The 57,157-nt window shown below is 71.7% G+C and carries 48 protein-coding genes and 13 pseudogenes; 26 read left to right on the top strand and 35 right to left on the bottom strand.

Annotated elements, in window-relative coordinates:
- The first annotated feature begins 122 nt into the window (after positions 1-122).
- Positions 123-284, top strand: a complete 162-nt coding sequence (locus UK82_RS31685) for an antitoxin (protein WP_082122166.1) — start codon at positions 123-125, stop codon at positions 282-284.
- 95 nt (positions 285-379) lie between these two features.
- Here the strand turns inward: UK82_RS31685 and UK82_RS19730 are convergent, their stop codons facing one another.
- Positions 380-895 (bottom strand): SRPBCC family protein, encoded by a 516-nt coding sequence (locus UK82_RS19730; protein ID WP_044887334.1) that lies wholly within the window; start codon positions 893-895, stop codon positions 380-382.
- A 242-nt stretch (positions 896-1,137) separates the two neighbouring features.
- Between UK82_RS19730 and UK82_RS19725 the strand changes: the two are divergent.
- Both UK82_RS19725 and UK82_RS19720 read left to right on the top strand, forming a co-directional pair.
- Positions 1,138-2,064: pseudogene (locus UK82_RS19725) on the top strand (Rieske 2Fe-2S domain-containing protein); the annotation flags it as partial.
- Positions 2,065-2,158: 94 nt separating this feature from the next.
- Positions 2,159-2,818 carry an NAD(P)H-binding protein gene (locus UK82_RS19720; RefSeq protein ID WP_044887332.1) on the top strand — a complete coding sequence of 220 codons (660 nt, stop codon included), beginning with the start codon at positions 2,159-2,161 and terminating at the stop codon, positions 2,816-2,818.
- 56 nt (positions 2,819-2,874) lie between these two features.
- On the opposite strand, the pseudogene UK82_RS38775 reads toward UK82_RS19720, so the two are convergent.
- Both UK82_RS38775 and UK82_RS42945 read right to left on the bottom strand, forming a co-directional pair.
- Positions 2,875-3,432 (bottom strand): annotated as a pseudogene (locus tag UK82_RS38775) (substrate-binding domain-containing protein); the annotation flags it as partial.
- Position 3,433: 1 nt separating this feature from the next.
- A partial coding sequence (locus UK82_RS42945) for a LysR family transcriptional regulator (RefSeq protein WP_396230596.1) occupies positions 3,434-3,762 on the bottom strand: 329 nt, incomplete at its 3' end.
- A 235-nt stretch (positions 3,763-3,997) separates the two neighbouring features.
- Between UK82_RS42945 and coaA the strand changes: the two genes are divergently transcribed.
- On the top strand, positions 3,998-4,801 hold the full coding sequence (coaA, locus tag UK82_RS19710; RefSeq protein ID WP_052681362.1) for a type I pantothenate kinase: 804 nt from the start codon (positions 3,998-4,000) through the stop codon (positions 4,799-4,801).
- 525 nt (positions 4,802-5,326) lie between these two features.
- Positions 5,327-5,584 carry a WD40 repeat domain-containing protein gene (locus UK82_RS42940; RefSeq protein WP_152989954.1) on the top strand — a complete coding sequence of 86 codons (258 nt, stop codon included), beginning with the start codon at positions 5,327-5,329 and terminating at the stop codon, positions 5,582-5,584.
- 41 nt (positions 5,585-5,625) lie between these two features.
- Here UK82_RS42940 and UK82_RS19705 read toward each other — a convergent pair whose 3' ends face one another.
- On the bottom strand, positions 5,626-6,474 hold the full coding sequence (locus UK82_RS19705) for a LysR family transcriptional regulator (protein WP_044887330.1): 849 nt from the start codon (positions 6,472-6,474) through the stop codon (positions 5,626-5,628).
- A gap of 95 nt (positions 6,475-6,569) precedes the next feature.
- Here UK82_RS19705 and UK82_RS19700 point away from each other — a divergent pair, with 95 nt between their 5' ends.
- The 7 genes and pseudogenes from UK82_RS19700 (at position 6,570) to UK82_RS19670 (ending at position 12,404) form a co-directional block, all read left to right on the top strand.
- Positions 6,570-7,301 carry an SDR family NAD(P)-dependent oxidoreductase gene (locus UK82_RS19700; protein WP_044887329.1) on the top strand — a complete coding sequence of 244 codons (732 nt, stop codon included), beginning with the start codon at positions 6,570-6,572 and terminating at the stop codon, positions 7,299-7,301.
- A gap of 20 nt (positions 7,302-7,321) precedes the next feature.
- Positions 7,322-7,600: pseudogene (locus tag UK82_RS42935) on the top strand (chlorophyllase); the annotation flags it as partial.
- 19 nt (positions 7,601-7,619) lie between these two features.
- Positions 7,620-8,219, top strand: coding sequence for an NADPH-dependent F420 reductase (locus UK82_RS19690; RefSeq protein WP_044887327.1), 600 nt, complete (start codon positions 7,620-7,622; stop codon positions 8,217-8,219).
- A gap of 40 nt (positions 8,220-8,259) precedes the next feature.
- A pseudogene (locus UK82_RS42930) lies at positions 8,260-9,114 on the top strand (LLM class flavin-dependent oxidoreductase); the annotation flags it as partial.
- A 561-nt stretch (positions 9,115-9,675) separates the two neighbouring features.
- On the top strand, positions 9,676-10,533 hold the full coding sequence (locus UK82_RS19680; RefSeq protein ID WP_044887324.1) for an SAM-dependent methyltransferase: 858 nt from the start codon (positions 9,676-9,678) through the stop codon (positions 10,531-10,533).
- A 23-nt stretch (positions 10,534-10,556) separates the two neighbouring features.
- The gene (locus tag UK82_RS19675; protein WP_055408629.1) at positions 10,557-11,342 is read left to right on the top strand and encodes an SDR family NAD(P)-dependent oxidoreductase; all 786 of its coding nucleotides are present in this window, start codon (positions 10,557-10,559) and stop codon (positions 11,340-11,342) included.
- Between the two features lie 126 nt (positions 11,343-11,468).
- Complete coding sequence (locus tag UK82_RS19670) at positions 11,469-12,404, top strand: alcohol dehydrogenase catalytic domain-containing protein (RefSeq protein ID WP_055408627.1); 936 nt, start codon at positions 11,469-11,471, stop codon at positions 12,402-12,404.
- A 56-nt stretch (positions 12,405-12,460) separates the two neighbouring features.
- Here the strand turns inward: UK82_RS19670 and UK82_RS19665 are convergent, their stop codons facing one another.
- Positions 12,461-12,799, bottom strand: coding sequence for a helix-turn-helix transcriptional regulator (locus UK82_RS19665; RefSeq protein ID WP_055408624.1), 339 nt, complete (start codon positions 12,797-12,799; stop codon positions 12,461-12,463).
- Between the two features lie 152 nt (positions 12,800-12,951).
- Between UK82_RS19665 and UK82_RS19660 the strand changes: the two genes are divergently transcribed.
- Positions 12,952-13,383: an Hsp20/alpha crystallin family protein gene (locus UK82_RS19660; protein ID WP_044887581.1), complete on the top strand. Its 432-nt coding sequence runs from the start codon at positions 12,952-12,954 to the stop codon at positions 13,381-13,383.
- 636 nt (positions 13,384-14,019) lie between these two features.
- On the opposite strand, the gene UK82_RS19655 is transcribed toward UK82_RS19660, so the two are convergent.
- Entirely contained in the window at positions 14,020-14,664 is a 645-nt protein-coding gene (locus UK82_RS19655) for a DsbA family oxidoreductase (protein WP_044887610.1), read from the bottom strand.
- 260 nt (positions 14,665-14,924) lie between these two features.
- Between UK82_RS19655 and UK82_RS19650 the strand changes: the two genes are divergently transcribed.
- Positions 14,925-15,992 (top strand): dihydrodipicolinate reductase, encoded by a 1,068-nt coding sequence (locus tag UK82_RS19650; RefSeq protein WP_044887582.1) that lies wholly within the window; start codon positions 14,925-14,927, stop codon positions 15,990-15,992.
- Positions 15,989-16,816, top strand: coding sequence for an SDR family NAD(P)-dependent oxidoreductase (locus tag UK82_RS19645; RefSeq protein WP_044887583.1), 828 nt, complete (start codon positions 15,989-15,991; stop codon positions 16,814-16,816). Before UK82_RS19650 ends, UK82_RS19645 begins: the two co-directional genes overlap by 4 nt.
- Positions 16,817-16,955: 139 nt before the next feature.
- On the opposite strand, the pseudogene UK82_RS19640 reads toward UK82_RS19645, so the two are convergent.
- Positions 16,956-17,259 (bottom strand): annotated as a pseudogene (locus UK82_RS19640) (nitroreductase family deazaflavin-dependent oxidoreductase); the annotation flags it as partial.
- A 1-nt stretch (position 17,260) separates the two neighbouring features.
- A pseudogene (locus tag UK82_RS38760) lies at positions 17,261-17,393 on the bottom strand (nitroreductase family deazaflavin-dependent oxidoreductase); the annotation flags it as partial.
- Positions 17,394-17,759: 366 nt separating this feature from the next.
- Between UK82_RS38760 and UK82_RS19635 the strand changes: the two are divergent.
- Positions 17,760-18,779, top strand: coding sequence for an LLM class flavin-dependent oxidoreductase (locus UK82_RS19635; RefSeq protein ID WP_044887585.1), 1,020 nt, complete (start codon positions 17,760-17,762; stop codon positions 18,777-18,779).
- Between the two features lie 24 nt (positions 18,780-18,803).
- Here UK82_RS19635 and UK82_RS19630 read toward each other — a convergent pair whose 3' ends face one another.
- Positions 18,804-19,523 (bottom strand): nitroreductase family protein, encoded by a 720-nt coding sequence (locus tag UK82_RS19630; RefSeq protein ID WP_044887586.1) that lies wholly within the window; start codon positions 19,521-19,523, stop codon positions 18,804-18,806.
- 177 nt (positions 19,524-19,700) lie between these two features.
- Between UK82_RS19630 and UK82_RS19625 the strand changes: the two genes are divergently transcribed.
- A complete protein-coding gene (locus tag UK82_RS19625; protein ID WP_044887587.1) occupies positions 19,701-20,282 on the top strand; it encodes a TetR/AcrR family transcriptional regulator in 582 nt (193 codons plus the stop codon).
- Between the two features lie 109 nt (positions 20,283-20,391).
- On the opposite strand, the pseudogene UK82_RS19620 reads toward UK82_RS19625, so the two are convergent.
- The 8 genes and pseudogenes from UK82_RS19620 to UK82_RS19590 form a co-directional block, all read right to left on the bottom strand.
- A pseudogene (locus tag UK82_RS19620) lies at positions 20,392-21,638 on the bottom strand (MFS transporter); the annotation flags it as partial.
- 1 nt (position 21,639) lies between these two features.
- Positions 21,640-21,861, bottom strand: a pseudogene (locus UK82_RS38755) (MFS transporter); the annotation flags it as partial.
- Positions 21,862-22,076: 215 nt separating this feature from the next.
- A complete protein-coding gene (locus UK82_RS19615; protein WP_055408617.1) occupies positions 22,077-27,500 on the bottom strand; it encodes a diguanylate cyclase in 5,424 nt (1,807 codons plus the stop codon).
- 213 nt (positions 27,501-27,713) lie between these two features.
- Positions 27,714-28,958, bottom strand: coding sequence for a PP2C family protein-serine/threonine phosphatase (locus UK82_RS19610; RefSeq protein WP_055408615.1), 1,245 nt, complete (start codon positions 28,956-28,958; stop codon positions 27,714-27,716).
- A 199-nt stretch (positions 28,959-29,157) separates the two neighbouring features.
- Positions 29,158-31,308: a protein kinase domain-containing protein gene (locus UK82_RS19605; RefSeq protein WP_052681399.1), complete on the bottom strand. Its 2,151-nt coding sequence runs from the start codon at positions 31,306-31,308 to the stop codon at positions 29,158-29,160.
- Between the two features lie 24 nt (positions 31,309-31,332).
- Positions 31,333-32,289: a sigma-70 family RNA polymerase sigma factor gene (locus tag UK82_RS19600; RefSeq protein WP_055408613.1), complete on the bottom strand. Its 957-nt coding sequence runs from the start codon at positions 32,287-32,289 to the stop codon at positions 31,333-31,335.
- A 137-nt stretch (positions 32,290-32,426) separates the two neighbouring features.
- Positions 32,427-32,882 (bottom strand): carboxymuconolactone decarboxylase family protein, encoded by a 456-nt coding sequence (locus tag UK82_RS19595; protein WP_236706154.1) that lies wholly within the window; start codon positions 32,880-32,882, stop codon positions 32,427-32,429.
- A gap of 141 nt (positions 32,883-33,023) precedes the next feature.
- Positions 33,024-35,798, bottom strand: a complete 2,775-nt coding sequence (locus UK82_RS19590) for an ATP-dependent RNA helicase (RefSeq protein ID WP_055408608.1) — start codon at positions 35,796-35,798, stop codon at positions 33,024-33,026.
- 232 nt (positions 35,799-36,030) lie between these two features.
- On the opposite strand from UK82_RS19590, the gene UK82_RS19585 reads away from it, so the two are divergent.
- Positions 36,031-36,396, top strand: coding sequence for a hypothetical protein (locus UK82_RS19585; protein ID WP_055408695.1), 366 nt, complete (start codon positions 36,031-36,033; stop codon positions 36,394-36,396).
- A gap of 79 nt (positions 36,397-36,475) precedes the next feature.
- Here the strand turns inward: UK82_RS19585 and UK82_RS19580 are convergent.
- Positions 36,476-37,816 (bottom strand): glycoside hydrolase family 27 protein (locus UK82_RS19580; protein WP_236706153.1); only part of this gene is annotated, 1,341 nt, incomplete at its 3' end.
- 103 nt (positions 37,817-37,919) lie between these two features.
- Entirely contained in the window at positions 37,920-38,360 is a 441-nt protein-coding gene (locus tag UK82_RS19575) for a nitroreductase family deazaflavin-dependent oxidoreductase (RefSeq protein WP_055408604.1), read from the bottom strand.
- Between the two features lie 220 nt (positions 38,361-38,580).
- Between UK82_RS19575 and UK82_RS19570 the strand changes: the two genes are divergently transcribed.
- Positions 38,581-39,273, top strand: a complete 693-nt coding sequence (locus UK82_RS19570) for a hypothetical protein (protein WP_055408602.1) — start codon at positions 38,581-38,583, stop codon at positions 39,271-39,273.
- 99 nt (positions 39,274-39,372) lie between these two features.
- Here the strand turns inward: UK82_RS19570 and UK82_RS19565 are convergent, their stop codons facing one another.
- Positions 39,373-39,741: a hypothetical protein gene (locus UK82_RS19565; RefSeq protein ID WP_044887595.1), complete on the bottom strand. Its 369-nt coding sequence runs from the start codon at positions 39,739-39,741 to the stop codon at positions 39,373-39,375.
- A 362-nt stretch (positions 39,742-40,103) separates the two neighbouring features.
- Between UK82_RS19565 and UK82_RS19560 the strand changes: the two genes are divergently transcribed.
- A complete protein-coding gene (locus UK82_RS19560; RefSeq protein WP_044887596.1) occupies positions 40,104-40,463 on the top strand; it encodes a hypothetical protein in 360 nt (119 codons plus the stop codon).
- Positions 40,460-42,823, top strand: a complete 2,364-nt coding sequence (locus UK82_RS19555) for a N,N-dimethylformamidase beta subunit family domain-containing protein (RefSeq protein ID WP_055408600.1) — start codon at positions 40,460-40,462, stop codon at positions 42,821-42,823. Before UK82_RS19560 ends, UK82_RS19555 begins: the two co-directional genes overlap by 4 nt.
- Positions 42,824-42,854: 31 nt before the next feature.
- On the opposite strand, the pseudogene UK82_RS38750 reads toward UK82_RS19555, so the two are convergent.
- The 8 genes and pseudogenes from UK82_RS38750 to UK82_RS19525 all read right to left on the bottom strand — a co-directional run.
- Positions 42,855-43,039 (bottom strand): annotated as a pseudogene (locus UK82_RS38750) (cytochrome P450); the annotation flags it as partial.
- 1 nt (position 43,040) lies between these two features.
- On the bottom strand, positions 43,041-44,072 hold a 1,032-nt coding region (locus UK82_RS19550), incomplete at its 3' end, for a cytochrome P450 (RefSeq protein ID WP_236706152.1).
- Positions 44,072-44,435, bottom strand: a pseudogene (locus tag UK82_RS38745) (carboxymuconolactone decarboxylase family protein); the annotation flags it as partial. The gene UK82_RS19550 and the pseudogene UK82_RS38745, both read right to left, overlap by 1 nt.
- A gap of 1 nt (position 44,436) precedes the next feature.
- Positions 44,437-45,373, bottom strand: a 937-nt coding sequence (locus tag UK82_RS19545; protein ID WP_396230599.1) for an NAD(P)-dependent oxidoreductase, incomplete at its 3' end; no start/stop codon positions are given.
- A 44-nt stretch (positions 45,374-45,417) separates the two neighbouring features.
- A complete protein-coding gene (locus tag UK82_RS19540) occupies positions 45,418-46,722 on the bottom strand; it encodes an NAD(P)/FAD-dependent oxidoreductase (RefSeq protein ID WP_055408596.1) in 1,305 nt (434 codons plus the stop codon).
- Positions 46,719-46,913 carry a ferredoxin gene (locus UK82_RS19535; protein WP_044887599.1) on the bottom strand — a complete coding sequence of 65 codons (195 nt, stop codon included), beginning with the start codon at positions 46,911-46,913 and terminating at the stop codon, positions 46,719-46,721. The genes UK82_RS19540 and UK82_RS19535 overlap by 4 nt, the downstream gene beginning before the upstream one ends.
- 278 nt (positions 46,914-47,191) lie before the next feature.
- Positions 47,192-47,959, bottom strand: a complete 768-nt coding sequence (locus UK82_RS19530; RefSeq protein WP_201784222.1) for a TetR/AcrR family transcriptional regulator — start codon at positions 47,957-47,959, stop codon at positions 47,192-47,194.
- A gap of 151 nt (positions 47,960-48,110) precedes the next feature.
- Positions 48,111-48,722, bottom strand: a complete 612-nt coding sequence (locus tag UK82_RS19525; protein WP_044887600.1) for an NAD(P)-dependent oxidoreductase — start codon at positions 48,720-48,722, stop codon at positions 48,111-48,113.
- A gap of 135 nt (positions 48,723-48,857) precedes the next feature.
- Here UK82_RS19525 and UK82_RS19520 point away from each other — a divergent pair, with 135 nt between their 5' ends.
- Together UK82_RS19520 and UK82_RS19515 are read left to right on the top strand one after the other, a co-directional pair.
- Positions 48,858-49,346, top strand: coding sequence for a MarR family winged helix-turn-helix transcriptional regulator (locus UK82_RS19520; RefSeq protein ID WP_052681402.1), 489 nt, complete (start codon positions 48,858-48,860; stop codon positions 49,344-49,346).
- Between the two features lie 183 nt (positions 49,347-49,529).
- The gene (locus UK82_RS19515) at positions 49,530-50,969 is read left to right on the top strand and encodes an NAD(P)/FAD-dependent oxidoreductase (RefSeq protein WP_055408593.1); all 1,440 of its coding nucleotides are present in this window, start codon (positions 49,530-49,532) and stop codon (positions 50,967-50,969) included.
- Positions 50,970-51,169: 200 nt separating this feature from the next.
- On the opposite strand, the gene UK82_RS19510 is transcribed toward UK82_RS19515, so the two are convergent.
- The gene (locus UK82_RS19510; protein ID WP_128423383.1) at positions 51,170-52,123 is read right to left on the bottom strand and encodes a hypothetical protein; all 954 of its coding nucleotides are present in this window, start codon (positions 52,121-52,123) and stop codon (positions 51,170-51,172) included.
- Complete coding sequence (locus tag UK82_RS19505) at positions 52,120-52,785, bottom strand: SigE family RNA polymerase sigma factor (protein WP_055408591.1); 666 nt, start codon at positions 52,783-52,785, stop codon at positions 52,120-52,122. Before UK82_RS19505 ends, UK82_RS19510 begins: the two co-directional genes overlap by 4 nt.
- 158 nt (positions 52,786-52,943) lie before the next feature.
- Between UK82_RS19505 and UK82_RS19500 the strand changes: the two genes are divergently transcribed.
- A complete protein-coding gene (locus UK82_RS19500; protein ID WP_370657148.1) occupies positions 52,944-53,762 on the top strand; it encodes a nucleoside phosphorylase in 819 nt (272 codons plus the stop codon).
- Between the two features lie 48 nt (positions 53,763-53,810).
- The gene (locus UK82_RS19495) at positions 53,811-54,308 is read left to right on the top strand and encodes a DinB family protein (RefSeq protein ID WP_044887604.1); all 498 of its coding nucleotides are present in this window, start codon (positions 53,811-53,813) and stop codon (positions 54,306-54,308) included.
- A gap of 93 nt (positions 54,309-54,401) precedes the next feature.
- Here the strand turns inward: UK82_RS19495 and UK82_RS19490 are convergent, their stop codons facing one another.
- From UK82_RS19490 to UK82_RS41575, 4 genes and pseudogenes are all read right to left on the bottom strand, one after another.
- Entirely contained in the window at positions 54,402-54,791 is a 390-nt protein-coding gene (locus tag UK82_RS19490; protein WP_044887605.1) for a hypothetical protein, read from the bottom strand.
- Positions 54,781-55,230, bottom strand: a pseudogene (locus tag UK82_RS19485) (pyridoxamine 5'-phosphate oxidase family protein); the annotation flags it as partial. The pseudogene UK82_RS19485 and the gene UK82_RS19490, both read right to left, overlap by 11 nt.
- A 1-nt stretch (position 55,231) precedes the next feature.
- Positions 55,232-55,286: pseudogene (locus UK82_RS41580) on the bottom strand (hypothetical protein); the annotation flags it as partial.
- A 1-nt stretch (position 55,287) separates the two neighbouring features.
- Positions 55,288-55,404: pseudogene (locus tag UK82_RS41575) on the bottom strand (pyridoxamine 5-phosphate oxidase); the annotation flags it as partial.
- A 273-nt stretch (positions 55,405-55,677) separates the two neighbouring features.
- Here UK82_RS41575 and UK82_RS19480 point away from each other — a divergent pair.
- On the top strand, positions 55,678-56,742 hold the full coding sequence (locus tag UK82_RS19480) for an NADP-dependent oxidoreductase (protein ID WP_055408586.1): 1,065 nt from the start codon (positions 55,678-55,680) through the stop codon (positions 56,740-56,742).
- 295 nt (positions 56,743-57,037) lie between these two features.
- On the opposite strand, the gene UK82_RS38735 is transcribed toward UK82_RS19480, so the two are convergent.
- On the bottom strand, positions 57,038-57,157 hold a 120-nt coding region (locus UK82_RS38735; protein ID WP_236706170.1), incomplete at both ends, for an HNH endonuclease signature motif containing protein.

Raw genomic sequence — 57,157 nt, 5'->3', positions numbered from 1 at the left:
CGATGCACCTGAAACGCGCAGCCAGGGTCCGGTCCCGGTTCGGATCCGGACGTCGGCTGCAGCGTGTTTTGCCCGCCGCGGTTCGGGCAGCGTGGCCAGGTGGCCAACGAAGGGAGCGACCGATGAGCGGTCTCACGGACAAGCTCGGTGACCTCGAGGACAAGCACGACAAGCAGGTCGATCAGGCCGTGGGCAAGGCCGGCGAGGAAGCCGACAAGCGCACCGACGGGAAGTACTCCGAGCAGGTGGACAAGGGGGTGCAGGAAGTGCAGGAGCGCGACTGACGCGGCACCGTCGGCGTCGCCCTCCCGGCCATGTCCTCGCCCGCGAGCAACTACTTTCCGCGGACTGAGGACATGGCTGGTTTCCGCGCGGCCGGTCAGACGGGTGGAGCCGCACCCGCACCGTTCGTGGTCGACGCTTCGCTCGGCGCGTAACGGGCCTGGAGCTGGGCCAGGGTCGCCTCGATGCCGGCCGCGTTGGCCTTCGTCGCGCGGATGAGGTCGTAGTAGCGGATCGTGGCCTTGATCCGGCCCATTCTGCTGTAGTCGAAGGTCTCGCTGACGCGGGTGCATCCGGTCGATTCCGGACTGAACTGCCAGCGCCACCGGTGGCCGACCGGGTGCCGCCACTCGATGAGGCGGTCCTCCTCGAACGCCGTGACCCTGCTGGTGATCCGGTAGGGCAGACCGTAGGCCTTCATGTTCACCGAGAAGGTCGCGCCTTCAGTCAGCCGCGGCGGGCCGGAAACGGTGGCGCGTACTGTGCCGGAGCCGTCGAGCTCGCGGTGCCGGCGCGGGTCGGCCACGATGGCAAACAGTTCGCTCACTGGCGCGTTCACCAGGACCGACCGGCTGATCTGGTGCGGTCCGGTGTCGATGACGGTCACGGTCATGATTGTCGTCCTCGTCGCTCGTGGCGCATGAGCGCAGCGTCGGTCCTCGCCCGGGGGAGAGTCAAACCACGATCGACGGTGGACCCTCCAGCGCCGGCACCAATGTCCCATCCATCGCCGCCGCCCCGGGAATGGCGGGGCCTGGGGCGTGTGCGGGACGCGGACGGGGGTAGTTCGCCGGTCGCGCCGCGCAGCGGGGCGGCGCCGTTGAGTATGACGGGATCTCCCGAGAAGAGGTAGGCATGCGCGGGTCCGAACGGGTACTCGATCGGCTCGAACGGGAGCAGGCGCTCGATCCGGTCGCCGGGCGCGCCCACGCGTTCTGGTCGAAGGCGCTGCGGTCGCAACGGCTACGCGATCTGCTCAGCGGCCGGGCGCTCGGACATCCGCTGCATCCCGCGGCCGTGATCGTGCCGGCGGGGACGCTGCTGAGCGCGACCCTGCTCGACGTCACCGGCGGGCCCGGCCTGCGCCCGGCCGCGCGGCGGCTCATCGGGCTCGGGCTGCTGTCGGCCGGTCCCGCCGCGGTGGCCGGGTGGTCGGACTGGCTCGACACCGACGGCGCCGAACGCCGCGTCGGGCTCGTGCACGCGGCCTGCAACATCGTCGGCATCGGGTGCTACACGGCGTCCTGGTGGCAGCGGCATCGTGGCAGCAGCGGGGTGGCTGGCAGCGGGGTGGCTGGCAGCGGGGTGGCTGGCAGCGGGGTGGCTGCGAACGGGACGGCCGCGAACGGACTGGTCGCGAGCCTCGCCGGGGCGACCGCCCTCGGCGTCGGCGGGTGGCTGGGCGGCCACCTCGCCTACGCGCTCGGGGTGGGGGTGGACACCACCGCGTTCCAGCGGGGCCCGGCCGACTGGACGGACGTGCTGGCGGCCGGCGAGGTCACCACGGCGCTTCGGCAGGCCGAGGTCGACGGCGTGCCCGTGCTGCTGACCAGGGTCGACGGCCGGATTATCGCGATCAACGATCGTTGCACCCACCGGGGCGCCCCCCTGAGCGACGGCACACGCGACGGCGACTGCGTGCAGTGCCCCTGGCACGGCAGCCGGTTCGCACTGACCTCCGGCGACGTCGTCCAGGGTCCGGCGACCCGTCCGCAGCCGGTGTACGAGGTCCGCGAGCGCGCCGGGCGGGTCGAACTGCGCCGCTCGGAGGTCCGGGCCCTGNGCGCCAACCCCGTCGGTCCCTCGCCCGCTCGGGTGTCGATCGGCTGATTCGCCGCCTCCGGCACCTGACGGCGTCCTTCGCTAGGTTTCCTCCATGGCCTTCTCCCTCATCGTCGTCGGCGCGACCGGAAACGTCGGGCGTGGCATCGTCGCCGCAGCTCGCAAGCGGGACTGGGAGGTGACGGCCGTCGACCGCGACACCGTCGGCTTCGACGCGCTGCCCGACGAGTTCGCGGGCGTCAAGACCGTCGTGGGCAGCGTCGCCGACGCCGAGCGGGCGGCCGAGCTGGCGGGGCGCCTCGACCTGGCCTCGGCCGACGCCGTCGTCGTCGCCGTGAACATCCCGTGGACGCCCACGCCGGTCCTGGCGACGACCTGGGCGCAGGCCGACGACCACCTCGGCCCCTACCTGCGGCTGCACCTGAGCGCGGCGACCACCTTCCTGCCGGCCCTGTCTGCCGGCGCGGTCTACCTGGGCATGGGCGGCGGCATGGCGGACATCCCGGCCCGCGGGATGGGCGTGGTGTCGATGGCCCAGGCGGCGCAGCGGATGCTGTACCGGCACCTGGAGCGGGAGGCCCGCGCCAGCGAGGTGCTGGTGCGCGAGGTCATGATCCGCGCCATGGTCCACGGCTTCGGCCAGCCCGGCGAGCCGGGCCCGGGCATGCTCGGCTCCGACGTCATCGGCGAACGGGTCTGCGACGTCCTGATCGACGCCAGGGAGCAGGAGGTCGTCGTCGTCCTCGAGGTGTGAGCCCCTCGGCGATGACGTGGAGGTCGCGCTCGGAACCCGGGGACATGCGGCGGAGGTTACGGCGTCAGGGCGGCGGCGACGGTGTCGGCGAACTCGGTGGCGTAGGGCGAGAGCGCCTGCCAGCTCCGGGCCGCCCAGCCCACTGCGAGTGGGGTGAGATCGGGAATCGGTATCAGCCTGGTATGGCTGTCCGGGAGCAGCGTCGGTCTGGGCAGCGCCGGGAGGATGGCGGGGGCGGTGCCGAGTTCGGCGAGGAGCAGGGCGGTGTCCCAGTCGGCGATTCCCGCCGGCGCCGAGGGCCTGATGCCCAGTCGGACCAGGCTTTCCTCGAGTCGCAGTCGTGATGTCGAGTTCTCGGGCTGAACAATGTAACTGATGTGGCCCAGATCCTCCGGCCGGATCACGGCGCGCTCGGCGAGCGGGTCGTCGGGGCGCACGACGAGCACCCACGGAAGATCGACCACGGGCCGCTGCTCGATGCCGGGCAGCGGCTGACCCAGCGTGATCCAGGCCAGGTCGACCTGGCCCGCCTGCAGGATCTGTACACAGTGCTGGGTCGAGTTCGCGGCGTGGAATTCCAGCGTCACCTTCGGATAGCGCTGACGGAATGCGACNACGGCCTCGGCCATGAAGTGCCGCACGGTGACGCCACCGGTGGTGATGCGGACGGCACCGCCGACGCCTCGGCGAAGGTCGTCCAGATGCTGCAGCGCATCGTCCAGCGAGGCGGTGGCGCTCCGGGCGGCCAGGTACAGCAGCCGACCGGCGGGCGTCGCAACCACTCCGCGCGGCTGCCGCTCGAGAAGCGTCAGGCCCGTCGCCCGTTCGAGCCGCTTCACGTGCTGACTCACGGCGGACTGGGATCGGGAGCTGGCCCGGGCGACGCTGGCCAGACTGCCGGCCTCGCAGACGGCGACGAACACCCGGAGATCCTCGAGGGTCACTCGACCCAAGGTATCACTTGGGTCGAGTGAACCGATCCCATGGATTGACTTGGGTCTGACGCCCGGTTCACGATGGCGGCGCACGGAATCGAAGCGTGGCGGCAACCCGTCCGCGGCCTCGAATGCGGCGTGTCCACGGACCCGGGTCCCGGTCACGGATGCCCGAGTGCTGCCGGACGGGTGCCGACCCCGATTGTTCGGCGGCGGATTACCAGGACCGGGGAGAGATCCGACAATGCCCTTCCTCATCGGGATCGCCGGGCCGGTCGCCGTCGGAAAGAGCACCATCGCGCGTGTGCTGGGCGAGTTGCTGTCCCGCCGACCGGCGGCCCCGAGCACGGGCAGCGTCACGACCGACGGATTTCTCTATCCGAACCGGATCCTGGAGCGGCGCGGAATCCTGGATCGCAAGGGTTTTCCGGAGTCGTACGACCAGGAGGCGATGCTGCGGTTCCTCACGGCGGCGAGGGCGGGCCGGCAGGTGCGAGTTCCGGTGTACTCGCATGAGCACTACGACGTGGTGCCGGGCCGGTCGGTGACGGTGGGTCGGGAGGACATCCTGATCGTCGAAGGTCTCAACGTGCTGCAGTCATGTCGCCGCCCGGACGACCGCGGCCCGGCAGTGGACCTCAACGACCTCTTTGACCTCACCCTGTATGTGGACGCCGAGTTCGACGATCTGCGCCGATGGTATGTGGCTCGCCTGCGGACACTCCTGCGGACGGCGCGCGGGAATCCTCCCGCGCATCTTCGTCGGTACGCCTGCCTTTCCGCGGCCGAGATCGCCGAGGAGGCGACGAGGCGCTATCGGGAGATCAACGAGGTCAACCTGGTCGAGAACATCCAGCCCACCCGGGAGCGGGCCGACGTCATCGTGCGAAAGGGTTCCGATCACGCGGTGCGGGAGGTGCTCGTACGCGGGAGCGGGGACGCCACGACCAGCGCGGCGGCCAGCGCGCTGCCCGCCGTGGTGACCGCCCGCACGGCGAGGGCCGCCGCGGGCACCCAGGTGTCGAGCTGCCGGGCCTCGGTGAGGTAGCTACACAGAAACGGCAGCACCAGGCCGCCGCCGAGCGCGCTCACGGCATTGGTGGCCAGCAGTGTCCGGGCCGGATACGGCAGCGCGCGCAGCCGCCTGATCGTCGTCATCGAGGATCTTCCTTCTGTTCGTGGTAACGGCTCGGCTCGCCGATCCGGCGGCTCATGACACGGCTTGCTCTCGGCGCGTTCCGGCTCCGGGCGGCGTGTGGGCCGCCGACCCGCCGACCCGCCGAGCAGCTGACGCAGTTCGCCGCGCGGCCGATCTTCCGCCCCTTGGCGACGGCAGCAGCGGGACCGACGTCTCGGGAACCGGCCACAGGGCCGTCGTGCGGACAGAGACCGGACGGTCCACATCAGTACGACGAGTAATCATGGGATCGTTGGCTGCGGTGATTGCGCTGACGGTGCTGGCTGGGTGGCTCGTGACCTTGGGCGGAGCGGACTCCATCGCGCCGGCAGTGGTATCCGGAAGGTTGGCCGAAGAAGCAGAAAAAGTCGCCGCCGATCGGCCTGATCTTGCCCGATTGATGGGAGGGGTGTCGTCCGGCTGTGGAACACCGCTACCCGAAGCGGAAGTGCCGCGCCTCTGGCCAGTTTCACCGCCCCTACCAAAGATCCCGGCCGCCTGGCGTTCAGTCCGGACGGAAGGATCCTGGCCGCCGGTGGCTCGGATGGCGTCTTCCGGTTGTGGGATGCCACCGCCCGAGGTGAGGTCGCCCAGCCTCCTACCACCTTCACCGGACCCGCGTGGGATCTCCTCGATCTGAAGTGCGGTCGTTGACGGCGTGTTGGTCATCACCGCCCGTATCCGGGGCGGTGATGCTAGAGACGTGTCGCAGTCCGGATGAGGTCGGCGACGGCTCTGGACCGGCTGTGCGGTGGCCAGGCGATCACGGTGGTGACTGTCGGCGCGTCCAGCACGGGCACGGCGGCGAGGTCCCCGTGCAGTTGGGCTCGGCACGACTCCGGTGAGAGCGTGCAGGCGCGGCCGAGCGCGATCAGCTGCAGCAACTGCGCGTGGTCGCGGACCTGCGGGCCGGGGCCGGGCGGGTAGGCGCCGTCGGGGTCGGGCCAGCGTGGCAGGGGCAGGCCGGGCAGCGCGGTGATGTCGGCCATGTGCACGTGGGCCCGGACGGTGAGCGGATGCCCGGCCGGCAGGACCACAACCTGGCTCTCCGTGCTGAGCTCTGCGGTGTGGAACCCGGCCGTCGAGTCGAACGGCCGGTGCAGTAGCGCCACGTCGGCCCGGCCCTCGCGCAGGAGTCGTTCCTGCTCGGCCGGGCCGCACAGGGTGACGTCGACGGGGACCGCGCCGGGTTCGGCGGCGTAGGCGTCGAGCAGTTTCGCCAGCAGTTCGCTGGACGCGCCGGCTTTCGCGGCCAGGACCAGGCCGGGACGGCCGGTCGCGGCGAGGGCGGCGCGGCGGGTCCGGCGGTCGGCGGCGTCGACCGCGTCGAGGGCCGCCCGGCCCTCGGCCAGCAGGACCGAGCCTGCCTCGGTCAGCGTGACGGTGCGGCTGGTCCGGTCCAGGAGTGCTGCCCCGAGCCGGCGTTCGAGCTGCTGGATCGCCCGTGACAAAGGCGGCTGTGCGATCCCGAGCCGCTGCGCGGCGCGCCCGAAGTGCAGCTCTTCAGCGACAGCGACGAAGTATCGCAGTTCCCGGGTCTCCACGCAGCCACACTATCCGGGATCGATACCTGGGCGGTATCGTCGGTCACCTGATCGGTGTTGGACCCCTCGCCAGGGTCCGGGTCAGCATTGACCCTATGAGTGAACCGACGATTGCGCTGGTCACCGGCGCGAACAAGGGAATCGGCTACGAGATCGCCGCGGGCCTGGGTGCCCTCGGCTGGAGCGTCGGCGTCGGCGCCCGCGACGATCAGCGCCGGGAGTCCGCGGTGGAGAAGCTGCGCGCGGCCGGCGTTGACGCGTTCGGCGTGCCGCTGGACGTGACGGACGACGCGAGCGCGACCGCCGCCGCACGGCTGATCGAGGAGCAGGCCGGGCGCCTCGACGTGCTCGTCAACAACGCCGGCATCACTGGTGGTATGCCGCAGGAGCCCACCCAGGTCGATCCGGCCACCATCCGGACGGTCGTGGAGACCAACGTGATCGGCGTCATTCGCGTCACCAACGCGATGATGCCGCTGCTGCGCCGCTCTGCCTCGCCGCGGATCGTGAACATGTCCAGCAGTGTCGGCTCCCTTACCCGGCAGTCAGGAACCGCTGGCGAGCAGACGACGGGTCCGGTGGCCGTGGCGTACGCGCCGTCGAAGACGTTCCTGAACGCCGTCACCCTCCAGTACGCCCGGGAGCTGAGCGGTACGAACATCCTGATCAACGCCGGCTGCCCCGGCTTCGTCGCGACCGACCTCAACGGCTTCCGCGGCGTGCGCACCCCCGAACAGGGCGCGGCGATCGCCATCAAACTCGCGACCCTGCCCGACGACGGCCCGACCGGCAAGTTCTTCGAGGACGCTGGCGTAGTGCCCTGGTGATGTGCACGGCGGTCATCACCCACCTGACGGTTCAAGGCTGGGAATGGCACGCTGACCCTTATCACCTCGCTCCCGGCCCCAAGTCCCTGCTCACGCTGTTCGACGCAGGGCACATGCTCGGCGGGATCTCCGGAGATGACGCCGCCGAGACCACGGACGAGAACCCCGAGCGGGTGACCGCAATCCAGCAGCTGACCTAGGCCTACCTGCGCACCGAGCTCTATCCCGCAGATTCTGCCTGGCAGGCGGCGTGTGACGCGCTGACCGCCGGAGACAACTCGCTCGGCCGGGTCGAATCCACACTGTCAGGAGACTGTTGTGCACATTGCGATCATCGGCAAGGGGAAAGTGGGCTCTGCTCTGGGAGCACGGCTCGCGTCCGCCGGCCACGAGGTGGCCTACGGCTCACGTACCCCCGAGGACCACACCGGGTCGGTCAGTCAGACGGATGCCGTCCAGGGCGCCGAGCTGGTCATCATCGCCATCCCTGGGACTGCTGTCCTTTCTACGTTGGAGGGGATCGGGGAGGATGTCCTCGCCGATCGGATCGTGCTGGACGTGTCGGCCGCCTTCACGCCGGACATGGCGCTGGCCTACCCCAACGACAGCGTCGCCCGGCGGGTGCAGGCGCGCTTCCCCCGGGCCCGGGTCGTCAAGTCCCTGAACACCATGAACGTCTCGATCATGGTGGACCCGCTGGCCTCGCTCTCGCAGGCAACGGTGTTCGTCAGCGGTGAGAACCAGGACGCCAAGGCGGCCGTCAAGGGGTTGCTGGCCGACCTGGGCTGGACCACGGAGAGCATCCTCGACCTCGGGGGCATGGCCAGTGCGACAGCCACCGAGCACGCCGCGCCGTTGTTCTTCGCGACCTACCAGGCCCTGCAGACGATGCGGTTCGCCATCGCCATCACGCGCTGACAGCAGAGGTCAGGGACCGACACGAAAGGACTGATGCCGCATGCCGCGAACACCCCGGCCCAGCTTCGGGATCATGACCGCCCCCATGCGGATCGGCTACCACGACATCCTGCGGGTCTGGCGCGAGGCGGACGAGATCGCCGAGATCGAGCACGCGTGGCTGTTCGACCACCTCATGCCGATCGGCGGCGACCCGGACGGGTCGTCCTACGAAGGCTGGACCCTGCTGGCGGCCCTTGCCGCCCAGACCCGGCGACTGCGCCTGGGCCTGCTCGTCACCAGCAACCGCATCCGCCCACCCGCGATGCTGGCCAAGATCGCCACGACTGTCGACACCGTCTCCGGTGGACGTCTCGACTTCGGCATCGGCGCCGGCTCACGACCGGACCAGCCCTTGGCTCGGCGGGAGTACGAGGCGCACGGCCTGCCCTTCCATGACGCCGCTCACGCCGTGGGCAGCCTCGCCGAGGCGTGCACGGTTATCCGGCGGTTGTGGACCGAGCCCGAACCCTTCGACTTCCACGGCACCTACCACCGTCTCACCGATGCGTTCGGCAATCCGAAGCCTGTCCAGCGGCCCCACCCGCCGATCCTCATCGGCGGCCGTTCGGCCGCTGTGCTGCGCATCGCTGCCGAGCACGCTGACCTGTGGAACATCCCGGGCGGCGACATCGACGACGTCGTCAGCCGCAGCGCGCTGCTGGACCGCTACTGCGCCGAGAACGGGCGCGACCCTGCCGCCATCACCCGCTCGATCCACCTGCCGGTCTCCTACGACCAGCCCGGCACGACCCGGGACGCAGTCGGCAAGGCGATCGACGCCGGCTTCCGGCACATCGTTCTCGGCCTGCCGGCGCCCTACCCCGCCGGTGCCGCCCAGTGGGTCGCCGACGAACCAGCACGAGGGCTCCGCCAAGGGACGCGACGGCATCGGGCGCGGCAACTGCTTCGTGATCGTCGGTATCGTGGTGGCGGTGCCGTTCATGGCCCGCCGGGTCTGCCTGCCGGTCCTGTTCCGCCTGCACATCCCCAAGACCAGCATCTCCAAGCCCGAGCAGGCCCGCGCCATGGTCGACCTCCTCGCCCAGACGCTGCCCGCATGGCCTGGTGGACCGGACGGTCTGGGTGCCAGGCGAAGGGCCCGGTTCCGCGCCACCGGAGGATCCCACGACGCCGGAGGAACGGCGGCGCGGCGCGGTCTGACGGGGTCACGGCACCCGGAGCGAGCACGGTAGCGCGTCAAATCCCAGGTCAGGGTGCATGCCGCCGACCGGGCTGCGGTCCGTGTGCCCGCGACCGAAACGCCGGCCCGACGCGGAGCCGCGTGCGACCCCGTCCACCGCGGGAGCCCGGGTCGTCAATGGGCCAGACCCATGACTGCTTGTGGGTGATTTGACCGCTAAGGTGATGTGTACGGAGGGTCTGACGAGCGTCAGACGGGGAGAGGGCGGTCGCGGTGGCTACGGCTGAGGACGAGGTGTCGAGCGCGTCAGGGGCTTTCTCCCCGGCACCAAGATTCATCTCGGCTGATCTGAAGATGGACATCCCGCATTCGGCGCGAGTCTATGACTACTTCCTCGGCGGGAAGGACAACTTTCCGGCCGACCGGGCCGCCGCCGAACAGATCATCAGTGTCTTCCCGGACGTCCAGAACACCACGCAGCAGAACCGGGCCTTCATGCTGAGGGCGACCCGCTACCTCGCCGGCGAGGCGGGCGTCCGGCAGTTCCTCGACATCGGGACCGGCATTCCCACCAGCCCGAACCTGCACGAGGTCGCCCAGGGGCTCGCGCCGGACTCCCGGGTCGTCTACGTCGACAACGACCCGATCGTGCTCGTGCATGCCCGGGCGCTGCTGACGAGCAGCCCGGAGGGTCGTACCGCGTATGTGGACGCCGACTTCCACGACCCCGCGCGCATCCTGGCCTCCGCCGAGGTGCGTGACACCTTCGACCTGGACCAGCCGGTGGTCCTGTCCCTGATCGGCATGCTCCACTTCATTCCGGACGAGGGTGATCCGTACGGCCTGGTCCGTACGCTGACCGATGCCCTGCCGTCGGGCAGCTTCCTGTCGCTCACCCACGGCACCGCGGACTTCGCTCCGGAGGAGGCGGAATCGGCGGCGGAGATCTACCGGCAGCAGGGCATTCCGACGCGCCTGCGGTCCCGCGACGAGGTGCTCCGTTTCTTCGAGGGCTTCGACTTCGTCGACCCCGGTCTGGTCAACGTCCTGCGCTGGCGGGCCGACGGCACGACGGATGGCCTGGCTGACGCCCAGGTCGGCACGTACGGCGGAGTTGCCCGCAAGCCGTAGTCCCTGCGACGGAGGTCCATGCGATGACCGCATCGTCAGGCACCCACGAGCCCGCCCGCCGTTTCGACGGCCGCGTCGCCTTCATCACCGGCGGCGCGGCCGGCTTCGGCCTTGCGTTCGCCCGGGAGCTCGCCGAACGAGGGGCCTCGGTCGTGCTCGCCGACATCGACGACGCCGCCGCCCAGCGTTCCGCCGCCGCCCTCGCCGCGGCCGGGCACACGGTGTTGCCCGTGCGCTGCGACGTTGCCGCCGAGGACACGGTTGACGCGGCGGTGGCCCGCGCCGTCGAGCACTTCGGCGGGATCGACATTCTGGTCAACAATGCGGGTCGGCATCTCACCCGGTACAACCTGCCGTTCCAGACGCTGGCCCGCGACGACGTGCGCGAGCTGTTCGACGTGAACGTCATGGGCGTCGTGAACTGCTCGCTCGCCGCCCGGCCGTCGATGGCGGCCAGGGGCGGCGGGTCGATCATCAACATCTCGTCGATGGCGTCGCATATCGGAACGTCGCCGTACGCGGTGTCGAAGCTGGCCGTCCGTGGCCTGACGGTCGCGTTCGCCACCGAGTTCGCGCCGGACAACATTCGGGTGAACGCGATCTCACCCGGGCTCATGGACACCGAGAGCGCGATGGCCGACCTGCCCGCGGAGCTCGTCCGGGACATCATCGACCAGCGCCAGCTCATCCACCGTCAGGGCCGCGTCGCCGACATCGTCGCGGCGCTGATCTACCTCTGTTCGGCCGAGGGTGGCTTCGTCACCGGCGAGACGCTCAAGGTGACCGGCGGCTTCCCGCTCTACTCCTGACCCGCCGTCGCGCCCCGCCCGGTCGGCTCGCCTTCAGGAGACCGGGTCAGCCCCCCATCTGCGGGAATAGGGGCGCTAGGCGCCCAGTTCCCACCGCAGCGGGCGGCGCGCGACAAGGGGAACCGTGTGAAGGCGTGGCACTTCGTGGCGACCGGGGAGCCCCTGCGGCCGGTGGAGCTTCCCGACCCGGTAGCGGGGCCCGGCCAGGTGGTCGTGGACGTTCACGCCGCCGGGCTGTGCCACACGGACATCTCCTTCATGAACGGCGAGGTGCCGGGCATGCCCTCGCACGTCCCGATCGTGCTCGGCCACGAGATCGCCGGCGCGGTCGCCGAACTCGGCGCCGGTGTCACGGGCTTCGCCGTCGGCGACCGGGTCGGCATCGCCCCGGTCCTGCACGACGGGCCCGGGGTGGGTCGCGACGGCGGCTACGCCGAGCGGGCGCTGGCGCAGGTCGACGAGCTCGTGCCGGTGCCCGTCGGGGTCGACTACGCGCAGGCCGCCGCCGCCACCGACGCCGGCGCGACCGCTTACCATGCGGTGAGCGCGATCGGCGAGGTGACCAGCGGCAGTCGCGTCGGCGTGATCGGGCTCGGCGGGCTCGGTCAGATCGGCGCCCGGGTGGCCGTCCTGCTCGGCGGGGAGGTCCACGTCACCGACGTGCGGTCCGATCTGGAGGCGACGGCGGACCTGCTGGGCGCGGCGTCGTTCACCACCGACGCCGACCGGTTCGCCGGCCTCGGCCTCGACGTGGTGTTCGACTTCGCCGGCATCGACACCACGCGACTCGCCCTGAGCGCGGCCCGCCCCGGCGGTCGGGTCGTGCAGATCGGCGCGGGCCGGCCGGAGGCGACCCTCAGCATCGTCGACCTGGTGGTCCGCCGCCTCGAGCTGCGCGGCACCCTCGGCGCCACCAAGGAGGACCTGGTCGCGGTCTACGCGCTGCTGGCCTCGGGCGCGCTCGACCCGGTCATCTCCACCGTCGGTTTCGACGCCATCCCCGACGGGCTCGAGCGCCTGCGCCGGGGCGAGGCTGAGGGGCGCACCGTGGCGGTCCGTTAGACGGGCAGTCCGTACGTCACCGCGCCGGTCAGTGTCTCGGGCGCGGCCTTCCTGCCTCAGTCCGTGGTTCGAAGGCGGCCCGACCGCGGTGGCGGCTCCATGTCCGCAGCCTGAGTCAGCTCAAGTGCGGCTCGCAGCCGTGCGTTCTCAGTCTCCAGCTCGAGCACCCTGGCGATGCCGGCGAGGTTCAGCCCGGCTGCGAGTAGATGCCCGATCCGTTGAAGCCGGGCCAGGTCGTCGCTGCTGTACCGGCGGGTCCCGCCGTCGGTGCGGGCCGGCTCCAGCAGGCCGCGCCGCTCATACAGGCGCAGGCTCTGCGGGTCCATCCCGACGAGATCGGCGGCGACCGAGATGCCATACACCCCCTGGGCCGGGTCGACATCCGACGGTCTCACGGGGCGCCTCCAGGGACTCGCCCGGACAGCCGACCGGGGACTTGCCTCAGTCTGCCATCGGTGCTATATAAAAATCTAGGTCATCCACTACAGATAAGTGGATGATCCAACGCTCTGATCTACAAAATCGTGATCGTGGAGGTGGAGTTCCGATGTTGGTGCGCACCGACCCGTTCCGGGAGCTGGATCGGCTGAGCCAGCAGGTGCTCGGCACCCTGGGCACGGTGGCCCGGCCGAGCGGGATGCCGATCGACGCCTGGCGCGAGGGCGAGGAGTTCGTGGCGGAGTTCGATCTGCCCGGGGTTGACCCCGCCACCGTGGATCTGGACGTCGAACGCAACGTGCTGACCGTGCGCGCGCAGCGCCCGGCACTGCAAGGAGACCGCGAGGTCCTGGTCGCCGAGCGGCCCCGCGGAGTGTTCAGCCGCCAGCTGATCCTGGGCGACAACCTGGACACCGAGAAGATCACCGCCAGCTACCACGCCGGCGTGCTGACCCTGCGGATCCCGGTCGCGGAAAAGGCCAAGCCCCGGAAGATCGCGATCGAGACGTCCAGCGACGACCGCCGGGCCATCCACGCCTGAGCCGGGGCGGGACCGATGGCTACCCCACAGGGGCCGGCGCCGGTCCGGTCGGTCGAGGCGCAGCTGGCCGACCTGATCTGCGCCGACCCCGACCTGCTGCAGGCCGAGTTCGACGCGATCATCTCGGCCGAGTGGGGCAGCGACGTTCCGACGGGCAGGCCAGGGCGGCCACCCGTGCCGGGACCAGCGTCGCCGGGACCACCGCCGACCGCGTGCTGTCCCCACCCTCACCCATCCGGACCGCCGGTCGCCCGACGCCCCCAACGCAGAGCCGGGCAGCGGGCGCCGCCCAGCAGCCCGAACCCCTCGACATCAAGGCAGCAGCACGGCGAAGGGAGGCCCGGCTACTACTCACGATCCCAGGAAATTCCAGCAACACGTCGTCCCGCGCGCAGTTCTGGCCCCGGCTGCCCTTACCCGGGGCCAGAACTGCCTCCCGATCGGGGCAGCGCGGGAGCACGAGCGTCACCTGGGTGACGCTCGTCGGCTACCGGCGTCTCCTGGGTCGCATCCTGTGATCGACGGCCGCGCCGGTCCATCAGTGGACCATCCCGTACCTGCTCGGACGAGCAGTGAGAGCACTCGAAGGTGCCGGGGCGGCCGGTTGGATGGGTGGCCCGGCAAGGCGGCGGCCCGTCAGGCGGCGGCCCGGTGGTGCGCCCAGGCCTGGTCGAGGGCCTGGGTGAACAGGTCCACGGGCTGCGCGCCGGAGACGCCGAAGGCGTCGTCGAGGACGAAGAACGGCACCCCGGTGATGCCGAGGTCGCGGGCGGCGCGTTCGTCGGCGCGCACCGCGTCGGTGTAGTCGTCGCCTTTCCAGACCCGGCGGACCTCGGCGGCGTCGAGGCCGGCGGCGGTGAAGACCTCGACGGCGGTCTCGGCGTCGAACACCGGCCGGCCCGCGCCGAAGTGGGCCGCGTTCAGGGCGCTGACCGCCTCGGCCTGCCGGCCGGCGTCGGTGGCCAGGTGCAGCAGCCGGTGCAGGTCGAAGGTGTTCCCGCTGAGCCGGTCCGCGGTGTACTGCAGCCCCTCGCCACGGGCGGCGTCGGCGACGCGGTTCTCCATCGCGGCGACCTCCTCGACCGGGCGCCCGAACTTGGCGGCCAGCGCCTCACGCAGGGGGCCGGACTCGCCGCGGGGCAGCGTCGGGTCCAGCTCGTAGGAGTGGAACACCACGCTCACCTCGTCGCGGTGCGCGAATCCGGCCAGGGCGTGCTCGAAACGCGCCTTGCCGATGTAGCACCACGGGCAGACGACGTCACTCCAGATGTCCACGCGCATGCGTCCGACCGTCACCCTCCTTGTCGCGGGTCCGTCGCGGGGCGCCGTCACGCCGACACCCTCGCGGCCGGCGGGCGCATCGGGCCCGGCCGGCGACCCTGCCGTCCACCGTCGCCGGAACTGAACACCGGGCCGGGCGAGGAGATTCCGGGCGCTGTACGAACGTTCAGCTTCCTGATCGGCGATTGACGGTGCCGGTCGACGCGTGTGACGCTCGGCACGTCCGGTTGGACGCACAGGGGTGAACGCGGAGGCGACGCATGGCGTTACGGGTGGTTGTCGGCTACACCGGCGGGGTCGGAAGCACAGTGGTGCGGCTCGTGCAGGGCAATCCGGCGTTCGAGCTCGTCGGTGTTCTCGTGCACAGCGAGGACAAGGATGGTAAGGACGCCGGTGAGATCGTCGGGATCGCCCCCACGGGTGTCATCGCCACCCGCGACGTCGACGCGCTGATCGGGCTGAAGGCGGACGTCCTCGCGTGGCACGGCATCGACTGGCAGCCGGAGCTGATCGCGAGGTTCATGCGCGCGGGCACCAGCGTCTACTCCAGCCACGGTGGCTGGTTTTTGCCGAGCGAGCCGTCGTACGACCTGATTCAGGCCGCGGGCGAGGAGGGCGGCTCCGCCCTGATCGCCGGCGGCAACATCCCCGGCCTGATCAGCGACGTCCTGCCGCTGTTCGCCACCGGCTACAGCGCCGACGTCACGTTCGTGCGCGCCTGGCAGAAGGACCACGTCCCGCACTACCCGTCGGCCTTCCAGCTCGGCGAGTTCCTCGGCTTCGGCCAGGAGATCCCCGATCACGTGGACCTCGACGGCGAGCTCTCCTTCGCCGACGCGTCCTGGCAGTGGTGCATCGGCCAGTCCGCGCAGATCGTCGCGCAGGCCCTCGGCATTCCGTACGACGGCACCAAGCTGACGAAGAAGGAGTTCGGCGCGGCGCCGGAGGACCTCACGCTGCAGCCCAGCGGCCTTCACATTCCCAAGGGGCACGTCGCCGGGGCCCGGTGGACGCTGACCGCCTACTCCAACGGCAAGCCGTTCTACGAGCTCGTCAACGAGCAGAGCGCGGTGCTCGGCCTCGGCGACGACTGGCGCCAGGACGACGACGAGCCCAACTGGCGCGTCATCGTCGAGGGCAGCCCGTCGATCGAGCTGCAGTTCGGCCTGCCCGGCTCGCACGACGGGCCGGACCACGTCGCCGCCCTCAACGCCGCGCGCGCGGTCGCCTGCCTGCCCGGCGTCGCCGCCACGCAGAAGACCGGCTGGGTCACGGTGCTCGACCTGCCCGCGCCGGTCGGCGTGGTCTCCGCGGAGCTGCAGGCATGAGTACGCAGCGCCTGTCCGGCAAGGTCGCCCTCATCACGGGCGGCACGCGAGGCATCGGCCGGGAGTTCGTCGAGCGGTTCGCCCGCGAGGGCGCGTCCGTGGTCTTCACCGGCCGGTCGGTGGACGCCGGCAAGGAGATCGAGGAAGAGGCGAAGGCCCGCGGGGAGAACGTCACGTTCGCCGCCGGCAGCGCGGCCTCGGAGGACGACGTCCGCGCGGCGGTCGACCTGGCGGTGTCCACCTACGGTTCGCTCACGACCGTCGTCAACAACGCGGCGGCGACGCACCTCACCGGGCCCGGCAGGCCGGACACCAAGGTCGCGGACGTCAGCACCGAGGTCTTCGACGAAATCGTCCGCATCGGCCTGTACGGGACGTTCTGGGCGGCGAAGTACGCCATTCCGCACCTCATCGCGGCGGGCGGCGGGGCGATCATCAACATCTCCGCGGCGTCCAGCGTGCTGTCGATCACCGGGCGGCCGAGCTACCAGTCCTCCAAGGGTGCGATCAACTCGCTGACCCGGCAGATCGCGGTCGACTACGGCCAGTACGGCATCCGCTCGAACGCCATCATCGTCGGCTTCACCAACACCGGCGGCGTGGAGATGACGAAGATGGTCGCGAACGAGGCGCTGATGGCGCCCGTCCGCAAGACGATCATGCTGCCTCGGCTCGGCCTTTCCAGCGACATCGCGAGCGGGGCGGTGTTCCTCGCCTCCGACGAGGGCTCGTTCATCACGGGCGTCCTGCTGCCGATCGACGGCGGGCTCACGTGTCACCTGGAAATGCCTGACACGGCGAGCGCCGCCGCCCTCGGCGACTGACCGGCGCCGCCTCGCTCCCAGCCCGGGGGGCGGAGCGAGGCGGCGGTGCCGAGGGTGCCGGCGAGCGTGCGGTGACGGATTCGGCCGCACGCTCGGCCCGGCGGGTGAGGCGGGGGAACGGGTCAGGCGGGGGAACGGGTCAGGCGTTGCCGGTCGGAGCGAGTGCGACGACCGGGATGACCCGGGTCGTCGCCGACTGGAACTCCAGCAGGATCGGGAACGTCTCGGCGTGGCGCGCGTAGATGGCGTCGCGCTCCGCGCCGTGAATCTCCGTGGCCGTCAGCCGGACGGTGTCGCTGCCGATCTCGGCGGTGACCTCCGGGTGCGCGCGCAGGTGCCGCAGCCACCGCGGATCCTCATCGAGGCCGTCGTTGATGGCCAGCACGACGCAACGGTCCTTGTCGGCGTCGGCGAAGTAGCTCAACGGCACGATGTGCGGCTTGNCGTCGGCATCGTGGCCGCTGTGCAACAGCAGCCGGGTGGGCCCCGCGAACCTGCCGGTCGGCTTGCCGCCGGTGGCCCGGTACTCGGTGATGTAGTCCTCGATGTCCTGGGCGGTGAAGGTCTTCTTGCTCATCGCGTCCGCTTTCTCCTCCGGCTTCCGACCTGACGGTCGGGCTGGTTCCTCGCCCGGTCGCGGCCTTGCGCCGCTCGACCGGGCATCCTGAATACGGGACGAGCCGGGCCCGGCTCCGCGGGACCTTCCTCCCGCCGGCGCACGCCGTCCGGCCCGCGGAGCACCCGCCGACCGGCCGCGCAGCGGCGGTGCCGGGGGACGTCAGATGCGGTGCGTCGTGCCCGGTCTGCGGGCTCGGACCGTGCTGAACGTGCCGCAACCCGCCCCACCCCGGAGTGGGCCGGCCGCGACTGCGGCGTCGTCGACCGCACGCACCTCGGTGGCGGCGGCGGGAATGCGGTCGCGGGACGGGGAATTGACCTGAGGGTGAGTGTTGCTGACGACGTCCTTCCGCTGGCCGTTCTCGACTTCGTCGGGATCGAGCACGGCGAGAGCCCGAGCGCCGCGATCGCCGGCGCGGTGAGCATCGCCCAGGCCGTCGAGGCGGCCGGTTATCGGCGGTACTGGGTCTCCGAGCACCACAACATGACCAGCCTGGCGTGCAGCGCCCCGGAGCTGCTGACGGCCCACGTCGGCGCGCACACGTCCCGGATCCGGGTCGGCGCGGCCGGCATCATGCTGCCCAACCATGCGCCGTTCAAGGTCGCCGAGACGTTCCGGACGCTGCTGGCGATGTACCCGGGCCGGATCGATCTCGCGCTCGGTCGGGCGCCGGGGACCGACCCGTTGACGGCGCACGTGCTGCGCCGGGGTGTGGCCAGTGATCCGGCCGCGGAGTTCCCCGGGCAGGTCGGCGAGCTGCTGGCGTTCCTCGGTGACGGCTTCCCCGCCGGCCATCCCTACGCGCAGCTCGTGGCAGCGCCGCTGGTCGAGGAGCGGCCCGAGCTGTTCGTACTGGGGTCGAGCCCGTACGGTCCGCGGTTCGCCGCCGTCAACGGTCTGAGCGCGGTGTTCGCGCACCACATGAGCCCGGATCTCGCCGTCGAGGCGCTGCGGGCCTACCGGCGCGAGTTCACCCCGCGCACCGACGGCGCGACGCCGTATTCGGCGATGTCCGTGCTGGCCTTCGCCAGCGACGACGACGACGCGATCGGCGACTTCGAGGCTGCCTGGGCCCTGATGATCCAGAACATCACCCGCGGGATCCGCGAGCCGCTGCGGCCGGAGGACGTCCGCGCGTTCGCCCGCTCGCCGCAGTTCCGCGCCACCCGCCGCGACGACGGTCGGATGGTGACCGGCGAGCCGAAGTCCGTCGCCGGACGGCTGCTGGAGCTGAAGCAGGAAGCCCAGGTCGACGAGATCGTCGTTGTCACCCCGGGCCTCGACCGGGACCGCCGCCGGGACAGCTTCACCGCACTGGCCGACGCCTGGCGCCAGGTCGCCTGAGCCGGATTAGTCGCCTGAGTCGGATTACGACGCGCTGGTCGGATCCGGCTCACTGGCGGGATCCGGCTCACTGGCGGACGCGGCGCCGTCAGGCCACAGCGGGCCGGCGCCGAGGAACCCGCTCGGTGCGAGCCAACGGTTGCGGTACGTCACTGATTGCGGGGGTTCTCGGCGCGCGACCGCCCAGCGCCCGGTCGGGTAACCGAAGGAGACGCAACACGCGTTGATCCAGTTCTCCTCGAAGGGCACCCCCAGCGCGGCAAGCGTCTCCAGGCCGTGGCCGACACCCAGCATCGTGGTGAGCGCCGAGCCGACGCCCTCGGCCCGAGCGGCCAGCATCGCGCTCCAGACGGCGGGGAACACCGAACCCACGGACTTGGTCGCCGGAATGAGCGCGAACAGGAACAGCGGAACCTGTTCGAAATTATCCGCCAGCCAGTTCGCCGAGCGCACCATGCGCCTGGCGAGTACGCCCTCCTCCGTTTCGGGAGTGCTGGTGGCGATTGCCGCCGCGTCGCCGTAGTAGCCCTGCAGGCCACGCGCCACCGCGTCGCGGTAGAGCGGGCCGAGGACGGCCTTGACCTCGGGGGAATCGACGAGAACGAAGCGCCACTTCTGCAGGTTCCCGCCGTTGGGCGCCCGAACGGCGGCGTCCATGATGCGTTCCTGGACCGACAGAGGTATGGGATCGGGCTTCACCCGACGCATGGTGCGGGTGGTGTACAACGCCTCGCGCACATCCATGATGTTCGTCTCCGGTTGTTTGCGGTCGGGTCCCGGTACTCCTGACCCTGGCAGTGCTGTTCCGCTGCCCATCTGTCATTCCTCGAAGGCCGGTGGAGGCCGTGACCGCGGAGGACTCGAAATTCGTGTGATATTATCCGGAAGATTCTTCCGTTTGGCAATGCTGGGGAGGCAGCCATGATGGTTCGGCCGCCGGCCGCGTCAGCCGACCGACCCGTCCGGACGGATGTGCTGCGCAATCGTGAGCGCCTGCTCACCGCGGCGCGCGCGGTCTTCGCCGACGTGGGAGCCGATGCCTCGCTGTACGAGGTGGCCAAGCGCGCCGGGCTGGGTACCGGAACGGTCTACCGGCATTTCCCGACCCGCGAGGCGCTCCTCGAGGCCGTCCTGCTGGATCATTTCGAGGCGCTGCGGGTCGCCGCGGTGAACCTGGCCGAGGTCGGGCCGCCCGACGACGCGCTTGCCGACTGGCTGCAGCAGTTCATCTCCCACCTCGGCGAATATCGCGGATTGGCACGGGAGGTCATGTCGGTTCTGCACGACGGCATCTCACCGCTTTCCGTGTCCTGCCAGGACATGCGGGCCGCCGGCGCCGTCCTGCTTTCCCGGGCGCAGCGCGACGGCACGATGCGGGCAGATCTGGACATGTCCACCCTCCTGAAGCTGACCAATGCGATCGCGCTGACCGCGGAGGAGACGGGCTCGGGTCGGGGGGTCGATCTGCTCGGCTACCTGATGGAAGGTATGCGTCGCCGATAGGCGCCACGGTCGGCTGGTCACGGGGAACCGGTGGGATCTTGCCCGACGCCCGTTCCGTGCTGTTCCGTGCTGTTCCGGCCCGGGCCGGGCCGGACCGGACCGGGCCGGGTCAGGCGCCGGTAGTCGCGGGCTTACGGTTCTTGAAGACGAAGACGGCCACCACGAACGCGACCGCGATGAAGGCGACCAGTACGAAGAAGGAGGTCGCGATCCCGTGCGCCAGATCGTGGTGCATCTGGGCCTGCGGAGTGAGGGTGGTGTCCGGATGATCGGCGGAGTTGCGCAGCGAGGTGCCGTACACCGTGGTGAGAACGGCGATCCCCACGGCGAGCCCGATCTGCTGCAGGCATTGCAACAGCCCGGAGGCGGACCCGGTGTCCCGTAGCGGCAGCCCGGCGAGGATGACCATGTTCAGGGGCATGAAAGCCAGCCCGATCCCGAGGCCGAGCAGGATCAGCGGTCCGACCACGCCGCCCGGGTAGCTGCTCGCGCCGCCCAGCCGGGTCAGCCAGACAGCGGAGACCAGCGCGGACGCGGTACCGACCGCGGTGATGGTCTTCGGGCCGAAGCGCGCGACCAGTTTCGGCGCCGTGCGCGCGCCACCGAACTGGACCAGCGCCATGGGCAGGAATGCCAGGCCGGTGCGCAGCGGGCTGAGGTCCAGCACCTTCTGCAGGAAGATCGACAGGAAGAAGAAGAAACTTCCCATCGCCGCCGACATGAGCAGCATGTTGGTATAGGCCCCGGCCCGCAGCCGTTCCGCGAACAGTCGCAGCGGCATGATCGGCTGCTCGGCCCTGGCCTCGACGAACAGGAACCCCAGGAGGAACACGACGCCGGCGGCGAGGGTGACGACGGTCAGGCTGTCCGACCAGCCCTCCGATGCGGCCCGGATGAACCCGTACACCAGCGATGTCATCCCCGCCGTGGACACGATCGCGCCGGCAACGTCGAATCGGGCCGGATGCCGCGGGGTCTCGTTGAGGAAGGGCCGGGCCAGCGCGATGACCGCGATGCCGACCGGAACGTTGATGACGAACACCCACCGCCAGGAGGCCGTCGTCAGCAGCCCGCCGAGGATGAGACCGAGTGTCAGCCCGAGTCCGGCGATCATGGAGAAGACCCCCAGGGCGCGTCGCCGCTCGGGACCTTCGGTGAAGGTGGTGGCGAGCAGGGCGAGCAGGGCGAGCGAGGCCGGCGCGGCCAGTGCGGCCCCTACCCCCTGCGCGGCGCGGGCGGCGGCCAGCGAGGCGAGGGTGAACAGCGCCAACCCGCCGATGAACAGCCGCAGCCGGCCGAAGACGTCGCCCGCCCGTCCGCCCAACAGCAGCAGCCCACCGAAGGCCAGCGAGTAGGNACTCTGCACCCAGGCCAGGCTCGAGGCGGAGAAGTGCAGGCTGGACTGGATCCGCGCCAGCGCGATGTTCACGATCGTCGCGTCGATGATCACCATGAGCTGGCACGCGACGATGACACCCAGCGCGATCTTCATACGGCGCCGGCGGTGCTCCGCCGACGGAGCCTCGGCGACCCGGTCCGGGCCCCGCGTCGTGGTTGCGTTCAGTTCCTGAGCACTCATCCTCATCCTTCGAGCAGGACGTGCCCCGCGGGGAGGACCCGGCGGGCCATCTCGACATCCAGCCGCCGGGCCCGACCGTCAGACCACCGGAATGGGAATCCGTTTCCGTTTCGGATGCCTCACGATACGGAAGATCATTCCGTTTTGCAAGGGTGCTGGGAACAGGCCCCGTCCGGCGACACCGCGTGGTGCCGCTCGACGGGTCGGTCATCCGGTCACCGGAGCTGGACGGCGACCCGGTCGCGCCCGCCGCGCTTGGCTTCGTACAGCGCGTTGTCGGCGCGGGTCAGCAGGTCGCGCAGGCTCCTGTCGCCGGGCGACCGCGGGGTGACGCCGACGCTCAGCCGGATGTCGAGCGGCCCGACCGAGGTGTCGATCGGGTCCTGCGCGAGAGCGTTCCGTAGCCTCTGCCCGAGGGCCTCGGCGGTGGTCGCCGGCCCGGACATCAGCACGGCGAACTCCTCGCCGCCGACCCGACCGATGAGATCCTCGTCGCGGAACGCCCGCCGAAGGCGCCGGGCGACCTCCGTCAGGACCTCGTCCCCGACGATATGGCCATGGGCGTCGTTGACCCGTTTGAAATGGTCGATGTCGACCATCGCCGCGCTCACCGGTCGACCCGCGGCGCCGTGGGCGGCGAAGACATGTTCCGCCTGCTCGAGGAAATGTCGCCGGCTGGCCAGACCGGTGAGCTGGTCGGTGGCCGCAAGCCGCTGCACCTTCTCGAACAGCCACGCGTTCTGATAGCCGATGACCACCTGATCGATCATGGTCTGCGCGATCTGGATGCGCGTCTCGGAGTAGCAGTCGGGTGCCCGGGAGGCGAGCACGACCACCATCTCGATGCTTTCCCGCAGCGGGACGGGCGCGGCCAGCCAGCTCCGGGCCGCCTGCCCGCCGCCCGGCAGCTCGATCGTGGGGGCGGTGGCGACGACCTCGTGGCGGTCGAAGGCGCGCGCGATCGGGCCGCCGGCCGCAGGGTGCAGTTCGGTACCGACGACCCCGTCCGCCACCTCGCCGTGCGTCGAGCTGATCCGGACGGTTCCGGACACCCGGGTCAGCACCCAGGCGAAGTCGAACGGCAGGACGTGTCTGGTCGCCGTCAGCACCCGCCCGAGGATCTCCCGGGTGTTCAGGGTCGAGGTCGCCTGCAGCGTGACGTTGCGCATCGTCTCGGCCAGGTCCCGCTGTCGGCGTTCCGCCGCGACGACCGCCTGCAGGCGGGCCGCCTCGGCCATGTTCAGCGACAGTCCCACCTGTTTGGCCAACGTGATGAGGATCCGGGCGTCGTCCTCGTTGAACAGCCCCTTGGCGACCCGGCTGTCCACGTAGATGACGCCGCTGCGGCCGTCGCTGACCGGAACCGGCGCGGCGAGGATGCTGCGCAGCCCGTACTGGACGGCGCTCTGCGAACCGAGGGCGGCACCCTCGTCCGTGCCCGTGACCACCAGCGGCCGCTGCTCGACCTGAACGCGTTCGATGACGGTCGTCGCGATGCCGCGCAGCCCCTCGTCCGGCCCCTCGTCCGGCCCCTCGTCCGGCCCCTCGTCCGGCCCCTCGTCCGGCCCCTCGTCCGGCCCGAGGTCATCGGTCGGTTCGGCGTGCCGCTGCGCGTAGAGCCGCAGCCGTCCCGAGTCGCGTTCGCGGTCGGCCGGGTCGGGGAGCAGCAGCAGCGCCCGATCCGCCCCGAGGATGGAGATGATCTCGTCGAGGGCCACGGTGGCGACGGACTCCGGCGTCGTCTCCCGCCCGGCCGCCGCGCTCACCTGAAGCACCGCGTCGAGCCGGCGCCGGTCCCGGGACGCGGTGGCCGGTGACGCCGCGCCGCTCGCCTCGGCGAACGACAGGCCCCGCTCGGTCAGCTCGAACTCGCGGTACACCTTGTGTTCCCGGCCGATCCAGCCGTACCTCGCGGCCACCTTCGCCGCCAGCTCCGCCTCGGTGGTGGCGCGGTCGGGCTCGTCGAGTGCGCGCAGGCAGCGGGCCCGTTCCAGGAGAACGTCGAAGCGGACCCGGGGCAGGTCGAGGGTGCGGGCCGCCCCTTCCGCCGCGTCCAACAGGTCGAGTGCGCCGGCGTGGTCGCCGACGAGCTGGCGGTCGACGGCCCGCAGCACCCGCAGGTCGGCGGCGAACGGCGGGTAGGCCGCCGCCCGGCGGGCCTCGTGTAGCGCACGCCGTGCGGCTCGGTACCGCTGGGTGCGCACCGGCCCGGCCGGTGCGGCCCGCGCCTGCTCCAGCCGGCCCCGGGCCTTGGTGATCCAGAACTTCCGGAAGAACCCGGGCACTCGCCAGGACGGCCGGACGACCGCGTCGCCCACCTCGACCGCGGCGTCGAAGGCCGGACCGAAGTCCTCGTCCTCGATCTCGAGCTCGGCGACGTCGCTGCAGATCAGGTAGCGGCGGATCCGCTCGGCCTCGGGTTCGCCGTCGAGCGCACCGAGCCCGGGATGGGGAACCGGAGGGTAACGCAGGGTGCGGGCAAGCCTCGCCCGCAGGATGGCGAGGTCCGCCTGCACGCGCTCTCCATGCGGCCTGGCCTCGCAGCTCGCCCACGCCTCGCGGTCATGCCCGCGCAGCGCGAGGCTGCGCACGAGGATCGAGTAGCTGCTGGTGAAGAAGAAGGTCTCGATCCACCGGTGAGCGCGCCGGAACGTGTCCTCGGAGTCCCGCTCACCCGCGACGTTGCGGCCGAGGAACAGCAGCGCCGCGGACGTGTACAGGTAGGCCTCCGCCCGCAGCACCGGGTCCTCGCTGTCCGCCACGAGGTTCCGCAGCCGGGTGACCCCGCGCTCCACCACCCGGGCGCGCCGGAAGTCCGCCGCGACGAGCACGAAGCAGCCGTGACTGCGCACGTACTGCTCGCCCGAGCCCAGCCGCTGGCTGGGGTGGACGGCCGACATCATGAAGGCCAGCATCGGACCGATCCGCCCGGAGATCCATTCGCTCAGGATGCCGATCTCGTACAGGCGGCAGCGGATCTCGTGCAGCTCCCGGCGTTCGCCGCGGGCTCGGCCGAAACCTGTCCACGGCCGTCGGCACGCCATTCCCGCCGCCCATCGGCCCATGCTGACGGCGGCCATCGCCGCGGGACTGGCCGGTATTCCGCGGCCGATCTCGGCCAGGCCGCGGTGGACGTAGTCCAGCGCCGCGGCCGTCCGGAACTCGGCGAACTCGACCCCGGCCAGTTCCAGATAGGCACGGGCCCGCCGCCGCGGGTCGGCCTGCGAACGAAGCGCGCGGGTGAAATGGGTCCGGGCGTCCGCCGGCGCGAGCGTACGCGCGGCGGCCAGCGCGAAACCCTCCTCGAACTCGGCGTCGGGTTCGATGCCCGCCTCGTCCGCGGCCGTCTGCGCGGACCGGTAGAGGGCGACGGCCTCGTAGGGCGCCGGGGTAGCAAGTGCAGCCGCCGCGGCGGCCGAGGTCAGCCGGAAACGACGGTTCGGCGCGATCTGCCCGGCGACGGCATGTCGGGCCAGTGCGTACAGGTGGTCGCCGCCCCCCGCGCCGTCGGCGTCGAGGACCTCGACGAGGCGTCGGTGCGCGGCCGTCCGCTCCTGCGGGCTCATGGTCGACAGCAGTGCCTCGTGGACGCAGTCATGGACGAAGGACCAGGTCCTGCCCCGGCCGCGGGCCGCGAGTTGATGGGCCTCCGCCTCGGCGGTCGCCATCGAGATCGTGGCCCTGGTCCGGCCGCTCGCGGCGGTCAGCAACGCGAGGTCGAAGCTGCGGCCGATCACGGCGGCGACCCCGAGGACGGCCGCGGCGGTCGGGCTGAGCGCGTGCACCCGATGGCGGATCAGGTCGAGGACCTCCTCGGGCAGCGGCAGCGAGTCCAGGCCGGTGCGGTCGAGGGTGAAGCGGCCCCAGTCGGGCCGGACGAGCCCGGCGTCGATCACGGCCCGGATGTACTCCGCGACGGCCAGCGGGTTCCCGGACGACCGCACGGCGACGTCCCGCGCGAAGGCCTGGTCGGTGATCTCGCCGAGATAGTCGCGGATCACCTCCGCGACCTCGTGCTCGTGCAACGGCCCGAGCGTGATGTCCCAGCTTGTGGCGGATCCGGCCGCCACGCGCAGGGCCGGATCCCGGGTCGAGTTGACCAGCAGCAGCGGCGCGGGGTCCGTCGAGGCCGTGAGGTCCTCGAGGATCTGCTGGTCGGCCGGGCCCAGCCAGTGGGCGTCGTCCACCCAGATGACCAGTCCGTGGCAGCGGAGGGCGAGCCGGCTGAGAAAGCCGACGGCGGCCGAACGGAAGCGCGGTTCGCCGGCCTCCGGTTCGCCGGCCGCGCGGTCCACGTTCAGCGCACGGGCGAGCAGTGGGTGCACGCGGGCGAGCAGCGCGGCATCGGGACCCGCGGCCGACACCATCCGGGCGACCAGGTCCCGCCGTCGTGGCTCGGGCACGGCCGCCAGACCGTGCAGATAGCCGCCGATCAGATCGTGCAGCAGCGCCAGGGGAGCGGAGGCGTTCGCCGCGCACCGCCCGCGCAGGATCACCGGTCCGTCCGCCGTGCCGTCGACCGGGCCGTGCGAGGCGAGCAGGTCCTGGATGAGGAGGGTCTTGCCGGCGCCGGCCTCCCCGATGACCGTCACGACGCCGCGTTCCCCGGCGGGAGATCGTTCCCCGGCGGGACATCGTTCCCCGGCGGGACATCGTTCCCCAGCGAGAGATCGTTTCCCGCCGAGAGATGGTTCCCCGCCGAGGCATCGCGTCCACGCCTGTCGCAGCAGCGCGCGTTCGCTGCGGCGGCCGATGTGGCGACCCCGGACCAGCGTGTCCGGGTCGCCCACGCCGGCCGGCGCGGCCCGGCCGACCGTGGGGTGCGCGGGAGCGGCTGCGCCCGGTACGAGCGGCGTCAGCGCGGCGACGACGTCGAGTGCGGACGGGTACCGGTCGTCCGGGTCCTTGGCCAGCAGCCGGGTCACGACCGCGGCGAGTTCCGCGGGGACGTCCGCGCGCACCTGCGTCAGGGGACGGGGCGTCGCGACGGCGTGCAGGCGGAGTAGTTCGGCGGTGTCGCCGGCCTGGAACGGCGGCGAGCCGGCCAGGCAGGTGTAGAGCACCGCGCCGAGGGCGTAGAGGTCGGAGCGCGGCTCGACCGGCCGTCGCAGCATGCCGGTCTGTTCCGGGGCGCCGAACAGAACCGTGCCGACGGCCCGGTCGGTCGGTGGCCCGCCGGCCCGGGTCATCAGCCCGAAGTCGAGCAGGGTGGCCTTTCCGTCCGGTCCGATCATGATGTTGGCGGGCTTGACGTCCTGGTGGACCAGGCCGCGCCGGTGCGCCTCGGACAGCGCCGACGCCACGTCCAGCGCCACCCGCGTGGCCTCGGTGACCCCCAGCGGCCCCGCGGCGATCCGCGCCTTCAGCGAATCTCCCTCGACCAGGTCCATGATGAGAAACGGGTAGTCCGCCGTGTGCCCGGCGGCCCGGACCCGAGCTATGTTGGGGTGGTTTATGCAGGCCAGAATGGTGGCTTCGCGGGCGAACGCACGCACGACGGTCTCGTCACGCGCCACCGCCCGAAGCGGCACCTTGACCGCATAATCCCGGCCCTCCCGCTCCGCCCGATACACGACGGAGTAGGCACCGCGTCCCAGCTCCTCCCGGATCAGGACGCCGGGTATCTCAAGCTGAACCACACAGCGTCACCTCGTCCGCGCATACGCTCCACCTGTCGCGGTCCGTACCGACTCACCCCGGACCTGGTGACTGTCTCGCGATAGGCGGATGATCGCATGTCGAGCCCGCATCGCGACGATCATCACGATCGCCCTGGGGGTTCCGGGTCCAGGTCGTGCCACGGCCGGGCGCCACCCGCCTCCTCGCCTGCCTCTTCGCCCGCTTCCTCCCGGTCACAGATCGACGGTGGCGAGGTGGTCGGCGGTGCCCCCGCGCCACTCGACCAGGAAGAGGGTCGCGTCGTCGGTCGTGATCCCACGCCGTTCCCGCATCAGCGCATGGGAAACTCCGCGTACCATCTCCCGCACATCTTCGCCTCGGGCGCGCTCGATGATGCCGATCAGTCGCTCCTCGCCGAACTGTTCTCCGCCGCTTTCATGCTCCTCGACGAGACCGTCGGTGAAGAACAGGACCCGGTCCCCGCGCCGGAGTTTCTGCTCACTGATCTGCGGTATGTCGCCGCCGACGCCCACCGGTAGCGTTCCCGGACTCGCCAAGGTCTGGATGACCTGGTGATCGCGGATCAGCAGTGCTGGTGGGTGACCCGCGTTGACCCATTGCAGGTGACCTGTCTCGACATTCAGACGCATCATCTGCGCGGTGACGAAGTGGTCGGGTCCGAACTGCGCGCTGATGGCCGCGTCCATGAACATGTACAGCTCGGCAAGCCCGATGTCGGCACGTCTGGCGTGCCGGTAGGCGCCGATCGCCACCGTCGCCAGTACGGCGGCGTCCAGGCTGTGCCCCATCGCGTCGATGACGGACATGTGCAGGATCTCGTCGTTGAGGGCGTAGTCGAAGCTGTCACCCGCGATGTCGTAGGCGGGTTCGAGGATGCCGGCTACCGCGACCTGCGGGGTGAGCATGGTCAGCGGGGGCAGCAGGGACCACTGGATCTCCGCGGCCACGCTCATCGCTGCGCGGCGCCGGGCCCGGAAGAACTGGTCGGTATAGTTACTTTTGGTGACTAGCATGTCGGCGACGAGGCCGGCCAGTCGCCGCAGCAACCGGCGGTCGTCGTCATCGACGGTGGCGAGGGTGAGGGCGAGTACCCCCACCTGGTCGCTTCCGTCCAGCAGGGGCAGGTACATCCGCACACCTTCGGCCAGGGGCTGCTCGACGGTCGTCGCGCCAAGGAATGCCGTGCCGGCGGGGGAGTCGTCGATCGGCTCAGGCTCCCCGATCATGAGGTTTCGACCCGGCAGCGGCGTCAGCAGCCGCTGCTCGTAGTCCTGCAGCAGGATCGAGACGTTCCGACCGCCGATCCTGTTCACCTCCTCGGCCACCAGCGGGGCGATCAACTGCGGCGGCATTTCGTGAGCGCGGTCCAGCAGCAGACCCAGCAGCCGCTCGCCGAACCCCTCCGACCGATCCACCGGGACCCTGTGGGAGTCCTGTTCGCCTGCCACCGTGGCCATCCCCTGTCGCTCGCCGGCCCTACATAGCTGTGCGAGCCTGACCGGGCGGCGTCAACCTGGTCACGTCGACACCCCGCTTCACCGTCGATCGGTTACTGGGACCGGCGGACTGACGGCGCGGTGACGGAGCCCTCGATCGTGCCCTGTCACCAGCGTGGCTCTCGGTCGCGGCCGGGATGCACGGGCCATCTCGGCTTCCCTACCCGAAGACGCCGCCGAGGCCTCCCGGAGTCCGCGTAGCCGGAGCGCGGGTGGTGGCGCCGAAGAGGTCCAAAGGCGTAGCCGGAGTGCGGGTGGTGGCCCGGGGTGCCGTGGCTCGAGGTGCCGTGGCTCGAGGTGCCGTGGCTCGGGGTGTGGTGGCTCGGGGCGGTGCTGTCTGGGCCGGGCGACCGGTGGAGACGATGAGACGGACGTCGGAGCCACGGTCCGCGGGCACGATCCGGGGCTGCTGGTCGATAACCGTGCCCACCGCGGAATCCGACCGACGTTCTTCCCGCGTGACCTGGAATCCGGCGTCCGTGAGCTGTTCGACGGCGGTTCGGGCAGGCTGGCCGACGAAGTCGGGCACCGGGAGCTGAAGGCTCACCACGGTGATGGTCACCGCGGTTCCGGGTTCCACCTTCTCACCGGCGTGATCCTGCGCCTCGACCCATCCCGGTGGGGCACCCGCCCTGACCGCGGTGCTGATCTGCGCGGTGACGGTGAGGTTCAACCGGCGGAGCGCGGTCTCAGCATCCGACTGCGACTGACCGACGACATTCGGGACCGCAACCGCGGAGCGACCGGCTGAGATGGTGAGAACCACGGGCGAGTCCATGCGGACGACGTCGCCGGACTGCGGACTGACCGCGAGCACGGTGCCCCGTGCCCGGTCATCCGGACTGCGGGTCTGGGCGATCTGGCGGAAGCCGGCAGACTGGAGCGAGGCCTTCGCGCGGGTGACGGGAAGGCCGATCAGCCCCTCGGGAACGACGGCGGTGGCCGGGCGGGACGGCGACGTCATCCGATGGATGAGGAGTGCGACCACCGTGATGACGGCCGCGATCGCCAGCGTGCCGGCGAGGACGGTCAGCCGCCGCCCCTGTCGGCGACCCCGCCGTGCGACTGCCGGCCCACCCGCCGCACCGCCCGTCCCCGTGCCCCGATCCGGGGACGGGGACGGGACGCGACCTGTGCGTGTCGAACCGCCGATCGCCGTGGCGGCGGTTGCAGTCATGTCCGACGTCTTCTCGAACCGGGCGGGCTCCGCGTGGTCGTCGGCAAAAGCGGGTTCGGCGCGTGCGGTGACCGACTCGTCGGTCATCGGATGGGCCACGGTAGGCGGGATCTGGGCGACGGCCGCACCGATGACGGGCGTCGCCTTGCTGACGGGCGCCGCCTCGATGCCAGTGGCCGCCAGGGGGGCGGCGCCGCCCAGAAGGTCGGCCAGGAGATCAGCGACATCCGGGCGTGCCGCCGGGTCCTTCGCCAGCGCCCGAAGAATGAGCGGGCGCAGGGGGGCGTCCAAACCGTCCGTGTCGGGTCGGGAGTGCAGCACCGCGTCCCGCAGTTCCCGTTGGTCCACCCCGGCGAAGGGGAAGCGTCCAGTGCCGGCGTAGGTGAGCACGCTGCCCCAGGCGAACACGTCGGTCGCCGGGGTCGGGCGTTGACCGGTCCACTGTTCTGGGGCCATGAGCTGAGGTGTTCCGGGCTGCTGGCCGCTGGACAAGGTGATGCCGACGGCCTCGTTCAGCGCGCGAGAGATGCCGAGATCGATGACTCGTGGCCCGGTCCGGGAAAGGATGATGTTGGCTGGCTTGATGTCACGGTGCACGATCCCGACGCGGTGAAAGGCAAGCATGGCAGACGCCAGGTTCAAGGCGAGCTGATGCAGCTCGGATCGGGACAGCGGCCCGCGTCTTCTGATTTCCTGGCTCAGCGTCGGCCCGGCGATGAACTCGGTCACCAGATACGGGTCACGTGTCGCGGTGTCCGCGTCCACCACCGACGGGGTGTACGGACTGTTGATCCGCCGAGCGTTGTCGACCTCCCGGGCGAACCGGGCAAGGAAGTCAGCCTGCCGTGCAAGGTGACGGTGCAGTGTCTTGGCCGCGACCCATCCACCGGCCGGGTTCCAGGCCAGGAACACGGTCCCCATCCCGCCCTCACCGAGTCTGCCGAACAACCTGTACGGCCCCAGTGCTGAGGGATCGTCGTTCTCGAGCTCGGTCACTCCCTCCGGCAGGACGGCAGGATCGCGCACGGCCTGGCCATCGCTGTCCGCCAACACCGGACCATGCACCTCCCGCAGCACGCCGAGTACGCACACGATATTGGGGAAGGCCGCGTCCAGAATCTCGGGTGCCAGCATGGCCGTCTGGCGCCGATGGCCGAGCTAGCGTGAGCGTGGAGTCCGGGCCCGTTCGCCGCCGGCCGGCCCGAGCCAGGCCGCGAGGTCGAGCCGGGCGAGGCGGCCGGCGTCGACGAGGGCGTGGATCTCGGCGATCCGCTCGTCGGCGACGACGAATCCCATGACCGAGACCGGCCTTCCGTCGATGGTGATGACCACTCCGGCGGTGCCGTTGACCAGCACCGGATGCACCACCGCCGCGGGCTGGGCAAACAGGAGCGCCCGGCGGGCGACGTCGCGCGCCCCGCGCACCACCGCCGAGGCCTGCGGCCGGCCCGTCCCGCCGTCGGCGCGCAGCACGACGTCGGGGTCGAGCACCGCGACCAGGGACGTCACGTCGCCGCCGCGGGCCGCGGCGAAGAACGCGTCGACGACCCTGCGCTGGTCGGCGTGGTCGGCGTGGTCGGCGTGGACGGCGTGGACGGCATCGGGGACGGGCGTGTCCAGCGCTCGCACCCGTCGCCGGGCCCGGCTGGCGAGTTGGCGGGCCGCGGCCGGCGAGCGACCCACCATCGGCGCGATCTCGTCGAATGGCAGGTCGAACAGGTCGTGCAGCACGAAGGCCAGCCGCTCGGCGGGAGCCAGGGTGTCCAGCACGGTGATCAGGGCGAGCCCGACCGAGTCGGCCAGCAGGGCCTCCTGCTCGGGCTGCCCCGCCCCGGCGGTCGGGGCGAGACCGATGATCGGATCGGGCACGTGGACGCCGACCAGGTCCTCGGGACGGGTCCTGCGGGCCCGAAGCATGTTCAGGCAGATCCGCGCGACGACCGTGGTCAGCCATCCACCCAGGTTCTCGACGCCGCCGACGTCGGATCGGCTCAGGCGCAGCCAGGCGTCCTGCACCGCGTCGTCCGCCTCGTCGAGGGAGCCGAGCATCCGGTAGGCCACGGTGCGCAGATGCCCGCGGTGCTCCTCGAAGCGCCGGGCGAGCCGTTCGTCCATCGGTCACGATCCTCCGTCGCGTTGCCGTTGCCGTTGCCGTCCTAGCGGCACACAGCACAGGTGCTCGGGTCGGTGGCGGGCAGGATCGCCCGCGTCCCACCGGACGAGCCGACCGATCTCGGCCCCAGGATGGCTGCCTAGCCCCAGGAGCCGGCGACCTGCTTCGTGACGGCGTTCAGCCGGTTGAAGACGTTCGTCGTCGCGATCTTGAGGATCAGCGCGGCCATGCCTCGGTCGTCGTAGTGCCTGACTGCCTCGTCCCAGACCTCGTCGGGGACGGGGTCGGTGCGGTCGCTGAGCCGGGTGGCGCTCTCGGCGAGCGCCAGCGCAGCCCGCTCGGCATCGTCGTAGTAGCTCGTCTCCCGCCAGGCCGCGACGGCGCCGAGCCGCTGCGGGGCCTCTCCGCTCTTCAGCGCATCGCGGAAGCCGGCGTCCACGCAGGCACTGCAGCCGTTGATCTGGCTGACCCGCAGATGCACCAGCACAAGGGTCGCCGCCGGCACGCCGCCCGTCTCGCTGGCCGCGTTCAGGGCCGCGATCGCCGGCCACGCCTCAGAAATGACCGCCGCCGGGTTCTTCATCCGTGCTGCCACCGTTCAGGTCCTCTCGTCCACCCACGTCGCCGTGGCGCCTTCCGCCACCCGTCACCTCTCTGACCCGCGGCGCGGCGCACATGTGACAGCGGTGCGCCCCAGGGCATCGGGGGGCCGAGAAACGCGGGCGTTCGGTGCGGCCTAGCTGCTGGCGCGGGGGGCGACGCGGCGGGTGGGGGGAGCGGTGGTGGGGTCGTCGGGCCAGGGGTGGCGCGGGTAGCGTCCGCGCAGTTCGGCGCGGACCTGCGGGTAGCCGGTGCGCCAGAACGACGCGAGGTCGCTCGTCACGGCGACGGGACGACCCGCCGGGGAGAGCAGGTGCAGGACGACGGGGGCGCGGCCGTCCGCGACGGCCGGGACCCGCTCCCAGCCGAACACCTCGGCGACCTTCACCGCGAGGACGGGGCCGTCGGGGTCGCTGTAGTCGAGGCGCACCCGCGACCCGCTGGGCACCTCCAGCCGTTCCGGTGCCAGCGCGTCGAGCCGGGCGGCCTGCGGCCAGGGCAGCAGGCGGCGCAGTGCCTGGCCGGCGTCGATGCGCTCCAGGTCCGCCCGGCGGCGGACGCCGGCGAGATCCGGTCCGAGCCAGTCGGGCGCCGCCGCCAGCAGGGCGTCATCGCCGACGTCCGGCCAGGGCGCGCCGAGGGACCGGTGGCAGAACGCGAGCCGCTCCCGCAGCCCCGTCGCGTCGCGCGTCCAGCGCAGCGCCGCCAGCCCCTCGCGGCGCAGCCCGTCGAGCACCGCCGCCTCGAGCAGGGCCGGATCGGGCCTGGCCAGCGGGCGTTCGGTCAGGACGATCGCGCCGAGGCGCTCCACCCGGCGGGCGACGACGTCGCCGCCGGACCAGGCGACCTCGTCGACGGTGCGCCGGAGCCCGGCGCCCGCCTCGCCCGCGGTCGCCTCGTCGAGGGCGACGGCCAGGCGCACCCGCGCCGACACCCGCCCGGCCCCGCGGTCCGCGATCGCGATGGCCAGCCACTGCGCGCCGGTGAGCGCCGAGCCGGCGGTCAGCTCCGCGGCCGTTCCCCCGGCCATCAGGTACGTCGTGCCGCCGGGGACGCGGGCCCGGGCGAGCCGTTCGGGGAAGGCGAGCCCGACCACGAGCCCCGCCGCGAGGTCGTCGGTGACGCCGCTGCCGGGCGGTCTGCGCCGCGCCGCGCGGTCGTCGGTGACACCGCCACCGGGCGGTCTGCGCCGCGCCGCGGGGTCGTCGGCGATGCCGCCACCGGGCGGTCCGCCGACGGCGGGGACGGCGGGGACGGCGGGGGCGGCGGGGGCGGCGGGGGCGGCGGGGGCGGCGGCTTCGGTGGCCGAGCGCAGCCGCCGCGACTCGTCGCGCCAGCGGGCGGACGCGGCCCGGTCGGCGTTCCCCCGCAGGCGGCGCCACGCGGCGAGGAGATCGTCGGACTCCGAGCCCGGCCCGGCACCGCCCGCCGGGCCGTCCCCCGACAGGATCGCCACGATGTCGGCCGCGCGCCGGGCGCCGACGACGCCAGCGCCGGCGAGCAGGGCACCGGCGAGCCGGGGATGGACCCCGACGGCGGCGATCAATCGCCCCCGTGGCGTCACCCGGCCGGCGTCGTCGAGCGCGCCGAGCGCCCGCAGGGACGCCCCGGCGGCGTCCATCGCGCCTGTCGGCGGGTCGCTGAGCAGGTCGAGGCCGTCGCCGCCGGGATGACCCCAGACCGCGAGGTCCAGGGCGAAGCCGGTCAGGTCGGCGACGGCGATCTCCGGTTCGGCCTGGGCGGGCAGCCGGTCGTGCTCGGCGGCGGACCAGCAGCGGTAGACCCGGCCCGGCGCCTCGCGCCCGGCCCGCCCGGCGCGCTGCCCCGCCGATGACCGGGACACCCGCACGGTCGCCAGCGAGCCCAGTCCACGGGCATGATCCATGCGTGGGGAGCGCGCCAGCCCGGCGTCGACGACCACCCGGACCCCGGGCACCGTGAGGCTGCTCTCCGCCACCGCGGTCGCCAGCACGACCCGCCGGCGCGGCCCGGGGCGCAGGGCCGCGTCCTGCGCCCCGCCGGACTGCCGGCCGTGCAGGGGGAGCACGTCGACGGTGTCGCGATGGCCCGCGAGCCGCCCGGCGACCGCGGCGATCTCGCCGGCGCCCGGCAGGAAGACGAGCACGTCCCCGGCCGTCTCCCGCAGGGCGCGCCCGACCGTCGCGGCGACGTGGTCGAGCAGCCGCGGGTCGACCCGCAGGCCGTGCGCGGGCGTGATCGGTCCCGGCGGCGGAGCCCACACCACCTCGACGTCGAAGCGCGTGGCGTCGGCGCCGACGACGGGGGCGGGCGGTCCGGGCGCGCCCAGCACGTCGGCCAGCCGCGGGGTGTCGGCGGTCGCCGAGGTCGCGAGCAGCAGCAGGTCGGGCCGCAGCGCCGCGCGGACGTCGAGCATGAACGCCAGCGCCAGGTCGGCGTCGAGGTGGCGTTCGTGGCACTCGTCGAGGATCACCGCGCCGGTCCCGGGGAGCTCCGGGTCGCGTTGCAGCCGCCGGACCAGGACCCCCGTCGTGACCACCTCGACCCGGGTGGACGGCCCCACCCGGCGCTCCCCGCGGATCGTGTAGCCGACGGCGTCGCCGACCTCACCGCCGACGAGCCACGCCATCCGCCGCGCCGCCGCCCGCACCGCGATCCGCCGCGGCTGGGCCACCACGACCCGGCCCGTGACCTCGTCGGCGAGCGCGAGCGGGACCAGCGTCGTCTTGCCTGTCCCGGGCGGTGCGACCAGCACCGCGACCCCGCCCGCACCGACACTCGGATCCGCCCCGTCCGCACCGCTACCCGGATCCGCCCCGTCTGGACGGGTGCCAGGAGCAGGACGGCCGCCGCCGGTCAGCGCGGCGACGAGCGCGGGCAGGACGTCCCGTACGGGCAGGTCCGCCCCGGTGACGGCGCGGTCGGGCAGCATGCGCCCAGTCTCCTCGGGTGCGGGGAGACCGACGGTGCTGGGCGACACGGCGTGTGCGGGCAGGCGCGGCCCATCCCGGAAAGCGGCGATGGCAGCGGTCGTGGCGCCACTTTCTGGCAGTTGTCTGTCAGAAAATCATGGACTCGGTGGCGACTGGTCGCTAGTGTCCGGATCGTCGGACACCGGCGGCGTCCTGGGACGGCCGGTTCTCGCCGAGGAGGGGAAACCGGACGTGGCCCGCACGCTCTTCCTGGTCCTGAGCAATCCCGTCGACGGGCGGGACGACGAGTACAACAGGTGGTACGACGAGGTGCACATCCGCGACGTCTGCGAGGTCCCCGGCGTCGTCTCCGCCCAGCGCTACCGGGTCCGGCCGGACATCCCGCCCGCCGATGTCGTGCCCGCCGACGGCGAGTCCGGTGACGGTCACCTGCCACAACGGCACCTGGCGGTCTACGAGCTCGACGACGATCCGGCGAAGGTGTTCGGGGAGTTCATCACCCGGGTGGGTGACGGGCGCCTGCCGCTGAGCGACACCTTGGACATGTCCAGCGTCATCATGTCGGTCTGGGAACCCGGCGCCCGCTGGCCGGTGTGAGCCGCTGCCCGGGCGGTCAGTCCTGCGCCTGCGGAACTCGGCGGACGTCGCGGCCGGCGGGGGTGAGGCCGGCGGGGGNGAGGCGCAGCAGGGCGGCGGCATGCGGCGCGAGGGTCAGGGGCAGCGCGCCGTCGGCGCTGGTGGTGATCGTGCCCGTCCACAGGTCGGTGGCACGGTAGCCGCCGGCGGCGGCGGTGGCCGGCAGGGCCAGCTCGGCCCCGGTGAGGGTCGCCGCGTGGGGGGAGTCGCCGCGGTTGACGGCCAGCACTGCCGTGTCACCGTCGGCCAGCGGCCGGGTCCACAGCAGGAGGCCGTCGCCGCGGGGCACCGGGATCGGCGCGGCGCCCAGCGGGTCCTGGTCGATGGCGAGCACGGCCGGGTTCGTGAGGATCGCGGCCGTCATCGCGGTCATCCTGGTGAGATCGTTGCCCGCGAGCAGGGGGGAGGCCAGCATCGACCAGATGCTCATCTCGGCGCGGGCCTCGGTGTCGTCGAGGGAGGCCGCCGGGGTCCCGGTGGCCAGGCCGGCCAGCTGGCGCACCACGGGGTTGGCCGTGGCCGGGGTCAGGCCGATCGCCAGCATGTCCAGGTCGTTCCAGCGCCCGGGGCCGCCGTCGGGCTCCCAGGCACGGGCGGCATCGAGGTTGTCCGTCGTGCAGACGCCCGGGTAGCCGTCCATCGGCTCGGTGGTCGCCCAGCAGGGGGCGTGGTCGTTGGTGACCCGCCACAGGTGGGCGACCCGCGGCGCCCAGGTCCACGCCCGCCCGGCCGCGGGATCGCCGTCCGAGGACGGGTTGATGCTGAACACGACGGGCCGGCCGGTGGCGTCGAGCGCGGCGCGCATCCGGGCGAAGCCGGCGATCAGCCACCTGCGGGCGTCGGTGCCGGCCGGGCGCAGGTCCGGGTAGCCGCAGGCGTCGTACTTGAGGTAGTCGACCCCCCACGCGGCGAAGGTGGCGGCGTCGGTGGTCTCGTGGCCGAAGCTGCCGGGCAGCCCCTGGCAGGTGGTGCGGCCGGGGGAGGCGTAGAGGCCGAACTGCAGACCCCGGGCGTGCACGTAGGCGGCGAGGGCGGCGATGCCGGCGGGGAACCGCTCGGGGTCGGCCACCAGGCGCCCGTCGCCGCCGCGGGTCGGCGCCATCCACCCGTCATCGACGATCACATACCGGTAGCCGGCGGCGCGCATCCCCGAACGGACCAGGGCGTCGGCGGCGGCCCGGATGTCGCTGTCGCGCACGTTCCCGCCAAGGGCGTTCCAACTGTTCCAGCCCATCGGCGGGGTGCGGGCGAGGTCCGCGGAGACCTGCCGGTTCGCTGCCGAGCCGGTGACGAGCCCGACGCCGCCGCCGTCACCGCCCAGGCCCACCAGCAGGAGGCATCCGATCAGCGGGACGAGCGCCCGCGGACCCGCAACGTTCACGGCCACCATCCTGCGGCAGGCCACCGCCGGCCCGTGACGTGGGGCCGGTCGCGGCGCGTCCCGCCCGGTCCGCCGACGGGCAGAGTCAGGCCGGAGGGCAGGATCAGGCCGGAGGGTGTACGTCCGCTCGGCGGACCAGCATGATCACCGGGATCTGGCGGGTTGTCCTGGTCTGATATGTGGCCCACTGGGGGTGCTGGGCGGCGTGGCGAGCGTAAAGACGGTCGCGTTCGACTCCGGTGGCGACGACCGCCGTGGCGGGAAAGATTTCGGTGCCCACCTCGACGGTGACGTCCGGGTTGGCGAGCAGGTTGTGGTACCAGGCGGGATTGGTCGGCTCCCCGACGACGGAGGCGAAAACGACGTGGCGGTCGCCGTCGACGAGATAGCCGAGCGGGTTGGTGCGTGACGCTCCGGACTTCGCCCCGGTGGTGGTCAACAGCAGGAGTGGCTTGTCGGCGAAATAGCCACCGACCTTCCCGGCGTTGGCCCGGAACTCCCCGATGACCAGCCGGTTCTGCTCGTTCCAGTCCCGATCGCTCATGCCGGCGTCGCCGCAGCGTGGACGAGGCCCGGTAACATCGACTGCGGTCGGGTGCTCCGCGTGGCCATCGAAAAAACCTCCTGAATATGCGTCCAAGTCGAATATGGCCGGTAGCGCTGGTCGCGTCAAACCCTCAGGTGGATATCCGGCACGGTGGGCGCGTCGCCGCGCCGCGCAGGCCGACTGAGGCGGATAGGCGGCCGATCGGCATACTTCATGGATGGACGAGCTTGAGGCTGCCTGGTACGATTTGCAGCTCACCGGGAAGGTGCATGTCAGCGTGCCGCATCTCGCGGCGGAGGCGTTGGCGGCCGGGTTCGACGGCCTCACGCTGCGGGAGTTTTCCGGTCTCGGCGTCCGCGACGATCTTGAGGCGCTCCGCCTGCTGCCGGTGGTGCTGACCGAGTTGGGCTGCGACCTCGGTACAGACAAAAAGCCATGGGGCGAGATCGTGTCCTGGGAAAGTTCGCGCGATCGGTTCGAACCCGATCTCGTCGCTCGTACCGAGCAGGCGCTGGCAGTTGTGCAGCGCGATCTGGATCGAACCGAGGCCAGGGTCGGTCGTCTCACGCTCCACTGGACGGGCCGTTTCGATGATGACGACGAACCGCAGCTCCTCCTGGGGTTCGACGGCGCGCCGTTCCGCGGCGGCGGAGATCCGCCGCCCTACGTGGGCGGTCCGGACCTGCCCCGCACTGTCCTGTCGGTCGCGGCGGGCGTGCAGGACTGCATCATGGAACTGTTCGTGTTCTTCTGGCCCGAGTGTCCGCTCCATCGCCGCGGCCTGCACCTGCCCGAATCGCATTCGGAGTGGGAGGGAGCGGGGTGGCCGGCATGGCGCTGCAGAGCGGCTGGCGGGCACGACGTCGCCGTGCTCGGGAAACTACGTAAAGGCGCGTCACCCACCGGCTAGTGGATGGTGCGCCCCCATTCGGGCGCGCACCATCCGCCTGCCCGGCTGGTCAGGTCAGGTCGGGTCAGGTCGGGTCAGGTCAGGCTAGGTCAGGTCAGGTCAGGCTACGAGGTTCACGATGAGGGTCTGCCCGGTCAGCGGTCGCTGCAGGGGGAAGGTCGTGTTCCGGTAGGTCCTGGTGCCGGCGACATCGCATCGCACCTGGGCAATCGCGGCGCTGGGAAGCTGCGGGTTGCTGAAGAACAGCGAGAACTGTCCGCCCGAACCCACGGTCGTGCCGTGTGCCTCCCCGCCGCCGGTGATCTTCAGTGATTCGGCGGAGCCGGGAAACTTGCACTTGACGGTTCCGGCCACCGTCAGCGGATTGTTGATCGTACCGGCACTGGCTGGTGTCAACGGGATTATGGCCAGTGATGCTCCGGTCCCGGCAATCAGGAAGAGAGCCTTGATCTTCGACAGTCCGCGCATGGCACACCTCCGACGCCATCGAATACATGCCGGCGTGATGGTTGGTATACCCGGCCGTGGAACAACTCACACGCCGCCACCGCCCGGCAGGGCCCGCTGGATTCTCCGCGCGGATACCGCGGTCGATGTCGAGGTGTTCCGGGTCGGGCCGGTCAACCTGTGGGTGGCTGCGAACCTGATTTCCGCCCCGTGCACCGGGGCGGTGGGCCATGGACGCCGTCAGCCGGGAGAGCGCCCCGATGCGGTTCCGCTCCGCGCCGTCCAGCCGGCGCATCTCGGTCGATACGGGCGCTGCCGACTGCTTCCGCGGGCTGCCGGGTACAACCCCCGGGTAGGGCCGCCTGACGGTGAGGAGGGATACAGTGCCGCTGTCCAGCCAGGAGACACTCGACGGGATGGTCGCCGCGCGCTTTCACGAACGCAGGTACGTCGACCTGCGGCCGACGCTGACACCCGAACTCATCGCGGAGCATGAGCACCAGCCGTTTGGCCAGCACAGCGACGCGCTCCGCCGGGTCCTCACCTACCTTGGATCGTTCGCCATTCCGGGCAAGCTGATCGTCGAGTACGGCGGCGACGAGCGGTGGTACGTATCCCGATTTGCCACCGCCCCGGCGGGTCTGCGTACCGAACGGGTTGCCGGCCCCTATCCGACCGAGGGTGAGGCGGTGCACGCGGTTTTCCTGCGCCGGCTCCGACAGGTCTTCGGTGTCGTCGCGTGAGCGGCGAAGGGGTTGCGGATTCCTTCCCGACCTGGATTCTCGGCTACTGTGACGACATCATCGTCCGCCCCGGTCAGGAGCTGACCTTCCGGGTCAGCGGGCGGGGGGCCGAGACCTTTCGAGCGGACCTCGTCCGGCTGCGCCACGGCGACACCACTCCAGGCGGCCCGGGATTTCGTGAAACGGAGCTGGACTCCGAGGTCAACGGCGTGTACCCGCTCCTGGACCAGCCGGCACATATCGGGTCGTACGGCCGGCTTCCCGGCGCCCGCGACATCCTGCGCTCACCGGACGGTTCGCTGACCCTGTTCGCCTTCGTTCAGCCCACCACCGACGGGGCCCGGCAGCCGGTGCTGTCCGCCTGGGACGCCGCCATCTCGACAGGCGTCGCGCTGGTACTGACCGAGGGGCTGCGGCCCGCTCTCGTCTTCGGCGCGGGCCGGGATTCCCGCTGCCTCACCGCGCCCGCCGGCCTGCGGGCCGCCACCTGGTACGCCCTGGCGGCGAGCTGGGACGGCGCGACCGGTCTTGCCGCCGTGACCGCGGTGCCGGTGGTGAATCCGTACAACAGCCGGTTTGGCCGGCTGGTGGCCAACCACCTGGTGCAGGTCACCGGCACGCTGGACGGCCCGCCGGAGATCCCGGCGGTCGACCTGCTCCTCGGCGCCCTGGACACGACCGACGGGGCCGTCGTGCGGGGGGCGTACAACGGCAAGATCGCGCTCCCGGCGGTCTACCGGCGGGCCCTGACCGGCGACGAGGTGCGCCGGCTGGCCACCAGCGGCAACGCGCCGGCGGTGACCGACGGGCTCACCGCCTGGTGGGATCTGTCCGCCGGAATCGACAGCACCGCGATCCTGCCCGGCGGTACCCCGGAGCCCGACCCCGGCGCCGGTCCCGGGGGCGGCACCGGCGGCCGCACCGGGATCGCCGGCAGGCTGGTGAACATGCCCACCCGAGCCGTGACCGCCCACAACTGGGACGGCTCCTCCTACAACTGGACGGCGCATCCCGAGTTGTACGGCGCGGTGCATCTCCACGCCGACGACGTCGACGACACCGGTTGGGCGCCGACCTGCACCCTGCCGGTGGGCGCCGACCTGCCCTCGGGGGTTTACGCCCTGCGGCTGCGAGCGGGCGGTTTCGAGGACCACGTGCCGTTCCTGGTCGGCCCGGCCCCGGGGCACGAGAAGTCGATCGCTCTGCTGTTGCCCACCGCGAGCTACCAGGCCTATGCCAACGAGCACCTGTCCAGTGGTTCACCCCTCGGGCAGGCTGTCGGCGGCCATACGCCCCTGGTACAGCCGTTGGACGTGTTCCAGCTCGAACACGGCGGGTTCGGACGATCCACCTACGACCTGCATGCCGACGGCAGCGGCGTCGCCTACACCTCGCGGCGCCGGCCGATCCTGAACATGCGCCCGCGGTACCGGTTCACACACATGGGGACGTGGCAGTTCCCCGCGGATCTCTATCTCGTCAACTGGCTCACCGAAAAGGGATACGACTTCGACGTCATCTGCGACGAGGACGTCCACCGGTGTGGCGTGGCGGCGATGCGGCCATATCGGGTGGTCATGACCGGCACTCATCCCGAGTACACCTCCGAGCCGATGCTCGACGCGTACGAGGACTACATCGGCGGCGGCGGGCGCGTGATGTACATGGGCGGTAACGGGTTCTACTGGGTCGCGTCCTTCCACCCCGAGAAGCCCTGGGTGATGGAGGTCCGCAAGGGCGAGGCCGGCTCGCGGGCCTGGCAGGCCGCGCCCGGGGAGACCCTGCACTCCACCACCGGTGAGAAGGGCGGGCTGTGGCGCAACCGCGGCCGCGCACCGCAGAAGGTGTTCGGCGCCGGGTTCACGGCGGAGGGGTTCACCGGGTCCTCGTACTACCGGCGGATGCCGGACAGTGCCGAGGCGGAGGTGTCCTGGGTCTTCTCCGGGGTGGGCGAGGAGGAGCTGATCGGCGACTTCGGGCTGGAGCGCGGCGGCGCGGCCGGCCAGGAACTGGACCGTGCCGATGTCCGCCTGGGCACCCCGCCGGGCACGTACCTGCTCGCGTCCTCGGAGTACCACGACGACTCCTACCTGTTGGTGGTGGAGGAGATCGGTTTCATGTACCCGGGGCTCGGCGGTAGTGAGCACCGGGATGTCCGGGCGGATATGATCCTGTTCGAGACCGAGTCCGGCGGTGCTGTCTTTTCGACCTCTTCGATCGCCTGGGCGGGAAGCCTCTCGCACAACGACTGTGACAACAACGTCTCGCGGATCACCGCCAACGTTCTCGATCGTTTCCTGAAGCCGGGGTCCGGCCACCCGGCCAACCGACATCGGCCAGGTGGTCGCCCGTCGGCCTGACCGGGGGTCCGGATCGGTTCCGTCGTGCTGCTCAGCGGGTGACCATGAGCTGGCGCACGCCGTAGTTGGTGCCGGTGAAGTCCATCGGGACCTCCTGCAACGGGGTGGCGAGGCGCAGGTCGGGGAAGCGTTGGAAAAGCGCGGGCAGGACGGTCCTCAGTTCCGCGCGGGCGACGTTCTGGCCGAGGCAGGCGTGGACGCCGTAGCCGAAGCCCANATGGCGGACCATGGTGCGGTCGAGGTCGAGGGCGTCGGGGTTGTCGAACACGCGGGGGTCGCGGTTGGCGGCGTTCATGGCGACCACGACCAGCTCGCCCTTGCCGATGTGGGCGCCGCCGAGCTCCAGGTCCTCCTCGGCGACCCGGCCGAGGCCGAACTGGACGATGGTCAGGTAGCGCATGAGCTCCTCGACCGCGGTCCCGATCCGCTCCGGGTGTTCGGTCAGGTCGCGGCGCTGCTCGGGATGGGTGAGCAGGGTGAGCGTGGACAGGCCCATCATGGCGGCCGTGGTGTCGTGCCCGGCGAACAGCAGCAGCACGCCGAGGCCGACGAGCTGGCGTTCGGTGAGGATCGACCCCTCGTCGTCCGCCTTGCCGATCAGTTCGGCGAGGATGCCCTCGGCGTCGCCGGTGCGGCGCTTGTCCGCGACCAGCGCGGTGATGTAGTCGACCAGCCAGTGGGCCCCACGGTCGCGTGCGGCGCGGCTGATGCCCATGTCCATCATCACCTCGGTGGCGTGGTGGAAGCCGTCGCGGTCGGCGTAGGGGACGCCGAGCAGTTCGCAGATCACCAGGCAGGGAATGGGCAGCGACATGGCCTGGACGAAGTCGAAGGTCTCGGGTCCGGCGGCGATGGCGTCGAGATGCTCGGCGACGATCCGGTCCAGGTAGGGCTGGAGCCTGGTCTGCACCGCCTTGGGGGTGAAGCGGGCGGTGAGCAGGCGCCGGTAGGTGCCGTGGTCGGGCTCGTCCATCATCACGAAGCCCGCGTCGAACGGCGCGTCGTCACCGGTCTCGGCCTGCTCGCCCTCGGGGGCGTCGTGGCGGCGGCGCTTCGCGCTGAAGCGGGGATCGCTGAAGACCTGGCTGCCCTCCTCGAAGCGGGTGACCAGCCAGCCGGTGGAGCCGTTGGGGAAGCGCGTCCTGACCACGGGGTGGTTCTCGCGCAGCTCGGTGTAGGGCGCGGGCGGGTCGAGGGGGTGGGCGGGGTCGCGGGCGATGGGCTGATCGATGAGGTGCTGCGTCGTCATCACTGCTCCTTCGCGGTGTGGGCCTCGACGGCGGTGTGGGCCTCGACGGCGGCGGTGACGCCGGCGTGGGTGGCGGTGGCCTTGCACCAGCCGGTATAGACGGCCAGGTGCAGGACGGCCTCGCGCAGCTGGTCGGGCGTGAGCTCGTCGTTGACCAGCCCGCCGGTGGCGATGATCCGGACGAGTTCGGGACGGCCGACGGTCGCCGCGACGCCGAGGGTGAGCAGCCGGCGGTCGCGCACGGACAGCCCGGGCCGGGCCCAGACCCGGGCGAACAGGTAGTCCACCGTCTCGTCGGTGAAGGGGTCGTGCGCGCCCTGCACGCCGGCGCTGAAGCCGGGGCCGTAGACGTGATCCATCATCNCCAGGCCGTACCGGTGCAGGCCGTCGGCAAAATGGTCGCCGGGCTCGGCGGCGGCGTTCCGGTGGTCGCGGTGGTCGCGGTCGTCCCGGTCGTCCCGGTCGTCGTGGTCGTCCCGGTCCTGCGGGTCCTGCGGGTCCTGCGGGTCGTGCAGGTCGAGGGTCTGGTCGGCGTGGGTCCGGGCCACCTCGACCAGGGGCACGTCGACGTCCAGGGTGGCCGCGAGGTCGCGGGCGGCGTCGAGGTCCTTGGTCATCAGCGGCTGGATCTTCCGTCCGGCCGCCTCGGGCAGTGCGTCGTCGTCGCCGCGCAGCCGCAGCAGGGCGAGCAGGGTGTGGCCCTCGGGATCGGCAGTGTCGATGACCTCGGCGAGCCGGGCGGGATGCACGCCCGCGGCGCGTGCGAGGTTCGTCGCCTCGAACACGGCGCGCCAGCTTCCGTAGGTGACGACATTACGGGCGATCTTCGTAGCCATCCCGGCGCCGAGCGGACCGCAGTGCACGACGCGCCTCGCCCAGTCGTCCAACACGGGCCGCGCGGCCTCCACCGTGGACTCGTCCCCGCCGACGATGGCGACCATGCCATGGTCGGCCGCCCGGTCGCCGGGGGTCACCCCGCAGTCCAGGAAGCCCACCCCACGCCCGGCGCACAACGCCGCCAGCTCGTGGACGACCGGCAACGCGACGGTGGACAGCAGGACGATCGTCAGCCCCGGATGGGCGCCCGCCAGCAGCCCGTTCTCCCCGCCGACGACGTCGCGGGCCTGGTCGGCGGTGACGACGGCGACCATCACGACGTCGCTGGTCCTCGCCACCTCCGCGGGCGAGCCCAGCGGGTCGCCGACACCGGGCAGGCCAGCCGACGCGCCCGGCCGCACGTCATGGACCGCGGGAACCCGGCCGCGCCGGGCCATGCTGACGGCGACCCCGCCGCCGATCATCCCCAGGCCCACCACGCCGGCCCGCAGCGTCTTCGTCTCCGACATCATGCGTCCCTTCCACTGAGCGCCGGTCCGCCGCTGGCGGCTGAGCCTGCGCTGGGGGCCTGGCGTGCGCTGGGGGCCTGGCGTGCGCTGGGGGGCGGGGCGAGGTCGGCCGTGCTCGGCCATGGGGCCTGCTCGGCGACCAGCAGCCGGTACCTGCGCGTGGCCCGGGGCATGGTGACGCCGGCGGCGCCGCAGACCCGGCCGTCGCGGCCGTAGAGGGCCGTCAGCCGGCGCTCGGCGAGGCTGCCCTCGACGACCCGTACCTGGTTGTAGCCCCGGAGCTGGCCGTAGACCTGGATCTTCAGGTCGTACTGGTCGGACCAGACGTACGGGACCGGATCGAAGGGGGTCGCGTGGTCCGGCCCGGCGAGGATGTTGTGGGCGACGGCCAGGCCCTGCTCGGCGGCGTTCGTGCGGTGCTCGATGCGCACGCGCTCACCGGTGCGCGGGTGCGGCCACGAGGCGACGTCGCCCGCCGCCCACACGCCCGAACCGGCGTGGAGGGTGGCATCGCACTCCACCCCGTCCCCGACGGGGACGCCGCTCGCCGCGAGCCAGCCGGTGTTGGGGCGGGCGCCGATACCGACCAGCACGGCGTCGGCCTCGATGGTCCGGCCGTCGGCCAGCCGCACCCCGCTGGCCCGGCCACCCTCGGTCAGGACGGCGTCGACGAGGACGCCGGGAACGATCCGCACCCCGTGCTCGGCGTGGACCTGGGAGAGCATGGCGCCCAGGTCGGGGCCGAGCGCGTCGGCCAGCGGCACCGCCGCATCGGTCACCATGGTGACCTCGGCGCCGGCCTCCCGGGCGACGGCGGCCGCCTCGGCGCCGACGAAACCGGCGCCGACGATCACCAGCCGGCGTCCGGGCCGCAGTTCCCCGCGCAGGTCGAGCGCGTCCTCCAGCGTGCGCAGGACGTGCACGCCGGCGACGCCGTCGGTGCCCGGCAGCCGACGGGCGGCGACCCCGGTGGCCACGACGAGAGCGTCGTAGCCGACCCGGTCGCCGTCGGCCAGGGCGACCTCGCGCGCCTCGGTGTCCAGGGCGACGGCCGCGGCGCCCAGCCGCAGGTCGAGCCCGAGCGCGTCGAGCGCCTCGGCGCTGCGCAACCGCAGGCGGTCGGCGTCCCACGCGCCGGACAGGAGCTGCTTGGACAGCGGGGGCCGGTCGTAGGGAAGGTGGGGTTCGTCGCCGATGAGCGTCAGCCGCCCGGTGTAACCGTCGCGCCGCAGTCCCTCCGCGACGCTCAGACCGGCGGCCGAGGCGCCGACGACGGCGACCCGGGCCAGAGCCGGCGCGGTCACTCCTGCACCTCGATGGCGGCCGCCGGGCAGACCGCGGCGGCCTTGCGCACGTTGTCGTACTGGTCGGCCGGCGGGTTGGCGTCGAGCAGGATCACGATGCCGTCCTCGTCGCGCTGATCGAAGACGTCGGGGGCGGCGAGCACGCACTGGCCCGCGCCGCAGCACTTGTCGACATCGACGGAAATCTTCATGGGAAACCTCCGGGCAAGCCCTTTCCTGGGGGCTGTGCNGACCGGGGGACTGGCAGATTTCGTGGTCTCGGTCACCTGTCGACCCCGGTCACCTAACTAAGTTAAGTCAGACTGTATCCACGCCTCCAGGTGTAGGCAAACCGTGTGCAACTAAGCGCGATATTTATGCTTCGGTCGGACATCGACCGTTCTGTGTCGGTGTGTCTGCCCTCGTTCAGGTCATTGCTGGAATGGCCGTCGGAACGTCCGGCCCGTTCATTCAGGTCAAGCGTGCCGGCTCATGAATTTCCGTCGCCGGGACGGTCCACATTTCCAGCCAGAATGGCCCTGATGTGGCGGGAGGCGGCGGTTTCCGGGGGAGCGGACCGGAACGGCGGCGAGGCGCCCGGCGTGCTCGCGACGAGGGAGTCAAGCAGACCGTCGGCGAGCTGCAGCGTCAGGTTCTCCGTCGACTCGTCGTGGAAGAGGCTGTGGTGGAGCGTCACCATGCCGTGCAGCCCCGCCCACAGCGTCTGCGCCGCCTGCTCCACCGGCAGGGACAGCGCATACCCGGTCTTCTGGCAGCGCCGGAATCCGGCGCGGAGGCTGGCCGAGACGCCGTGGGCCGGGTGCTCGCTGATCCTCTCGACCTCGACCGTCGGCTGCGGCACCTCGAACATGAGCCGGTAGTGCCCGGGGTTGTTCAGCGCGAACCGGCAGTAGGCATGCGTCTGCGCCCGCAGCGGCTCGCGGGGATCGGTGCCGTCGCTGGCCGCGTCCGCCCGCACCATGCTCGCGACCAGGTCGTCGTACTTGTCGGACAACGCCGCCCAGACCAGCCCCGCCTTGTCGGGAAAATGCAGGTAAATGCTCGGTGCCGCGACCCCGACCTCCTTGGCGACCGCGCGCATGGTCAGTTTCTCGGCGCTGCCCCACTCCACCAGCAGGCGGTTCACCGCGGCCAGGATCTCCCGGCGAAGCTGCTCACCCTGCCCCCGCAGGCTGCGCGCCCTACCCGAGCCGCCCGAGCCGCCCGGCCCGCCACTCGGGGACCGCGCGGTCGCCACCGGTCACCACCTCCGCCCAGAGCCTACGTCGCACGCCGTTGGACACTTCGAGAATGCGCGACGTCAGCATTCGGGGCATCGGCGTACCTGTGGCCAGGTCCTCACCGGGGGCGGCGAATTCCCCGTGATTGTCGACCCTCCTGCCGGCCGGCTACGAGGTGATGGCGACGGCGCGGCAGGCGTGGTCGTCCCGGGTGAGACTGGCGAGCATGAAGTCGGCGACGTCGGCGTAGGAGACCCTGGAGGTGATCGTCAGGCGCAGGTCGCTGCCCGTGCGGTAGTCACCGGTGTGCGGACCACCGGTGAGCAGGGCCGGTCGCACAATGGTCCAGGTGGTAGCGCTCGCCCTGATGAGCTCCTCCATTCCCTCCTTGTCGCGCATCAGGGATCTGATCGCGACCCGGGCGATGGCGACGTAGAGATTGCGGTGACGGCTGTCGGCCACGCCGTAGCCGCTGACGGCGATCAGGCGCCGCACGCCATGGTCCTGCATCGCCGGCAGGATGGTGCGCATCCCGTCCGTGCAGACCGTGCTGCCCCACCGGCGCTGGCCCAGCGCGCTGAGCACGGCGTCGCTGCCGGCGATGACCTGCTTCACGACATCCGCGTCGCGGACGTCACCGGCCACCGGCCGCAGGCGTTCGTGGGCGGCGAGAGCGCGGGGGTCACGGGCGAGCGCGGTGACCGTGTGGCCCTGCGCCAGCGCTTGGTCGAGCACGTGTCGCCCGGTGTGTCCGGTGCCACCGAAGACCGTCAGATGCATGCTGATCCTCCCGTAATCAACGGTGTTGACGAAACCGCCGAGAATAGTTTGAGACTCCAAGTATCTGAGAGGTGCTTGGAGTCGTCAAGTTTTGGACGGTCCCTGTAGTTTGGATGCTCCCTGTAGTGTCGGCGGGTGGGCGACGCCGGCGGGCATTCCGACGACTCGTTGATCCACGCCGTCGTCAAGCAGGTCGTCACCCTCGCGGCCGCGACCGGCGAGCTTGCCGCGGACCTGGTGAAGGAACTCGATCTCACCGAGGCGCTCGCCGGCGCGCTGTGGCGGCTGGATCCCGACGGGCCGCCGCCCTCGATGCGCGCGCTGGCGGCAACGCTGAACTGTGACCCGTCCACCGTGACGTTCCTGACGGACCGACTGGAACAGCGCGGCCTGATCCGACGGCGACCGGCACCGACGGATCGCCGACAGAAGATCATCAGTCTGACTCGCAGAGGCGTCGAAGTGCGCGCGCAGCTCGTGCAGGCCTTCACGGCGGGCTCCCCGCTCGCCCGCCTCTCCCCGGACGATCAGCAACACCTCTACGCGCTGCTCGCCAAGGCGGGGGCAGACCCGAGCCAGTTCACGTGCCGGGCGGCCGCCTCAGCCGTCCCCCGCGAGCCCTGAGCAAGCTGCGTCGCCTGCCGGCGACGACCACCGCACCCCGCGCTCCGCACCCCGCGCTCCGCACCCCGCGCTCCGCACCCCGCGCACAACCTTGCCATATTCGTTTTCTTCCGCTGGATTCGTGGGACTCTGGTAAGCACTTCCTGGGGCGCGATTCGTCCGCCCCACGGTTGGCGGGCCACAGTGACGCGGGTTGCGATTATCGGTGGGGGGATCGGTGGCCTGGCCACCGCCTTGTTCCTGGGACGTCGGGGCCATGTGGTGACGCTTTTCGAGCGGGACCGGTATCGGCCGGGCACCGATCTCGAGGAGGATTTTTTCGGCTGGCGGCGTCCGGCGGTGCCGCAGGCGATCCAGCCGCATGGTCTGCTGGCCCCGGTCCGTGATGTGCTGCGCGCTGAGGCGCCGGATGTGTACGCGGCGATGCTGCGGATGGGGGCGCGTGAGCGTAACGAGCTCGACTGGTTCCCCGAACGGCCACCGGCCCGGCCGGGAGACGAGGACCTGGTGACGGTGCAGACGCGGCGCATCGTGCTGGAGACCGCCCTGCACCACGCGGTGGAACGTCAGCCGGGGATCGAGCTGCGCCGCGGCGAAGCCGTCGACAACCTGGTCTTCGCCGACGGGCCGGAGGTTCCCCAGGTGATCGGGGTGCGCTCGGCGTCGGGGGTGGGCATGGCCGATCTCGTGGTGGATGCGGCAGGGCGGCGTTCCCCGGTGACCGGGTGGCTGGCGGAGGCTGGTTGCCGGGCTGCGGTGGTGGACAACCACCGCACCGGGATCGCCTACTTCTGCCGCTGGTATCGGCTGCGTGCCGAGGGGCCGCAGCATCCTGGGCGGGTCCCGGCCGGCTCCGCGTCGGCCTTCGCTGCCGCGGGGGTGTTCCCTTCGGACAACGGGACCTTCGCGGTGGCGCTGACGCTGTCTGGTACCGACCCGACCCGTGGGGCCTTGGGGGACCCCGAGGTGTTCGACGCGGTCGCGCGCAGGTTCCCCGCGGTCGCCGCATGGATGGCGCTGCACCCCCAGGCGACCTCGGATGTTTATGCGATGGCCGGCCTGGACAATCGGTGGACGGCTCTGGTTGACCAGGACGGCCCCGTGGTCACCGGGCTGGTCGGTATCGGGGACGCGGTCACCCACACCAATCCCACCCTCGGCCAGGGGGTGGCGCTGGCTCTGCGGGCCGGGCAGTGGGTGGCACAGCACGCCGACGCTGTTTCCACGGACCCGTCGGTTTCCACGGACCCGTCGGTGTTCACCACGGCTCACCACCGCTGGGCGTTGCGGGTTCTGCGTCCCTGGTTCGACATCCAGGTGGAAGCTGACCGGGCCGGAGGAGCCCGGTTCACCGCCCTGGCCGCCGCGCCGGTGGCTTCTACCGCGCCGCTCCGGGAGAAGGCCGCCCTGGCCGCCTGCGCTCTCGATGACCCTGTGGTCATGCGCGCCCGTGCCCAGGTCCGCCATCTTCTTCTGCCCGAGGACCAGGCGTTGGGCACCGCGGAGGTGCGTAGCCGAGTGGCCCGCTGGCTGGAGCAGCACCCCGACTTCACACCCGGTTTCGACGGCCCAAGCCGAGAGGACTGGGAGTCGTCGACCAGGCCCGCGGAATCGGCGGTGTGATCATGCGATGCCTCTCCGGCCGCCGGTCTCGATGCCGTCACCGGGCAAGACGCCGTCCAGTCCGATAGTTCTGGTGCTCTCGGAACGTCAACGAGGTACGCCAACCAGGAACTCGCTCCCCCTCGCACGGATGCTGGCCGCATCGTCTGCACAGCAGCATCGTCTGCACGGCCGCAGCGACCGTCACCAGACCGCTGCGCTCAGCCGCCGTAGGCCTCGCCGAGCAGCTTCCCGTCGCGGTCGAAGGCGCGCAGGACGATGCGCCGGCCCTGCCACCAGTGGTCGTAGTCCCGGGTGCGTTGGTCGCGGCCGTCCGGCTGGGCCCAGTCGTCAAAGGACCTGGACAGGTCACCGCCGATGCGACCGAATTCCGGCGAGCGGCGGGGTGGGGCGCCGGTGTCGTCCCGCACCGTGCGGTACACGAAGTACCCGTCGTGCACCGGCACCTCGAGGACCTGCCCGCCGACGGTGGTCGCCGTCAGGCGGGTGACGGCGGGGCCGACCCGCCCGGCCGTTTCGACGAGGCTCCGCCGGTCCGTCGCGGCCGGCCGGCCGGCGACGGGGGCGACGTTGATGGCGTTCACGTCGATCACGCCGCGGGGCGGATCGGGCATGAGTCCGGTGGAGCCGCCGTTGACCGCGGCCAGGTCCAGGCCCCCGGAGCCGGTCCGCGGGACGGTGCAGATCCCCAGGTAGGTGCCGAGCCCCAGGCCGGGGACGGGAGCGGTGATCCTCGCGGCGAGCAGCACGCTCACCCCGGTCCCGTCCTCGACGGCGGCCACCAGCCGCAGCCTGGATTCCAGCGGATCGGACCGCCGACGCTCCGGCGTCAGGTATTCGCAGTGCATGATCACATCCTCGGCCTGGGTCGGGGTGAGGGTCACCGCATGCGGAACCGACGCGGGAGAGGGAAGCTGGGCGGGAGTCACCGACATCCCACCGCCGTTCCCCAGCGCACTCACCCCGGTAGTGACGCCCGCCGCCGCGATGACCAGCACGGCGGCGGGGACGATCCGCCTGGCCCGGCGCCGGCGCCGTTCCCGCGGCACCCGCGTCTCCACCCCGCTCCACAGATCGTCCGTGGGGCGTACGACGACGCTGCGGGCTGCCTCGCGCAGACCGTGCGCCATCGGGTCCTCGTCCTGATGTCTCATGCCAAACCCTCCCGTCCGCGGGTGCCCTGGCCGCTCGGAGATTCCTGGCGGCTTCGCGCCGGCCGGGACTCGGGCGCGGCGGTCGGAAGTGGAGACGGGATTGGAGACGACGCCGCCGCCGGAGTCGAGGCCGCCGGAGTCGAGGACGACAGGGACGCCGCCGCCACGAACTCCTGCAACGCGGGGTCGGCCCGCAACCGGGCCAGCCCCCGCGACGCGTGGGTCTTCACCGTTCCCACCGAGCAGCCGAGGATCTCCGCGACCTGCGCCTCAAGCAGGTCCTCGCAGTAGCGCAGCACCACCACGGCGCGCTGCCGCGTCGGCAGCACGGCCAACGCCGCGGCCAGCCCGACCCGGTCCTCGACCCCGGCCAGCCCGCCGGGATGAGGGACGCCGTCGGGCACATCGGACATCAACGTCTCGCCGACCCGCCGGCGGCGGAACCGGCGACTGTGAGCGTTGATGAGGATGCGCCGGACGTAGGCGTCCGGGGCGTCGCTGGTCCGCACACGGTCCCAGGCGACGAAGGCCCGGGCGAGCGCGGTCTGGGCCAGGTCCTCGGCGTCGGCTGCATTCCCGGTGAGCAGGTACGCCAGGCGCAGCAGCGCCGGAAGCCGGCTGGCGAAGTACGCCCGGAACTCGACGTCTCGCTCCTCATCCATCGGACCTCCTTCCCTCTCCTTCCTTCAGAGGCCCGCCGGACCGTATCGGGTTGACGGATCGGGTTGACGGATCGAGTGTCGAGGCGCGAATCAGGCGCGATCCCGCCAGGAATGATCACGGATATGGGCGGCGACGCGCCATACACGGGCCTGCCAGAATGATCCGGGTGGAGATCTCGGATAACGCGTCGCTTCCGTTGGTCGAGTTCGATCCCTCTCCCGCGGGCATGGTCCGGCCGTTCGCGGGCCGGGGCCGGGAGAAGGCGGGTGTCCGGCTGCCGCAACTCGCGGTGCTGTGTTTCTTCGGGGAGGTCGTCGATGCCCTGGTGGAGACCCATCAGGCTCGGGTGCTGACCGAACTCGTCGGCGAGCACGGCCGGCATCCCGTCTACGAGGTGATCCTGGAGGGGACGCCGATCGCCGTGTTCCAGCCGGGCATCGGCGCACCGCTGTGCGCGGGATTCATGGAGGAGGCCATCGTCCTGGGTGCCCGGACGCTGGTGGCCTGCGGCGGGGCGGGGTCGCTGGTCGACTCCCATGTGCTCGGGCAGGTCATCGTCCCCGACCGGGCCGTCCGTGACGAGGGAACCTCGTTCCACTACCAGCCGCCCAGCCGCGAGGTGAGCGCCGATCCCGCCGGAGTGGCGGCGGCCGAGGCGGTGCTGACCCGGCACGGGGTGCCGTTCGTCCGCGGCAAGACCTGGACGACCGACGCGATCTACCGGGAGACGCCGGCCAAGGTCGAGGCCCGGCGCGCGGAGGGCTGCCTTACGGTGGAGATGGAAGCCGCCGCCTTTTTTGCGGTCGCCCGGTTCCGCGGGGTGCGGTTCGCGCAGCTCCTCTACGCCGGAGACTCGTTGGCGGGTCCGGTCTGGGCGTCGCGGGACTGGCAGCAGGCGCTGTCCACCCGCGCGCGCCTGTTCCGGCTCGCCGCCGAGACCTGCGTGGAACTCGGCCGTGCCGAGGCGGTTTCCTGAAGCGAGCGCACGTGGACCGAGCGCACGTGGACCGAGGAGGGGTTGACGGTGGAGCAGGTGTGCAGCGAGTGCGACTTCGACGCGTCCGCCGTCGGGGTCGGGCAGGTCGCCGCCGATCTCGGCCCGGTCGCCGCGAGGATCGCCGAGCATCTGCTGGCCCTGCCCCCGGACGTGGTGCGGCACCGCCCGGGACCGAGGGTCTGGTCGCCGATCGAGTACCTCGGGCACCTGCGCGAAGCGATGGCCTTCCATCGTTGGCTGATCGAACGGGCCACCGCCGAGCAGACCCCGGTGATTCCGGCCGTCGACCCCGACGCGTCGGTGGCGGCCGCGGACTACCGTCACGGCGACCTGGACGATCTCCTCGGCCAGTTCGCACGCCGGGTCGCCCGCCTGCGCGAGACGATGGAGCGGCTCGACGCGGACCTGGCGCGCCGGACGATCGACCTCGACGGGCGGGTCGTCGAGATCGCCCTGGTGGCCCGCAGCGCGCTGCACGAGTGCCACCATCACGACGGCGACATCGTCCGGGCCGGCCTGGGCTGACGCGCCGTTCCCCGAGCTGACGCGCCAGCCCCTGGGTGGACGCATGGGCCCCCGAGCTGACGCGTCGCCCCCTGGATTGACGCATCGGGAGGATCAGCCGGCGTCGCCCGGCCCGGGGTCGGCCAGGGCCGCGAAGTCGAAGCTGCTGGTGTGCCGCTCCCGGACGGTCCAACGGTGCCGGCCGGCCACGGTCGCGGCCACGGTCACCTCGCCGCGCACGATCGCGCCCCGGATCTCGTCGTACCTGACCCCCTCCTCGGCGACGCAGCACACCGCCTCGCCGACGCCGATCCCGGTGGCGGTCCCGGTCGGATCGGTGAACTCGACCGTGATCTCCTCCCCGTGCCGCTCGGCGCCGGCCAGGGTGCCGACCGGCCAACCGTCCGCGTTCACATACGCGACGACCATCTCCGCGGAACCGTCGAGGAACGCCGAGAGCTGCTCGTCGCCCATCGCGATCCGCCGGCGACGCTCAGCCGGCATCGTCCGGTCCTTCCGTCGCGTGCATGAACAGGGCCGTGAGCGGGGTCACCCGGATGATGATCCGTCTGCCGTCGAGCAGTCTTTCCCGGACCCTGGCGACGACGTGGGGTGGTGTCACGACGTGCGGGGTCGCGGGCTGCGGGGTCACGACAGGCGGAGTCGCGGCGTGAGAAGGCGTGGCCTGGGGCATCAGGGGGCGGGCGGGAGCGGACAGGCCCGGCGCCGAATCCTCGCCGTCGCCGTGCATCCAGTGCTCGATGCTTCCCTCACCGGGCTGCACGCGTCCCCAGACGCTGAGCACCCGCCGATCGGCGGCCCGGTCACGGGGCACCACGACCACGCACACCCTGCCGTCGCGCCGCAGATGGATGACCTTCGCGCTCCTGCGGTAGGTGTTGAACTCCAGCGTGCCCTCGCACCACCGGACGGTCATCGGGTANCCGATCGGCCCGCCGTCCGCACCGGTCACGATCAGGAAGCCACGCGCATGCGCGGNGAGGAACCGGCGGTGTTCGTCGGTCAGGGGGCCGCCGGGCGGTTGACCCTCGCCACCGCGTCGGCCGGATAAGTCCCCGTTGGGACCCGCGGCGGAATCCTCGGTCGGAATCGTCATGTCCGATCTCCCTCCGGTGGGAACTGGGCGAGGCGGCCGAAGCCCCGCCCCGATGAAACCCGGCGTGCGCGGTCGATGCACGCGACCGGGACTCCCGCCCTCTACGGGGGGCGGCGGAGACAGACGGGGCAGTTTCTCCGCGTGGCGGGCTTGACCTTGACGCCTACGGCAACTCCTACCGTCGCCGGCATGAGTGCCTCCTCGTCCACCACTGCCTCCTCGTCGACCGTCGCTTCGCCGTCGACCGCCGTTTCGCCGCGGGTCTCCCCGCCCGTGCCGTCGACGCCGGCCGTCGGCCGGCAGGTGTGTCTCGCCGCGCATCCGACCGGGCTTCCGACGCCGGAGGACTTCCGCGTGGAGCTGGCCGCGGTGCCGACCGCGCGGCCTGGTCAGGTCGTCGTCCGCACCACCCTGTTCGCCCTCGACGCCGCCGCCCGACTGTTCCTCGGTGACGTTGGCCTGCCGCTGCCCCGGCTCGCGCCCGGCGACGTCGTGCCGGGGGCGGCCCTCGGTGAGGTCGTCGCCAGCACCGACCCCGATTTCGCCGTCGGCGACGAGGTCTGTCACCAGCTCGGCTGGCGGGAGTTCGCCGTCGCCGACGCGGCGGCGCTGCGACGGGTCGACACCGCCGTCCTCCCGAGCCCGACCGCGTATCTGGCGCCGCTGCTGACCGCCTGGGCTGGGCTGGTCGTCGCGGGCGAGCTGCGTCCCGGCGACACCGTCTTCGTGTCCGGTGCGGCCGGGGCGGTCGGCGGCCTCGCCGGTCAGATCGCCCGGCTGCGCGGTGCCGGCCGGGTCATCGGCAGCGCGGGGTCACCGGCCAAGGTCGCCCACGTGACCGGGACGCTCGGCTTCGACGCGGCCTTCGACCACCGGGACGGCCCCGTCCTCGAGCGGCTGGGCGCACTCGCCCCGGACGGCATCGACGTCTACTTCGACAACACCGGCGGCGCGCAGCTCGCCGCCGCGGTCCGCCTGCTGCGCCCGCACGGCCGGGCGGTGCTGTGCGGGCTGCTCGATCGCCAGAACGGCCCGCGGCCCGGCCGCGCCGACGGCGAGGAGGCGACCCTGGACCTGGGCTATGCCATCGCCAACCGGCTTACCCTGCGGGGCCTACGCACCGCCGACTTCGCGGACCGCCGCGCCGAGGCCGAACAGGAGATCGGCCCTTGGCTGGCAGCGGGCCGGCTGCGACTCGACGAGACCATCGTGGATGGGATCGAGAACGCGCCGCATGCCTTCGTCGACCTGCTGCGCGGCGCGTTCACCGGCCGCGTCCTCGTCCGGGTTGTCGGGCAGCCGGACGACAAGGCCGACCTGTCACCTCGGGACGAGTGAGACCTCCGGTGCTCGGGAGGCAGTCGTGATCGGCTGATGGCTGCGGAGATCTTGCGATGGCGCCAGGTCTTCGCGGCCGTCTGTCGGCGCGGGCGACCGCCGGTCAGGTGATGCTGGCGAGAAGGTCGGGTGGGTGGGTGTAGGGGTTTTGGCGTGGGCGTTGCGCCGGGTCGATGCGCCAGGGTGGGATGTAGGCGGGGTGTCCGNNGTCGGTGAAGNNGATGGTCCAGCCGTNGTGGTGGACCTGGCGGTGGTGGTGGCCGCAGAGCAGGACGAGGTTGTGNAGGGCGGTGANCCCGCCGTGTGTCCAGTGGATGACGTGGTGTGCTTCGCACCAGGAGGGTGGGCGGTCGCAGCCGGGGAAGGTGCAGCCTCGGTCGCGGGCGGCGAGGGCGCGGCGTAGGTGTGGGGGGAC

The sequence above is a fragment of the Frankia sp. ACN1ag genome (assembly GCF_001414035.1).
Classification (GTDB): Bacteria; Actinomycetota; Actinomycetes; order Frankiales; family Frankiaceae; genus Frankia; species Frankia torreyi.
Note: the sequence above shows the minus strand (reverse complement) of the source record. Positions and strands in the feature narration are given on the sequence as shown.

Coding starts and splice junctions, on each gene's coding strand:
- UK82_RS31685 (WP_082122166.1), top strand. CDS start 123: ATGAGCGGTCTCACGGACAAGCTCGGTGACCTCGAGGACAAGCACGAC.
- UK82_RS19730 (WP_044887334.1), bottom strand. CDS start 895: ATGACCGTGACCGTCATCGACACCGGACCGCACCAGATCAGCCGGTCG.
- UK82_RS19720 (WP_044887332.1), top strand. CDS start 2,159: ATGGCCTTCTCCCTCATCGTCGTCGGCGCGACCGGAAACGTCGGGCGT.
- coaA (WP_052681362.1), top strand. CDS start 3,998: ATGCCCTTCCTCATCGGGATCGCCGGGCCGGTCGCCGTCGGAAAGAGC.
- UK82_RS19700 (WP_044887329.1), top strand. CDS start 6,570: ATGAGTGAACCGACGATTGCGCTGGTCACCGGCGCGAACAAGGGAATC.
- UK82_RS19675 (WP_055408629.1), top strand. CDS start 10,557: ATGACCGCATCGTCAGGCACCCACGAGCCCGCCCGCCGTTTCGACGGC.
- UK82_RS19660 (WP_044887581.1), top strand. CDS start 12,952: ATGTTGGTGCGCACCGACCCGTTCCGGGAGCTGGATCGGCTGAGCCAG.
- UK82_RS19655 (WP_044887610.1), bottom strand. CDS start 14,664: ATGCGCGTGGACATCTGGAGTGACGTCGTCTGCCCGTGGTGCTACATC.
- UK82_RS19650 (WP_044887582.1), top strand. CDS start 14,925: ATGGCGTTACGGGTGGTTGTCGGCTACACCGGCGGGGTCGGAAGCACA.
- UK82_RS19645 (WP_044887583.1), top strand. CDS start 15,989: ATGAGTACGCAGCGCCTGTCCGGCAAGGTCGCCCTCATCACGGGCGGC.
- UK82_RS19630 (WP_044887586.1), bottom strand. CDS start 19,523: ATGGATGTGCGCGAGGCGTTGTACACCACCCGCACCATGCGTCGGGTG.
- UK82_RS19625 (WP_044887587.1), top strand. CDS start 19,701: ATGATGGTTCGGCCGCCGGCCGCGTCAGCCGACCGACCCGTCCGGACG.
- UK82_RS19610 (WP_055408615.1), bottom strand. CDS start 28,958: ATGGCCACGGTGGCAGGCGAACAGGACTCCCACAGGGTCCCGGTGGAT.
- UK82_RS19605 (WP_052681399.1), bottom strand. CDS start 31,308: ATGCTGGCACCCGAGATTCTGGACGCGGCCTTCCCCAATATCGTGTGC.
- UK82_RS19600 (WP_055408613.1), bottom strand. CDS start 32,289: ATGGACGAACGGCTCGCCCGGCGCTTCGAGGAGCACCGCGGGCATCTG.
- UK82_RS19590 (WP_055408608.1), bottom strand. CDS start 35,798: ATGCTGCCCGACCGCGCCGTCACCGGGGCGGACCTGCCCGTACGGGAC.
- UK82_RS19575 (WP_055408604.1), bottom strand. CDS start 38,360: ATGAGCGATCGGGACTGGAACGAGCAGAACCGGCTGGTCATCGGGGAG.
- UK82_RS19570 (WP_055408602.1), top strand. CDS start 38,581: ATGGACGAGCTTGAGGCTGCCTGGTACGATTTGCAGCTCACCGGGAAG.
- UK82_RS19565 (WP_044887595.1), bottom strand. CDS start 39,741: ATGCGCGGACTGTCGAAGATCAAGGCTCTCTTCCTGATTGCCGGGACC.
- UK82_RS19535 (WP_044887599.1), bottom strand. CDS start 46,913: ATGAAGATTTCCGTCGATGTCGACAAGTGCTGCGGCGCGGGCCAGTGC.
- UK82_RS19525 (WP_044887600.1), bottom strand. CDS start 48,722: ATGCATCTGACGGTCTTCGGTGGCACCGGACACACCGGGCGACACGTG.
- UK82_RS19510 (WP_128423383.1), bottom strand. CDS start 52,123: ATGAGACATCAGGACGAGGACCCGATGGCGCACGGTCTGCGCGAGGCA.
- UK82_RS19505 (WP_055408591.1), bottom strand. CDS start 52,785: ATGGATGAGGAGCGAGACGTCGAGTTCCGGGCGTACTTCGCCAGCCGG.
- UK82_RS19500 (WP_370657148.1), top strand. CDS start 52,944: ATGATCCGGGTGGAGATCTCGGATAACGCGTCGCTTCCGTTGGTCGAG.
- UK82_RS19490 (WP_044887605.1), bottom strand. CDS start 54,791: ATGCCGGCTGAGCGTCGCCGGCGGATCGCGATGGGCGACGAGCAGCTC.